Here is a 55837-nt window from a genome sequence, read left to right on the forward strand (position 1 = left end):
TGGACGGCAAGGGCAAGACCGACCTGGCCAAGCCGACCGCCGACGGCGTGCGTGAGCCGCTGAACCGTCGCGCGACGGTCGACATCAACTTCTAAGACTGAGGGGGCCGGGCGACCGGCCTCCAAAGCCTTACGGTTGAAGATATTGAGGGCGGCTGATCCATCCCGGATCGGCCGCCCTTTTTCTTTGGTCTTTTCTGCACTCTGCGGCGGACCGTCGCTGGCGCCGCCTTCCATGCGGGGCTATTGCGGCAGGGACGGTTGTAGAAGGAGCAGTCCATGCGCGTCGCCATGATTGGAACGGGTTATGTCGGCCTGGTGTCAGGCGCCTGTTTCGCCGATTTCGGCCATACGGTGACCTGCGTCGACAAGGACGCCTCCAAGATCGAACGCCTGCACCAGAACATCATGCCCATCTATGAGCCGGGGCTGGATGATCTGGTGGCCAATAATGTCCGCGGCGGCCGTCTGGCCTTCGCCGTCGACAGCGCAGAGGCGATCCGCAGCGCGGACGCCGTCTTCATCGCCGTGGGCACGCCGTCGCGACGCGGCGACGGCCATGCGGACCTGTCCTACGTCTATGCGGCGGCCGAAGAGATCGCGGACCTGATGCAGGGCTTCACCGTCGTGGTGACCAAGTCCACCGTCCCCGTCGGCACGGGCGACGAGATCGAGCGCATCATCCGCGAGCGCCGTCCCGACGCCGAGTTCGCTGTCGTCTCCAACCCCGAATTCCTGCGCGAAGGCGCCGCCATCGGCGACTTCAAACGCCCTGACCGGGTGGTCGTCGGCACGACGGACGAGCGCGCCCGCGCCGTCATGGCCGAGCTCTATCGCCCGCTGAACCTGAACGAGACGCCGATCATGTTCACCGGACGCCGCACGTCCGAGCTGATCAAATATGCGGCCAACGCCTTCCTGGCCATGAAGATCACCTTCATCAACGAGGTCGCCGACCTGTGCGAGGCCGTCGGCGCCGATGTGCAGCAGGTTGCGCGCGGCATCGGTCTGGACAACCGGATCGGCTCCAAATTCCTGCACGCCGGTCCGGGCTATGGCGGATCGTGCTTCCCCAAGGACACTCTGGCGCTGGTGCGCACGGCGACGGATGCGGGCTCGCCCATGCGTCTGATCGAGACGACGGTCGCCATCAACGACGCCCGCAAAAAGGCCATGGCCGACCGCATCATCGAGGCCATGGGCGGCGATGTGAAGGGCAAGACGGTCGCCCTGCTGGGCCTGACCTTCAAGCCGAACACCGACGACATGCGCGACGCGCCTTCGCTGGACGTGGCGCCGGCGCTGATCGCGCGCGGGGCTGTGGTTCAGGTCTTCGACCCCGAGGGCATGGAGGAGGCGGCCAAGCTTCTGGACGGCGTGGTGTTCAAGGACGGGCCCTATGACGCCCTGGCCGGCGCCGACGCGGCGGTCATCATGACCGAGTGGAACCAGTTCCGCGCCCTGGATCTGGACCGGATCAAGCTGCTGCTGAAACAGCCGGTGATGATCGACCTGCGCAACGTCTATCGGCCCGAGGACATGCGGGCGCGCGGCTTCCGCTATTTCTCGATAGGCCGCCCGCAGGACGCCGCCTGACTACAGCAGCAGAAGACGGCCGATGGTGATGACGGCGGCGGCGACCAGGACAGCGGACGCCGCCGCTGTGCCGACCAGTTTCATCGCCTTGCCGGGGCCGTCGCTGTCCATCCGAATCTCCTGCCTGAACAACAGGATGGCAGACTGCGGCGTAAGGCAAGCTCGCGCGCCGCACAGCGTTATAAAAAGGCGCCGGTTCAACAGCCTCCGCAGCGATGGGCCAGCGGAACCCGGCCATAAAAAAGGGGCGGTCCCGAACGGGCCGCCCCTTTTCTGTTTGTTCCAGCCGGATCAGGCCGGACCCGATCAGCCCGTGAACGGACGGATCAGGATTTCGACGCGGCGGTTCTGGGCCTTGCCCTCGACCGTTTCGTTGGAGGCGATCGGATTACGCGCGCTCATGCCGGCGACATAGATGCGTTCGCGCATCACGCCGCGGTTGATCAGGTGCGAGGCGACCGAGGCGGCGCGACGCTCCGACAGGGGCTGGTTGATCGCATCGCCGCCCGAGGAATCAGTGTGGCCGATGACGTCGACCATCGAGCGGTCATACTCGCCGATCACGCGGGCCACATCGTCCAGCACGGGCAGGAAGCGCGAGTCGATCGTCGACTGGTTGGTGGCGAAGGTCACGTCCGACGGCATGCGCAGGACCAGGTTGTCGCCCTGACGCGCCACGCCGACGCCGGTGCCGGACAGTTCGGCCTCAAGGGCGCGCTGCTGGCGGTCCATGTACTGGCCGACGCCGCCGCCGGCCAGGGCGCCGATGCCCGCGCCGATCAGGGCGTTCTTGCGGCCCTGTTCGCCGCTGGAGGTGTTGGTCAGATAGCCCAGCAGGGCGCCGACGCCCGCGCCGGTCAGGACGCCGGTGCCGGTGTTGTTGCGGCGCGGCGCAGAGCTGTAGGGGTCCGTGGTGGTGCAGGCGGCGGCGCCCAGAAGGGCGGCGATGCTCAAGCTGGTGATGGCGAGCTTGGCGCGCATGGGAAGGTCCTTTCGATAGCGATCTGGTCGCATAAACGCAGACCTTACAGTTAAGGTTTCAATGTGTATGGACCATGAACGGCGCGTCTTCTTTGCAAACGTTGACCTGTCGCTCCCGCGCCCCCATCTGTAACCGTGACCGGGCGCTTTGCCGATCAAGGGGGGCGCCGGACGGTCAAGGTCGCTTGGTTGCGAGGGCCCCTTATGACTGCACGTTCCTTGTTGTTCGACAGCCCGTTTCTGTTGGGGTTCGACCACACGCGCGCCCTGATCGACCGGGCGGCCAAGGCGGCGGGCGAATCCTATCCGCCCTATAATGTCGAACAGGTCGGCGATGCGGCCGTGCGCATCACCCTGGCGGTGGCCGGGTTCACGCCCGACGACCTGTCCGTCACCGTCGAAGGGCGGCAGCTGACCATCACCGGCAAGCGCGACGATGCGGGTCGCGACGGTCAGGCCTTCCTGCATCGCGGCATCGCGGCGCGCGGCTTCGTCCGCAGCTTCGTTCTGGCCGACGGGCTGGAGATCGCAGGCGCCCGGCTGGAGCACGGCCTGCTGCACGTCGATCTGATCCGCCCGGAACAGGAACGCAGCGTGCGGCGCATTCCCATCACGGCGGGCTGAAGTGAGGCCGCCGTCGAACCGCCCGGCTTTCCGGGCGTTCAGTCAAGCGTAAGGAGGCGGTCTTATGACGCCCAATATGAATAAGAAGGATTTCGCCGAACTCGGCGCCCCGGATCTGGTCTATGTCCGCGCCATCCGCGCGTGCGACATCCTGGCCGACGCCATGATCGAGACGGCGCCGGATATCGAGATCGACCCGGATCAGGTTCTCTATGCCGTCCACGGCGCCGACGGCGAGCGGCTGGCCGTCATGCTGGATCGCGAAACCGCCTTCGCCGCCGCCGTGGCGCACGATCTGGAGCCGATGTCGGTCCATTAAGGCTAAAGCGGGCGCACGCCGCGCCCGCTTTTACTGATGATGGTGAAAAGGCGAGGAAGACCGCTCAGGCGGCGGTCTTCGACACATCCTTGACGAACAGGGCGCGGATGGCGTCCACGGTCCGCGCCTGACGCAGCTGCTCGCGCAGTTCCGGCGAGCGCAGGGCGCGCGAAACCGCCGCCAGCGCGCGCAGATGCTCGGCGCCGGCGTCCAGCGGCGCGAAAAGGGCGAACAGCAGATCCACCGGACGATCGTCCAGCGATTCATAGGCTACCGGCGTGTCCAGCCGCACGAAGACGGCGCAGACCCGGTCCAGCCCCTTGATACGGGCGTGCGGCACGGCGACGCCGGACCCCAGACCCGTCGAGCCCAGAGCCTCACGCTCCTGCAACGCCTCGAACGCCTTGTCGGCGTCCAGTTTGAAAGCGGCGCCGAAGGCCTCGGCGACGGCGTGGAGCGCCTGACGTTTGGATGACGCGCCGCCACGCAGGACGATCCCGTCCGACGACAGCAAATCAGCGATGTCCATCTCTACCCCGAAAATCGAACCCGACATTGGCGGAAGGGCGGGGGCTGTTTAGCGCCTTCGCCCTTCCTGAGGAAGCCTCAGCCGACAGCCTGAGCCGCCGCGCCCTTGAGGGTGCGTTGCGGATCAATCCAGCCGACGTTGCCGTCCGGCCGCCGATAGACCACGGCCAGGCCGCCGTGGGCGGCGTTGCGGAACATCACCAGCGGATAGCCGGTCATGTCCAGTTCGGCCACGGCGCGCCCCACGGTAAGGGTGCGGATTTCGGCCTCCGTCTCGGCGATCACCATGCCAACGGGCGGGGCCTCGTCCTCAAGGCCCGCATCGCCGAACTCCTCGTCCTCGACGGTGTCGGGATCGCGGAAAATGGTCATGGCGGCGACTTCACGCGCGGCGTTCTCGGTCTTCTCGGGCGACAGGCCCTTGGGACCGATGTGGTGGTCCTTCAGGCGGCGCTTGTAGCGACGCACGCGCTTTTCCAGCTTGGCCAGGCTGTCGCTGAAGGCGGCCTGGGCGTCGCCGCCGAAACCGGTCGTCACCAGCGACTGGCCTGACGCCAGACGCACCCAGCAATCGACCCGGAAACCGTGGCGGTCCTTCGACACCACGACCTCGGCGTCCTGGGCGCCGCGGGCGAAATATTTGCCGATGCCCTCTTCGAGTTCCTGGGAGATGCGCGAGCTTAGCGCTTCGCCGACATCCACTTGCTTGCCGCTGACTTGGATCTTCATGTCACTAGAACGCGACTGACCGGCTTTGGTGTCAATGGCGATCACCGATTTGTGGTGACGCTTGGTCGCAGTCAGCCGACCTTCATCAGGCGGCGGCGCTGGATGGACGAGGGAATGCGCAGCGCCTCGCGGTATTTCGCCACAGTGCGCCGGGCGATGTCGATCCCGGCCTCGTTCAGGATTTCGACGATGCGGTCGTCGCTCAGCACGCCGTCCCCGGATTCGCCGTCGATCATCGTCCTGATTCTCTGACGCACGGCCTCGGCCGAGTGGGCGGCGCCGCCGTCGCTGGACTGGATGGCGGCGGTGAAGAAGAACTTCAGCTCGAACACCCCGCGCGGGGTGGCGACGTATTTGTTCGAGGTGACGCGGCTGACCGTCGATTCGTGCATCTCGATGGCCTCGGCCACCGTCTTCAGCGTCAGCGGGCGCAGGAACTCGACGCCGAAGGCCAGGAAGGCGTCCTGCTGGCGCACGATCTCGGCCGCCACCTTCATGATGGTGCGGGCGCGCTGGTCCAGCGACTTGACCAGCCAACTGGCCTGGGCCGCGCATTCGGCGACGAAGGTCTTCTCTGTGTCCGACCGGGCGCCCGCCGCCACCACGGCGTGATAGCGTTTGTCGACCAGCAGCCGGGGCAGGGTGTCGGTGTCCAGCTCCACCCGCCAGCCGCCCGCCGGGTCGGGGCGCACATGGATGTCGGGCACGACCGTCTGGGCCGGTTCGCCGCCGAAGCCGGCGCCGGGGCGCGGCGTCAGGGCCTTCAGCTCGGCGATCATCTCGGCCAGATCCTCGGCGTCGACGCCGCAGACCCGCCGCAGGGCGACCAGATCGCGCCGCGCCAGCAGGTCCAGATGGTCCAGCAGGGCGCCCATGACCGGATCGAAGCGGTTCCGCTCGATCAGCTGCAGCTTCAGGCATTCGGGGATGGAGCGCGCCATGACGCCCGTCGGCTCAAACCCGTGACAGACGGCCAGCACCGCCTCGATGCGCGCCTCGTCGACGCCCAGCCGTTCGGCGATCTCGCCCAGACCGGCGCGCAGATAGCCGCCCTCGTCCGTGGCGTCGATCAGGGTCAGGGCGATGGCGTGGTCGGCGGGGCTGAACCCGGCGGCCGAGGCCTGGGCCTGAAGATGCTCCCACAGGGTCAGGTCGCGATGATCGGGCCGCTCGCGTTCCTCGCCGTCGGCCAGACCGCCGCCTGCGCCGACGCGGGACCAGTCGGACAGGCCGGGCTGATCGCCGGCTCCGGCGTCGGCCTGATCGCTCTGGCGGTCGCTGACCCGCTCGCCCGGCGCCGCGTCGCCATAGAGGTCGTCGGCGGTCGTATCCAGACTGGCGGCGTGGGCGTCTGATCCTTCGGTGAAGCGCAGTTCGCCGTCGTCGCCGCTTTCGGATGCTGAAGCGTCGACGGCGGCTTCAGGCGCGCTGTCGCCGCCCGGTTCGCCCTCGTCGCGCTGCAGCAGGGGATTGCGTTCCAGCTCGCCCTCGATGAAGGCTTCCAGCTCAAGGTTCGACAGTTGCAGCAGCTTGATCGCCTGCTGCAGCTGGGGCGTGATGACCAGCCCCTGCCCCTGTCTGACCTCCAGCCTCTGACCGATCACGCCGTCTCAACCCCGCATACGGGCGCTGTTGGCCCGCTTCTTGCTGGGAAGGTGCCGCACAGACCTTAACGTCTGGCGAAGATCGTCCGGTGAAGCTGGCGGCTCAGAACGCCGTCAGGCGTACATCTCGCCCAGATAGACGCGGCGCACCTCGGCGTCGGCCACGGCTTCGTCGGCCGTGCCCTCGAACAGCAGGGAGCCGGACGAGATGATCGAGACGCGGTCGATGATGTCCAGCGTCTCGCGCACATTGTGGTCGGTGATCAGCACGCCGATGCCCTGACCCGACAGATAGCGGATCACCTGACGGATGTCGGCGATGGCCAGCGGGTCGATGCCCGCGAACGGTTCGTCCAGCAGCATGAAGCTGGGCCGCGCGGCCAGGGCGCGGGCGATCTCGACGCGGCGCCGCTCGCCGCCCGACAGGCCGGTGGCTGGGGCGTTGCGCAGATGGTCGATGCGCAGTTCCTCCAGCAGGCGGGTGGTTTCGTCGCGCACGCCCGCCGCGCTCTTTTCGCGCAGTTCGACCACGGCCTTGACGTTCTGCTCGACCGTCATGCCGCGGAAGATGGAGGCCTCCTGCGCCAGATAGCCCAGACCCATGCGCGCGCGCTGGTACATGGGCTGCTGGGTGATGTCCTGATTGTCCAGCCAGATCGAGCCGCTGTCGGCCGGGATCAGGCCGGTGATCATGTAGAAGCAGGTCGTCTTGCCCGCCCCGTTGGGGCCCAGCAGGCCGCAGACCTCGCCGCGCTGGACGTTCAGGGAGACGTCGCTGACGACCTTGCGCTCGCCGAAGCTGCGGGCGATGTGCTCGACGCGCAGGCCCGTGGGGCGCGTTTCATCGGCGTGCAGGGGCGCGTCCGGGGCGGCGTCCGCCTCCGGCGCGTGCAGGTTCAGGGCCGAGAGTTCCTTGCGCGCCACGCCCGATCAGTTCCCTTGCGGATAGAAGACGCCCTGAACGCGGCCGCCGCCGCCTTCGATGCGGGCCGTCTCGGTGCGGACGTTGTAGACGAGGCGGTTGCCGGTCAGGACGCTCTTGCCCTGGGTCAGGATGACGTCGCCGGTCACCACGACATTGCCGTCGTTCAGCGTATAGACGGCGCGGTCGCCCTTCATGCTCTGGTCGGGGGTGACGAAATAGACGTCGCCGGACGCCTCGATGCGGTTCAGGTCGCCGCCCGAGGTGAAGCCCCGGATGTTGCTGGCGCGCAGGCGGTTGGAGCCTTGCGTCACCTCGGCGCGGCCGCGCAGGGAGAAGCCCTCGGGCGTGTATTCGCCGCTGTCGGCGCCGTACTGGACCGGCTGGCGGCTGGCGTCGGCGCGGCTGGCTGCGGCGTTTTGAGCGCCCGAAACGGCGGGCAGGGCCAGCGCCGTCATCAGGGCGGCGGCCGCGATCGTCAGCTTGGACTTGGACAGTTTCATCGCTCGGCTCCGGCGGGATTGATCGTCCCGGTTACCTTGTTGTCGCCCTGGCCGTCGAAAACGACTCTCTGGCCCTGATCATAAATCGCATAAGACGAAGCATTGATGCTTCCAAGGGGGCCGCGACCCTGCACCCCTTTATCGCCGGTCACCACACCGGTTTCAGTGTCCACCACGGCCTCGGGCGTCACCAGCGTCCAGCCGGTGCCGCCGTCGGATATCTTCACGTTCGGACCGATGACCACCTTGCGCTGCGGCTCCAGATAGGTGCCGCCGTCGGCGGTCAGTTCGCTGGTCTTGCGCGCGCCCAGGTTCAGCCGCAGCAGAGGGGCGATCAGGCGGAAATGGCCCGTCGCCGGATCGCGCACGGCGCCCTCGGCGCCGATGACGAACGAGCGGCCCTGCGCGTCCTGACCGTGGAACATCGGATTGTCGAGGCGGATTTCGCGGCTCTCGCTGGCCTTGCGCTCGACCCCCGACATGACGGTGCGGAACACGGTCCAGGTCAGGGCGCCCCCCGCCAGCGCCAGGATGACGATGGGCAGGATGCGGCGATACAGCTTCACCCGGCGCGAGTGCGCGCGCCAGCGTTCGCCGGCCAGGGCGACGCGGGCCTCATCGGCGCGCTTCTGCTCGTCCCGGGCGTGCTGTTCGCTCATCCGTGTTCCAGATCCATCCGTCAGGCGTGGGCGAAGATGTCGATCTCGTCCCAACCGGCCAGGTCGAGGCGCGAACGCACGGGCAGGAAGTCGAAACAGGCCCGCGCCAGCTCCATGCGGCCCTCACGCTCCAGCATCTCGTTCAGCCGGTTCATGATGGCGTGCAGGTAAAGAACGTCCGAGGCGGCGTAGTCCAGCTGCGCCTGCGTCAGTTCGCGTGCGCCCCAGTCCGAGCTCTGCTGCGCCTTGGACATGTCGACCCCGGCCAGTTCGCGCGCCACATCCTTCAGGCCGTGACGGTCGGTATAGGTGCGGGCCAGCTTGGACGCGATCTTGGTGCAGTAGACCGGGCGCGTCTCGACGCCCAGATGCAGGTCGAACATGCCGATGTCGAACCGGCCGAAGTGGAAGATCTTCAGCACCTTCGGATCGGCCAGCAGCCGCTTCAGATTGGGGCAGTCATAGGCCGGACGGTTCAGGCGCACGACATGGGCGTTCCCGTCGCCCGATGACAGTTGCACCACGCACAGCGGGTCACGGCGGAAGCGCAGGCCCATCGTCTCGGAATCGATCGCCACCTCAGGGCCCAGGTCCAGGCCGTCGGGCAGGTCGCCTTCGTGGAAATAAACCGTCATGCGCAAAAACTCGTTCGTCGTTCAGGCTGTAACATAGACGAACCGTGCGCCACCGCCAGAACACAGGCGCCAGAACATGGGCTCGACCTTTGCTTCAGCGGCCGCAGGGAAGGGGAGATCAGGGCCGAAATGACAAACGGCGCCGCATCCTATCGGATACAGCGCCGCTTGAGAAATGGTGCCCAGGAGAAGACTCGAACTTCCACGACCGTTAAGCCACTGGCACCTGAAGCCAGCGCGTCTACCAATTCCGCCACCTGGGCCCGGTGGGTCGCCCCGCCGAGGGCCGGACTAATAGGGGGGAGCCCCGGGGCGGTCAACAGGCTTTTTTCGCTTTCGTGAAAAAACTGCGCCGTTGACCAAAAGCTCCGGGAAATCCGCGCACTATCAGGCCAGCCAGACCATCATCCGCGTATCGGCGCTCTCGCCCCGCGCGCGGCTGAAGGCCGGACGGGTCTCGCCGGTGTACAGGAAACCCGCCTTCTCCAGCACCCGGCCCGAGGCGGGGTTGTCCGAGAAGTGGCCCGCCATCAGGGCGCGGCGCTTCCACCGCGTCGAGGCCCAGACCAGGGCGCCTTGCAGCGCCTCGGTCGCATAGCCGCGGCCCCAGAACTCGCGCCCGATCCAGTAGCCGGCCTCGGGCACGGCGTCGGCGTCATGGAACATGCCGATGACGCCCACGGGGCCGTGGTCCTCATGCTCGATCAGGAAGGTGTTGGCCTTCTTCGGGTCCTGGGACGCGACCTGCAGCACGAAGTCCTCGGCGTGGTTGACGCCGAAGGGGTGGGGCATCCGCTGGGTCATGCGGGCGATGTCGTGGTCGTTGGCCAGGGCCGCGATCCGCGACACGTCCTGGGCGCCCGGGGCGCGCAGCAGCAGACGCCGCGTCTCGACGACGGGGGAGGTTTCGATCACGCACATGGTTCGGCCTCGATGTCTTCGGCGCCGCCTCCTTGGAGGGCTCGGACGGCTTCGAGGCGGGAAACGCAAACGGGGAGCCTGGTGATCCAGACTTCCCGCGGAATATTTTCCCTTGGTCCGGATCGGCTGCTGACGGGAGCAACGCGATCCGGGGAAATACTGTCCTGGCTTCGCGTTACTCGGCGGCCATCGCCTCAGCGACGTCATTGGCCGGGAGAATCGACACGTAACAACGGCCACCGCGTTTGGTGGTGAACTGCACCGAACCCGTCGCCGTGGCGAACAGGGTATGGTCGCGGCCCAGGCCGACGTTGGCGCCCGGGTGGAACTTGGTGCCGCGCTGACGCACGAGGATGTTGCCGGCCAGAACGCGCTCGCCGCCGTACTTCTTCACGCCAAGGCGCTTCGACTCTGAGTCGCGACCGTTACGCGACGAACCGCCAGATTTCTTGTGAGCCATCTTGCTGCTCCTCTTCTTAGCGCGCTACCGCCCGGTCGGGCTGCTTGAGCGCGCTGATCAATCGTAACTGGCGCTGATCCAGCGCCGGTGAAAACGTCTTAGGCTTCGGCGCCTTCGGCGGCGTCAGCCTTGGCGGCCTTTTTGGCCGGGGCCTTCTTGGCCTTCGGAGCTTCAGCTTCGACGGCTTCGACGCGCGGGGCCAGACCACGGGCGCGGGCGTTGATTTCCGCCTTGGTGATCAGCTCGACCTTGCCGTCCCACTTGGCCTTCTCGCCGGCGCCTTCGATGCCGGTGATGCGCAGGACCGATTCCATCTGGCGATGGCCGTTCGTGCGGCGATAGCCCTGACGACGGATCTTCTTGAAGATCTTGATCTTCTCACCCTTGCGGGTCTCGATCAGCGTGGCTGCGACAGCGGCGCCGTCGATCAGCGGAGCGCCGACCGTAACACCCTTGTCGCCGCCCAGCATGAGGACTTCACCGAAATTGACGGCAGCGCCAGCGTCGCCGTCGATCTTCTCGACAACAATCACATCGCCCGGTTGAACCCGGTACTGCTTTCCGCCGGTCTTGATCACCGCGTACATTTGGAAGCCTCAGCGTGAACGCAAAAATGGATGCGCCCGCCAGGAGACCCTGCGGGCGAAGAGCGGCGACATATACGGACGGCCACGGAAGAGTCAACGTGAAACGGACATTCGCCGGGCCAAAACCCGCATGAAACCGGTTCCGAACGGACTCTGTGGCCTGTTTACAGCGGCCTGACAAGCGACCGGGCGGCGATGGAGGGGATGCGGCGGTGCGCGTCACGGCGCCGCGCTTGAAGATTCTTCACCGATTCTTCTCGACCGTTATAAGGTAACATCCTAAAGACGGCCCATGTCGTCTCCCGATCTTGCCGAGCCGATGCTGCTGTCTCTGCTGGGCGGCGGCTTCGTCGCAGCCTTCCTGCACGCGGCCCTGCCGACGCACTGGCTGCCCTTCGTCCTGGTCGGCCGCGCCCAGCGCTGGAGCACGCCGCGCATCATGACGGCGGTGGTGACGGCCGGTCTGGCGCACATCGTTTCCACAGCCCTGGTCGGCTCGCTGATCGTGGCGGCGGGTCTGGCGCTGAACCGCTGGGTCGACGGCCTGCTGCCGCATATCTCGGCCTTCCTGCTGTTCCTGTTCGGCGCCTTCTATCTGGCGCGGGCGTCGCTGAAGCGGCCGGCGCTGGCGGGCGGCCCCGCCTCTGAACTGGCCGAGCCCGCCGTGTCCGACCGCGCCGCCTTCTGGGGGCTGGTGCTGATGATGGCGGTGACGCCGGGCGAGGTGCTGCTGCCCATCTATCTGTCATCGGCGACTGAGGGCGTCTGGGCGCTGGGTCTGCTGACGCTGGCCTTCACGGCGGGGACGGTGCTGGGCATGACCCTGCTGGCTGCCCTGGCCTCGGCCGGTTACTCCATTCTCAGGCTTGAGCGCTGGGCCCGTTATGAAGGCGCCATTCTGGGCGCGGCCCTGATCCTGATCGGCCTGCTGGTGATGGCGACCCACTAGGCGGCCTGACTTGATAACCGGGCGCCTTCCATTTCCGCCCCCGACGCGCCATCTAGCGAGCCATGACCCAGAAGACACCCGTGACCGTCCTCACCGGCTACCTCGGCGCCGGCAAGACCACCCTTTTGAACCGCATCCTCACCGAGGACCACGGCAAGCGCTACGCCGTCATCGTCAATGAGTTCGGTGAGATCGGCATCGACAACGATCTGGTGGTCGGCGCCGACGAGGACGTGTTCGAGATGAACAACGGCTGCGTCTGCTGCACGGTGCGCGGCGACCTGATCCGCGTGGTCAACGGCCTGATGAAGCGGCAACGCCCCGGCAAGCCCGCCTTCGACGCCATCATCGTCGAGACGACCGGCCTGGCCGATCCCGGCCCCGTGGCCCAGACCTTCTTCGTCGACGACGAGGTCAAGGCCAAGACCCAGCTGGACAGCGTGACGGCTCTGGTCGACGCCAAACACGTCATGGCGCGTCTGGACGACTCCAAAGAGGCGCGCGAGCAGGTCGCCTTCGCCGACCGCATCATCCTGAACAAGATCGATCTGGTGGACGAGGCCGCTTTGTCCGCCGTCGAGACCCGCCTGCGCGCGCTGAACCCCCTGGCCCCCATCGTCCGCGCCGAGCGCTCGAACGTGCCGCTGGATCAGGTGCTGGGCCTGCACGCCTTCGACCTGGACCGCATCCTCGAGGTCAAGCCGGACTTCGTGAACCCGCCCCACGGCGCCGAGGGCCACGTCCACGACGAACACTGCGGCCACGGGCATGACCATCACGACCACGCGCACGATCATGACCATGTTCATGACCACGGCCCGCGCGGCCACGCGCACGAGGACGACATCAAGGGCATCTCCCTGTCGCTGGACCGCCCGCTGGACGGCGCCCGCTTCACGGCGTGGCTGGACAAGCTGCTGGGCGAGCAGGGCCAGAACATCCTGCGCGCCAAGGGCATCATCGACGTGGTCGGCGAGGACCGCCGTCTGGTCTTTCAGGCCGTGCACATGATCCTTGAAGGCGACCTTCAGAAGCCGTGGGGCGACAAGGAGCGGCGCTGGAGCCGCGCCGTCTTCATCGGCCGCGATCTGGACGAAGCCGCCCTGAAGGCCGGGTTCGAGGCCTGCGCGGCATGACGGGACAGGTTGAAGCCAGACTGATCTACGGCACGCCCGATTTCGAGATTCTGCAGCGCGGCGACTTCGTCCGCTGCGCCGTCTCGGGCGCCCCGATCCCGCTGGACGCTCTCAACTACTGGAGCGTCGAGCTTCAGGAGGCTTATGCGTCCGGCGAACTGATGACCAAGCGCTGGCTCGAAACGCATAAGTAAACCCTCTCCCGGCGGGAGAGGGCTTGAGCCTCCAAGAGCGAAGCGATTGGCTTAGGCGAAAGGGTGAGGGGCTTGTCCCGTCCGTCGGCGTCAGCCGTAGCGCCACGGCCTTCGGCCGACTTCACCCGCGAACCCTCACCCTTTGGCTGCTACGCGCCGCCCTTCGGGTCGCGCAAGAACGATCGCTGCGCTCTCGTGCGCTCAATCCCTCTCCCATCAGGAGAGGGTGTTCAGCCACCGGGTCATCACTCGCGCCAGCGCCTTCGGCTGTTCCAGCGGGATCATGTGGCCGGTGTGCGCCACCGTCTCCAGCGTCGCGTCGGCGATCCCCCGCCGCAGTTCCTCCGCCTCCTCAGCGCTTCTCAGCCGATCCGCATCCGCCGCCACGATCAGCGTCGGCTGAACAATCTCCCCCAGCCGCTCCAGATCGCCCGCCCGCGCCATCGCCGACTGGCGATGAAACACCTCGCCGCCCAGCCGCAAGCCCATGTCGCGCACCCGCGCGATCATCGCCTCGTCGTTCGCCAGATCAGGATGCAGGGATGAGACGATGGCCGGACGGCTCAATCCCTTGAAGGCCTTCGGCGGCGCCTTCAGCGACGAACGCCGCTGGCGGATCAGCTCCTCCGTATCCCCGCGCGCCGAGGTGGCGATCAGGATCAGACCCTCCACCCGCTCCGGCGCGATCCGCGCCAGCTCCCGCGCCACATAGCCGCCCATGGAGAAGCCCACGGCGACGAACTGCTCCGGCGCGCCGCTCAGGATGGCGGCCGCCATGCTCTCGATATCCTCGCCCCGGCTGAGGTCGGTCGCGACCAGCGGCCCGAACGGGGCCAGATCGTCCGTCATGTCGTCCCACAGGGTCGTATCGGCCATGAAGCCGGGAATGAGCAGCAGGGTCATGGCCCCCTCATAGACCCGCCACGCGACAGACGCGACGGGGGAGCCATGGCAGGCTTGAGCGAAGATCTGAGCTCACATGCGTTCGCATGAGAGCCGATTTCGCTCTATGAGGCGCATCCGACTTCTCCTTCGCCCTGCGTGAGCCGACATGACGACCTTCTCCTTCGACGCCCAGGTCACCGCCGCCCTGTTCGACAAGACGGGCGCGATCTTCGCCCTCGGCGACGGCTCGGTGCGGTTCGAGAGCGGCGCCCGCAGCGAGGTCCATGACGGCGCGGTCCTGTGCGCCTGCATCCACCCCTCGGGCGAGGGGATCGTCACCGGCGGCGACGACGGCAAGCTGGTCTGGAGCCGCGAGGGCGAGGCCGTCCTGCTGGCCCAGACCAAGGGCCAATGGATCGACGCCGTCGCCGCTTCGGCCGAGTCCGGCCTGATCGCCTTCTCCTCGGGCCGGACGCTGAGCGTTCTGGACAGCAAGGACCCGCACTTCCGCCGCGACTTCCAGCACGAGCGCACCGTCTCGGGCGTGGCCTTCGATCCCAAGGGGCGCCGCATCGCCGCCTCGACCTATGGCGGCGCCTGGCTGTGGTACGCCCGCATCGAGCAGCAGCAGCCGACCAAACTAGCCTGGGCCGGGTCGCACCTGGCGGTCGGCTTCTCGACCGACGGCGCCTATGTCGTCACCTCCATGCAGGACAACCAGTTGCACGGCTGGCGTCTGAAGGATCAGAAGAACATGCGGATGGGCGGCTATCCGTCCAAGATCAAGAGCTTCGCCTTCATGGCCAAGGGGCAGCTTCTGGCCACCTCGGGCGCGCAGGGCGTGGTGCTGTGGCCCTTCGTCGGCTCCAACGGGCCGATGGGCCGCGAGGCGACCGAGATCGGCTATGACGAGACGACCCTGATCGCCCAGGTCGCCGCCGCCCCCGCCCATGGCCGTCTGGCGGCGGGGCTGGAGGACGGGCGCGTCTGGTGGGCCGACCCGGCCGGGCGCGGCCTTCAGTTCGTCAAACAGGACAAGGGCGCCCCCATCACCGCCCTGGCCATGAGTTCCGGCGCCGCCCGCATCGCCTGGGCCGACGAGGACGGGCAGGCGGGGGTGGTTTCGCTCTGACCCCTATCCCCCACGCCGTCATCCTCGGGCTTGACCCGAGGATCCAGCCCCTCGACGGTTCTGTGATATTCGTTCAGGCGCCAGCGCTGCTGGTTTCTCGGGTCAAGCCCGAGAATGACGGCGGCTCGGCAAGCGTCGCCGTGATTTCTCAACCTTCCTGAGCCATCCTTCACCCCATGACCCGCGCAAAGGGCCGCAGGCGGCGGCCGATCCTGACCCTGCTGGTGATCCTGGCCCTGTTCCTGCTGGCCGGGGTGGCGGTGCATCGTTTCCTGCCGCCTCTCGCCACGATCCTGATGGTCAAGCAGGCGGCGGCCGGGCATGGCATGGACTACCGCTGGCGCTCCTTGGACCGCATCTCGCCGCGTCTGGTCGAGGCGGTGATCGCCGCCGAGGACGCCCGCTTCTGCCAACACCACGGCTTCGACGTCGAGGCCATCCAGAAGGCGCTTGAGGCTAATGAGCGCGCCGAACAGCGCGGCTCGGGCAAGGTCCGCGGCGGCTCGACCATCAGCCAGCAGACCGCCAAGAACGTCTTCCTGTGGCCCGGCCGCGACTGGGTCCGCAAGGGTCTGGAGGCGGGCTACACCGGCCTGATCGAGATCGGCTGGGGCAAGCGGCGGATCATGGAGATGTATCTGAACGTCGCCGAATGGGCGCCGGGCGTTTACGGCGCCCAGGCCGCCTCGCGCCACTGGTTCAACAAGAGCGCGGACAAGCTGACGGCCAATGAGGCCGCCCGTCTGGCCGCCATCCTGCCCAGCCCGCGCCGCTACAACGCCGCCGCGCCCGGCCCCTATGTCCGTCGTCGGGCGGCGCGCATTCAGGCCGCCATGGGCACGGTGCGCCAACAGGGTCTGGACGCCTGCGTCGACCGCCGTTGAAGCGGGCCGTTTCGCAAGACGGCGTTAACCGTGAATTTGAGGCCAAGCCTTAACCCGCGCCTGTCATGCTGCGTCTGACTGCGGCTCCTTGAGGTCGCGATGCGGAGCGCCGGGGCTTGGCCAGGACGATGGATCGACTGAAACACGCGGCTGCGCGGCTGATGACACGGTTCGCGCGTCAGACCGGGGGCAATGTGGCGATGATGTTCGCCATGGCCCTGCCTGTCCTGCTGATGATCACCTTCGGCGCCATCGACATCCATCAGGCGTCGAAGGTGAAGGCCCAGCTTCAGGACGCGCTGGACGCCGCCGCCTTGGCCGCCGCCCGCTCCAAATACAGCGATACCGACAAGATCAATGAAATCGGCATGGCGGCGCTCAAGGCCAATATGCCGGGCTATTTCACCAAGCCGGGCGACACGGCCTCCTTCGTTCTGGTCGACAACCGCCGGGTGGACGCCACGGCCAAGGTCGATGTGAAGGTCATCATCGCCAATCTGTTCCTGCCGCCCTACGGCAAGCTGCTGGACGACTATCTGCCGGTCAGCACCACTTCGGAAGTCCTGCGCGCCTCGCGCAACGTCGAGGTGGCGATGGTGCTGGACATCACCGGCTCGATGAAGGGCTCGCCGCTGGCCGCGCTTAAGGATGCGGCCAAGGAACTGGTCGGCATCGTGGTGCAGAAGGAGCAGACGCCCTTCACCTCGCGCGTGGCGCTGGTGCCCTATTCGATGGGCGTCAACCTGGGCGAATACGCCGACAAGGCGCGCGGCCCGCTTCAGGGGCCGACGGAGATTCAGAGCGCCGGCTGGGCCGATCCGGCCAAGTCGATCTCACAGGTTCAATCCGGCGTCCTGACGGTGAACAATCACGGCCTGAAAAAGGACGACTATGTCTGGATCAGCGGGGTCGGCAACGCCTCGAACGGGCTGAACGACCGCATTCATCGCGTGGAGTCAGTCAGCGGCTCCACATTCCGGCTGACGGGCTTCTCAGGCAGCGGCAGGTCGAACACTGGCGCGATCCGGCGTTGTTGGGAGGCGACCTGTGAGGTTGTCGTCAACTCTCCGAAGCACACGCTGTCGGCGGGCGATTACGTGAAAATTTCAGGTGTTCAGGGGATGCCCGCGCTCAATACGCTCTTACGGGTCACGGCGCTGGGCGACGACGCCTTCAGAGTCAATCTCGTGGCGCCTGCACAGTCTTCCGTCGGTCGCGGCGGCGCGGTTCAGTGCGGCTATGACGGCTGCGAGCAACGCTATTTCATCGGCCGCAACAGCCGCACGAGGGTCATGGAGCTGCCGTCCAGCACCTGCGTCAGCGAGCGCCAGTGGACGGTAAGGGATGCTCGCGGCAACCTGATTCCGACGGATCACGCCCCGCGCGAAGGCTGGTGGGTCGGGCGTAACTATCCGCATTCCAACAACCGCTGTCTGAGTGACGCGATCACGCCGCTGACGCATCAGGTCGATAGCGCTAGAGGCGTGAAGGGCCTGAACGACCTGATCGACGCCTATCAGCCCGTCGGTTCGACGGCGGGGCAGATCGGGGTGGAGTGGGGCTGGTATGCGGTGTCGCCCAACTTCAACTCCCTCTGGCCTTCCACCAGCCGGGCCGATCCCTATGACTCGTCCAAGACGCTGAAGGCTGTCGTGCTGATGACGGACGGCGAGTTCAACAACCCCTATTGCGAAGGGGTCATATCCTATGACGCGCCTTCCAACGGAAGCGGGGACTTGGCGCATCAGATCGCGTGCAGCGCCCCGAACGGCAACCCGTTCGAGCAGGCTGTGTCTTTGTGCAAGAGCATGAAGGAGCAGAACATCGTCATCTACACCGTCGGCTTCAACCTGAGCCCAAGCCGCGGCAGCCCCGGCGTCGTCGATACGGCGATCGAGGTCATGGAGCAGTGCGCCACGACCAAGGATCACTTCTTCACCCCGAACAGGACCACGGACCTGAAGGAAGCCTTCGCCGCCATCGGCCGCGACATCACCCGACTGCGCATCTCGGGCTGACGCCCTCCGCCTGCGGGCATGACAAAAAGGGCCGGCGGAGCGATCCGCCGGCCCTTCATGTTTTCAGCCCGTCCGCCCGGTCAGATCAGGCGGATCTCCTTCAGCCGCTCGGTCAGGAAGTCCTCGGCCAGGATGGTCTTGCCCGCATAGCGGTCCGGGTTCTCCGCCGTGATCGTCGACGGCAGGGTCTCGATCGGGAAGTCCGGGTTGAAGTGCAGGAAGAAGGGCGTCGAATAGCGGGCGAAGCCGCGACGCTCGGGCGCCGGATTGACCACGCGGTGCGTCGTCGACGGCAGGACGTGGTTGACCAGCCGCTGCAGCATGTCGCCGATGTTGACCACCAGCGCGCCCGGCGGCGGGGCGATGTCCAGCCATTCGCCGTCTGAATCCTTCAACTGCAGCCCGGCCTCTTCGGCGCCCAGCAGCAGGGTGATGACGTTGATGTCCTCATGGGCGCCCGCGCGCACGCCCTCGGCGTCAGCCGGGATCGGCGGGTAGTGAAGCAGGCGCAGCACGCTGTTGCCCAGCTGGACCTTGTCCTCGAAATAGGCGTCGTCCAGCTTCAGATAGCGGGCGATGGCCTTCAGGATGCGGCGGCCCAGTTCGTCCAGGCCTTCGTACAGGCCGTAGACGTGCTCGCGGAAGCCCGCGACCTCGGTCGGCCAGACGTTGTTGCGCATGTATTTCCGATAGGGGTGGCCGTCCGGCAGTTCGCGGCCGGTGTGCCAGAACTCCTTCAGGTCGACGGCCTTGGCGCCCTTGGCCGCCTCGACGCCGAAGGGGGTCAGGCCGCGCGCCCCGCCCGTGCCGGGCTGGTGATACTGGCGCTTCACGTCCTCTGGCAGGGCGAAGAAGGCCTTGGCGTCTGTGACGGCGGCGTCGATCAGACCCTGATCCAGACCGTGGTCGGCGATGACGGCGAAGCCGTAGCGGGAAAACGAGGCGCCCAGGGCGTCGGCGAAGCCCTGGAAGTCGGCGTCATAGCCCTTCATCGACACGGGGACGATGGCGCGGGTCCTGGCCGTGTCTTCAGCAGAGACGGCGGTAAGGGGGGAGGAGGTCACTGTGCGATCAGCCTCTGATGGATGAGCATGATCGCCTTCATACGCCCAATAACGGCGAAAAGGCAGACGGCGGCCGAAACGGCCGTCTTCAGTCCTGCGGAATGACGGCCCGGATGACCCGCGCCGACGACGGGCGCCCGGCGATGCCGCGCCGCGGATCGACCACCACCCGCAGTTCGCCGCTGGCGTAGGTCACTGAGGCGCGCTGGCCCTCGACCACGGTGATGACGCGCAACCGCTCAAGGAAGGGGCGCGCGCTGGGCGAACGGGCGATGCGCACCACCGCGTCGGTGGTGACGATCAGGGCCTCGATGCACAGGGCCTCGGATTCCTCGCCGAAGACGTTGATGCGGACCAGACGGCCCATCGCCTCGGACACCAGACTGCTGCGCCGGGTCATCAGGTTGAACATCTGCACCGGCCCCAGCGAGGGCGGCTCCAGACTGACCGGCGGCCCGGCCAGCGAGACGGGCGATCCGCCCGGCGTGCGCGTCGTATAGACGGTGATGCCGCCGCTGGTGGTGACGCGCAGCACCTGATCGCCCGCGTCGTTGCGATAGATGGTGTCCCCGCGCGGCGCCGACGACGGGCGCAGCGCCCATGTCTCGGTCGAGCGCTCGAACCGCAGCAGGGTCAGCGACCCGGCCTGATCCAGCACAAAGCCCTGACCGGCCTCGGACACATAGCGGCCCGGCGGCGGGGTGGTGCGGATCACCGACTGGTCGCGGATCGCCCGGCTCTGTTCAGCCTGGACGTTGGAGTTGGTTTGCGCCCCGGCCTGGGCCGCCCCCGCCACACAGGCGAGGGCCAGCATCAGGCGGGCGACGCCGTGCAGGCGTGCGACCGTCGCGGCGCCAGGCGTCGCGACGGCAAGGGGGGGCGGCTTCTCCGCCACAACCTCGACCTTTGCTGTCATGACAACTGTCGTGAAACGCCCGAACGGCGGATTTTGGGCGAACGAAGCTTAACCAACCAGGTACTGTCCGCCATTGAGAGACAGGGTGCAGCCTGTGACATATCCGGCACGCTCGCCTGACAGCCACGACACCATGTCGGCGATCTCCTCGCCCTTGCCCAGACGGCCGACGGGAATCTGGGCCACGATGGCGTCCAGCACCTTCTGATCCATGGCGCCGACCATTTCAGTGTCGATATAGCCCGGCGCGATGCAATTGACGGTCACGCCCTTGCGCGCGTTCTCCAGCGCCAGCGCCTTGGTGAAGCCGATCATCCCGGCCTTGGCGGCGGAATAGTTGGTCTGGCCGATCTGGCCCTTCTGGCCGTTGATCGAGGAGATGTTGACGATGCGGCCGAAGCCCCGGTCGCGCATGCCGTTGATGACCTGGCGCGTCATGTTGAACACGCTGTCCATGTTGACGCGGATCACGTCGGACCACTGATCGGCGCTCATCTTGTGGAAGAAGCCGTCGCGGGTGATGCCCGCATTGTTCACCAGCACGTCGATCGGGCCCAGCTGCGCCTCGACCTCCTGCACCGCCCGGGTGCAGTCGTCGAACGAGCCGACGTTGCCCTTGACCACCATGACGCCCAGTTCGCGGGCGGTGGCCTCTGCGGCTTCGGTGTTGCCGGAATAGCCGGCGGCGACCTGAAACCCGTCTTCCTTCAGCCGTTGAACGATCGCCTTGCCGATGCCCCGGGTGCCCCCGGTGACGAATGCGGTACGCGTCATGACCTCTCCCTGTGCTGTGCGGCGGCCGTCGTGTCGTCGCGATGCGGTCCACCCATCTTGGTTACCAGCCTTAGCGCGACCGGCGTCCGACGAGAAGGCGGGGTTATGTCATGGCGACGTTGCGGCCTTGTCAAAGACGGCGCGGCGACGCACATTCGCCGTTCCATCAGCCTCCAGATTGGGCGGCGGATGTGGCGCGATCATCTCACCATCGGACACGATCCCGTGTCCGGCGTCGGTTCAGCCCTTCAGCCGCGCGATCAGCGCCTGCGCCGCCGCCGGATTACGCACCTTGGCCCCCGAAATGAAATAGGCGAACACATCCCCGCGCCCGGCCCAGCCGCGCGCCTGTTTGGCCACGGCGTCCAGCTCGTCGGCCGTCATGCCCGTCGGCTCGTCCTCGCGGCTGGACATCAGCCGGGCATAGGTAAAATCAGACGTTTCTTCGTCGATCTGAGGCCAGGTCGGCTCCTCGTCGTCGACCGCATAGACGATGGCCGCCCCATACTTCCGCGCCAGATCATGGAATTGTTCGGTGGCGAAGGTCGGGTTGCGTACCTCCAGCGCGTGCCGCAGCCGCACCCCGTCCTTCTCCTTGGGCAGCAGTTTCAGAAAGCCCTCGAAGTCCTCGGGATCGAACTTTTTCGTCCCCATGAACTGCCAGTTGATCGGCCCCAGCTTGTCGCCCAGCACCGTCAGCCCCTGCGACAGGAACCGCTCAAAACTCTCGGCGCCGTCGGCTAGAACCTTGCGATTGGTGCAATAGCGGCTGGCCTTGACCGAAAAGACGAAACCGTCCGGCGTCTCATCGCGCCATTTCGCCCAGCTGTCGGGCTTGAAGGTCGAATAATAGGTGCCGTTGATCTCGATCGAGGTCAGCGCCCGGCTGGCGAACTCCAGCTCCCGCTTCTGCACCAGCCCCTGCGGATAGAAGACCCCCCGCCACGGCTCAAAGGTCCAGCCGCCGACGCCGATATGGATGGACCCTGTCATGGCTGCGCCTCCTGATGCAGGCCGCTTTGATCGCAGAAATCACCGGGGGCGGCTACGGGATCCGTGTGTATGAAGGCTGACAGAAGTAATGTCAGATGAGAAGGTCGGCCCTCGTCACTGATAGGGACTAGATTGGCGCTTAATCTTACTTGCTTTTCATACCCGCAGAAATCTCCGAAAACCCCCAGATGGCGGTTGGCAGCCCCAGAAATGCTGCTGCGCAAATATAAAGAACAACAAAGCCGTTGTTTGTGAGATCAATATAATTCTCACCTACATAGGCCATGAGGAAAATTGGCCCAAAAAATACAATCAGCCAGAGTCCATTCTTATTTCTTTTTTAAGAATGAAATCAATTTTGTAATATAAGTACAAAGCAAAAGCTAATAGCGCGAAAAGTATTACAAAATTTATGAGGGAATTGTTCACTAGTAATCGCGATATGAAAATGTTTTAGTGCTTGTTCTGATGTAATTGTTGTGGTTTTCGCAAGCCTGCGAGCCTAGTATCTTCAAAAAATGCCGTGCGTCAGTCAACCCTTTACGTCTGTCTTCAGGCGCAGGGACGGTAGCGATCCGTCTCGCGCGGGTCTATAGCGCCCGCCTGACCGGAGTGCTGCGCGCGTGTTTGAACTGACGCCTGAGATCATCGCCCTGTTGGGCGTCGCGTCGGTGATCGCCGGCTTCATCGACGCCATCGCCGGGGGCGGGGGGCTGATCTCGCTGCCGGCCCTGCTGTCGGTGGGGCTGAACCCGGTCGCCGCCATCGCCACCAATAAGGTTCAGGGCAGCGTCGGTACGGCCAGCGCCCTGTGGAATTTCTGGCGCAAGGGGCGCGTCGATTTCCGCCTGATCCGCTGGCCTCTGGCGCTGGTCGCGGTTGGAGCGGGGCTGGGCGCCTTCGCCGTGACCCTGGTGGATACGCGCTGGCTGATGGTGCTGCTGCCGGTGCTGCTGGTCGGCATCGCCCTTTATTTCCTGCTCGGCCCCAAGGCGGCGGACGAGGACGCCCACGCCCGGCTGACGCCGCTGGCTTATGCCTTCGTGGCGGGGGGGATCGGCTTTTACGACGGCTTCTTCGGGCCGGGAACGGGGTCGTTCTTCGCGCTCAGCCTCGTCATGTTGCTGGGCATGGGGCTGACGCGGGCGACGGCGCACACCAAGGCGCTGAACCTGATGAGCAATGTCGTCGGCATCGTCGTTCTGGCCGTCGGCGGCCACATTGTCTGGGCGCTGGCCGGGATCATGGCGGTGGGTCAGTTCATCGGCGGGCGGCTGGGCTCGCACGCGGCCATGCGCTTCGGCCCGCGCCTGATCCGGCCGCTGCTGGTGGTGATCTCTCTGGCGATGACGGCGCGGCTGCTGTCCGACCCCGCCAATCCGCTCAGGACCATGATCGCGGGCTGGCTGGGCCTTTAATAGGCGCAGTCGCGATAGACGCGGCTGATGTCGCCGCCCCATTCGCCGTTGTACAGTTCCAGCAACCGGTCGGCCGAGGTCACGCCGCTGTCGGCGATGTCTTCCAGTTCGGTGATGTAGCCGCGCTCGTCCACCATGCCGCCCGAGAACCGAGCCCGGTTCTTCAGGCCCTGCTTGGCGATGTTGACCATGTCGACGGCGATGTCGCGCACGCTGCGGCCGTTGACCTCGGCTTTCAGGCCCAGTCGCGTCACGTCGCGGCGCAGGCGCTCGTGGTCGGCGATGTCCCAGTCCTTGCACAGGTCCCATGCCGCCGCCAGCGACGGCGCATCATAGAAGATCCCGGCCCACAGGGCGGGCAGGGCGCAGATGCGGCTCCACGGCCCGCCGTCGGCGCCGCGCATCTCCAGATACTGTTTCAGACGCACTTCAGGGAACAGGGTGGTCAGGTGGTCGGCCCAGTCCTGAACTGTGGCCCGATCGCCGGGCAGGGCGTCCAGTTTTCCGTCCATGAAGGCGCGGAAGGACTGGCCCGACAGGTCGACATAGGTCTCGCCGCGCTTGGCGAAATACATCGGCGCATCCAGCGCATAGTCGGCATAGCGCTCATACCCGAAGCCGTCCTCGAACACGAAGTCCAGCATCCCGGTGCGGTCCGGGTCGGTGTCGGTCCAGACATTGGCGCGCGCCGACAGGAAGCCGTTCGGCTTGCCTTCGGTGAAGGGGCTGTTGGCGAACAGGGCCGTGGCGATGGGTTGCAGCGCCAGCGACGTGCGGAACTTCAGCACCATGTCGGCCTCGCTGTCGAAGTCGAGGTTGGCCTGAATGGTGCAGGTCCGCAGCATCATATCCAGACCCAGCTTGCCCTTCTTGGGCATGTAGGCGCGCATGACGTCATAGCGGCCCTTGGGCATGACGGGGATGTCCTCACGCCGCCACATCGGGTCGAAGCCCAGGCCCAGGAAGCCCAGATTCAGCTGGTCCGCGACCTGTTTGACCTCCATCAGATGCTGGCCGGTCTCGTTGCAGATGTCGTGGATGTCTTTCAGCGGGGCGCCCGACAGTTCGAACTGTCCGCCCGGCTCCAGGCTGATCGAGGCGCTGAAGCCCTCGGCGTTCTTTCTTTCCAGAGCGATGACGTGACCGGCTTCCTCGACCGGCGTCCAGCCGAAGCGCGTCAGCCCGTCCAGCATGGCCTTGATGCCGCCGGGGCCTTCATAGGCCGGGCGCCGCAGGGTCGATTTGTCGAAGCCGAACTTCTCGTGCTCCGCGCCGATGCGCCATTGATCGCGGGGCTTCTCGCCCTTCGACATGGCGTGGATCAGCTGGTCTCTGGAAAGGGGCGCCGTGTCGGACATCTGTAACCTCTGCTGTCGCGGCTAGATGGGCCAGCCGTCGGCCATGCTCAAGGGGGGCGGCGGAAACTTCTAACGATCCCAGTCGCCGACCGCCGCCTGCCACAGCGTCATGGCGGCGATGGCGGCGGTGTCGGCCCGCAGGATGCGCGGCCCCAGCGAGACGGCGGTGGTGAAGGGCAGGGCCCGCAGCCGTTCGCCTTCCTCCGGCGAAAACCCGCCCTCCGGACCGATCAGAATAGCCCACCGACCTTCTCCCTCCCCGGGACGGGGAGGGTGGTCGAGCCCTTCAGGGCGAGACCGGGTGGGGAGGGCCTGGTGATCCGGCACGCCCCCCGTCGCCCCCACCCCGTCGTCGCTGCGCGCCGACGACCCTCCCCACAAGGGGGAGGGAGAAAACGGCGTCAACGCGGTGATGGCGGGCGCGCCGCCCGTCTCATCACAGAACATCAGCCGCCGCCCGTCCTCCCAGCCGTCCAGCAGGGCGTCCAGCTTCACCGGATCGTCCACCACCGGCACGTCCAGACGGCCGGTCTGCTCGGCGGCCTCCTCGGCGATGGCGTCCAGCCGGTCCAGCCGCAGCCGGTCGGCGTTGGTGCGCTGGGTCAGCACCAGCCGCACCCGCTTGGCGCCCAGTTCGGCGGCCTTCTCGACGATGGTCTCGACGCGGGCCTTCTTCACCACGGCGACGATCAGCTCCAGATCGGGGCCATAAGTCTGCGGCCGGGTCTGTTCCTCGGCGCGCAGGATGACGCCCTTCTTCAGCACCTCGGCGACGCTGACGCGCCACTCGCCGTTGCGGCCGTTGAAGACCAGCAGTTCGTCGCCCGCCTTCAAGCGCATCACCTGCGTCAGATAGCGCGACTGGTCGAGCGTGGGCGCCACGGCGGCGCCGGGGGCGAGGTCGCCCTGAACATGAAGACGGATCATGGCGTCTGCATATCGCGCTTTCATGACGACGACCAAGCGCGGCGATCGACTGAAGTCGGCGGGAACGCGGCGGTTCGGCCTGCGTTCGTCTGTGATGTTCACAACCTTGGCCGTAGCGGCGCGCGATCGAAAACGTCTGGCCGAGATTTCCGGCGTCGCCGCCCGCTTCGGGCTGGAGGCCGTGCTGCTGCGCCTCGGCCTCGGCGGCGGGAGCGAGGATGAGGCCGAGGGGCCAGAGCCCCTGTCCCGCCGCACCCGTCAGGCGCTGGAGGCGCTGGGCCCCACCTTCGTCAAGCTGGGCCAGATCCTGTCCACCCGCTCGGACCTGCTGCCCGCCGACTGGATCATCGAGTTCGAACAGCTTCAGAGCGCCGGCCCCACCCTCGACTTCGAGACGCTGCGGCCCGAGGTCGAGGCTGCGCTGGGCGGGCCGCCGGAACAGGTCTTCGCCCGGTTCGACACGGCGCCGCTGGCCGCCGCCTCCATCGCCCAGGTGCACCGCGCCGCCCTGCACGACGGAACCGAGGTGGTGGTCAAGATCCGCCGCCCCGGCGTGCGTCCGCGCGTCGAGGCCGACCTGCGCCTGATCGCCGAACTGGCCCGCCGCGCCGAACAGTCCAGCGCCGGCATCGCCCGCTATCGCCCGCGCGCCCTGATCGCCCAGCTGACCGAGGCCATGCTGGACGAACTGGACTTCACGACCGAGGGCCGCAACGTCGACCGCTTCGCCGCCGACTTCGCCAAGAACCGCGATGTCGTCATTCCCGCTGTCTATTGGGAACACACGACCGACAGCGTGCTGGTGCAGGACTATATCGACGGGGTGGCGCCGATCGACGCGGCGCGGCTGAGGGCGGCGGGCATCGACCCGCACCGACTGGCCCGCGTCGGCGCCGAGGCGGTGCTGGACATGGTGCTGGTCAACGGCCGCTTCCACGCCGATCCGCACCCCGGCAATCTGCGCGGCCTGCCCGGCGACCGGGTGGGGCTGCTGGACTTCGGCATGGTCGGGACCGTCACCCCGCGCCGCCGGGCCGAGCTGATCAGTTTCGTCCAGTCGCTGGCCTCCGGCGACGGCGCCCGCATGGCCGAGGTGCTGGCTGACTGGACCGAGGGAACTGATGTCTCGCGCACCAGCCTGACCGCCGGGGCCGAACGGCTGATCGCCCGCCACGGTCAGGGCGCGGTCGACCTGCCCGCCATCGTCGCCGATCTGATGGGCCTGATGCGGCAGGAACGGGTGGCCGCCCCGCCCGATCTGGTGCTGATCCTCAAGGCGCTGGTGACGATCGAGGGGGTGCTGTCGCGCGTCGATCCCGAATTCGATCTGGTCCGGACGATGAAGGGCGCCTGGAGCCGCGCCCTGTTTTCCAGCCGCAGCCCTGAGGCTCTGCGCAACCGCCTGATCGGCGCCCTGCTGGACCTGTCGGCCGCCAGTGACGACCTGCCCCGCCTGCTGCGCGCCGCCTCGCGCCGCCTGACGGCCGACCCTGTCGTCCACACGACGTCAGACAGGCAAACCGCCCGGTCGATCCTCTCGGCCGGGCGGTGGATCGCCGCTTCGATTGTGTTCGCCGGCGCGCTGATCGCGGGCGCCCTGCTGTTAGGCTGAGGCCGGCTGCTTCAATATGGTGAAGCGGTGCGACAGGCCGATAGCGCCGATGGAGGCGTCTTCAGCCACTTCGATAGGGCGGCAATTTTCACGCTCGATAATCTCGAAGATGGCGTCCTGCGGCAGGGCGTGCATTTCCATGTCGCCTGTCTTGTGAGCCAGATAGTCTTTCACGGAAAAACGCTCACGCATGAGGGTGGGCATCTGGACGATGGCGACACCGCCCGGACGGAGCGCCCGCAGAAGACGCGTAAAAGCATAGGCCATGATCGGCGGCGGATTATGCTGGAGCACGATCAGGGAAATGATGAAGTCATAGCCGTTCGCCTTGTCCAGGTCGCGAAGGTCGCGCAAGTGGACGAAGTCGATGTTCTTCAGGCCTTCAGCGACGGCGCGCTCCTGCGCCAGTTTGAGATGACCCGGCGAGATGTCCATGGAGGTGACACGTTTGGCCATCCGCGCCAGCGGCATGGACAGCCGACCGACGCCGCACCCGAAATCCAGAGCCTGTTCAAAGCCTGTTGATTTCATCCCCGCGCGCTTGAGCGTGTTGAGTACGCGATCAAGGTTGTGAACGCCGCTGGCATAGAAGCTGTCTATGTTGGCGTTGATGTTTTCCGGGGTGTATTTTTCATGGGTCAGAACAGACCAGTGCGGGGCTTCCTCGCCGAACTTGCTCCAGGTCCGCGCGGTTTCTGCAAGCATGGCTTCCAGCTCCTGCGGTGAACAATCGATTTCGATGTCGAGAACGGTCTGGTCGGTGAACCGGCCGATGGCCAGCGCCATGCCCGCTTTCTGTCTGAACTCGTCTGAGGACAGAAAGGCTCTGCGGAGGTCCTGAAGGGATTTGTGCTTGAGGTGGGGTTCCAGGGCGAGGTCGTTTTCGACCTCACGACCCAGAATGTAGCGATACGCGTTACGGATATCGTCTTTGCTTATCACGCAAACCTCCACGGCTACGGTTTCAGCCGTATCACAGTGGAAGGATGCGTGAATAGTGCGTGAATTGTTACAGTTATATTGCTCGCTACAGCGTCCGGGCGATCAGCAGCTTCATGATCTCGTTCGTGCCGCCGTAGATGCGCTGGACGCGGGCGTCCTTGTACAGCTGGGCGATCGGATATTCGATCATATAGCCGTAGCCGCCAAAGAGCTGCAGCATCTCGTCGATGGTCTCGCCCTGGATGTCCGTGACCCAGTATTTGGCCATGGAGGCCGTGGCGGCGTCCAGCTGACCCTTCAGGTGCAGGCCGATGCAGTGGTCGACGAAGACCTTGGCGACCGTCAGCTTGGTCTTGATCTCGGCCAGTTTGAACTGGGTGTTCTGGAAGTCGATGACCCGCTTGCCGAAGGCCTTGCGTTCCTTGACGTAGGCCAGCGTCGCCTCCAGCCCGCGCTCGGCGGCGGCCACGCCCTGAACGGCGATGTTCAGCCGCTCCTGCGGCAACTGCTGCATCAGCTGGACGAAGCCCTGTCCCTCAGTGTCGCCGATGACGTTCTCCAGCGGAACCTTCACATCGTTGAAGAACAGCTCGGAGGTGTCGTTCGCCTCCATGCCGATCTTGTGCAGGTTGCGCCCGCGCTCAAAGCCCTCGGCGCCGTCGGTTTCGAGGCAGATCAGGCTGGTGCCCTTGGCGCCCTCGGCCGGGTCGGTCTTGGCGACGACGATGATGAAGTTGGCCAGCTGGCCGTTGGTGATGAAGGTCTTGGAGCCGTTGAGGACATAGTGGTCGCCCTGTTTGACGGCGGTGGTCTTGACCCCCTGCAGGTCCGAGCCCGCGCCCGGCTCGGTCATGGCGATGGCGCCGACCAGTTCGCCCGACTGCAGGCGCGGCAGCCAGCGCGCCTTCTGCTCGGCCGTGCCGTAGTGCCAGATGTAGGGCATGACGATGGCGTTGTGCAGCGAGACGCCGAAGTGGTCCGCGCCCTTCCAGCCCAGCTGGCGCATCAGCACCACCTCGTGCCGGTAGTCGCCGCCGAAGCCGCCGTCCTCTTCCGGCAGCGACAGGCCCAGCAGGCCCGCTTCACCCGCCGCCGTCCACAGACTGCGCGGCACCGAGGACTCGGCGATCCACTGCTGGAACTTTTCCTGCGGGGCGTGCTCGTCGACCCATTTGGCGACGGAGTCGGAGAAGAGGACGATCTCCTCTTCCTTCATGAAATCGGGTTCGGGGCTGTTAAGCACGTTCATGGATTTTCCTCTCCTCCCCATCCCTGATGGGGAGGGGGACCGCCCCCGGGCCTCGCCTGCGGCGAGCCCGAGGACAGGCTACGCGGTGGAGGGGGCGACTCCGCCGCAAAAAATGTCAGGGCGCGCCGATCTTGCGCGTCGGCGTCGCCCCCTCCGTCACGGCGCTGCGCGCCGCGCCACCTCCCCATCAGGGATGGGGAGGAGACTGGACGTCGTGCCTCAGAACGCCTCGGCGGGCATCTGCATCAGCACTTCGGCGCCGGATTTCAGCTTCTTCAGGTGCGCCCCGGCGTCGGGCAGGATGCGCTCGACGAAGTAGCGGCCGGTCATCAGCTTGTTGGCGTAGTAGGGATCGGCGTCCCCGGCGGCGATCTTGGCCTGCGCGGCCTTCGCCATCTGCGCCCACAGGAAGGCGTAGGCGGTCAGGCCGAAGATGTGCAGATAGTCGGTCGATGCCGCCGCCGCGTTGTCCGGGTTCGCCATGCCGTTCTGCATCAGCCACATGGTGGCCTCCTGCAGCTTCTTCTTGGCGTCGGCCAGGCCGTCGACGAAGGGCTTGATCGCCTCGTCGTCGCCGTTCTCGCTGACGAAGGCGTCGATGTCGGCGAACCAGCTCATGATGGCGCGGCCGCCGTTGGCGGGCAGCTTGCGGCCGACCAGATCCAGCGCCTGAATGCCGTTGGTGCCTTCATAGATCATGGTGATCCGCGCATCGCGCAGATACTGCGAGGCGGGGAAGTGTTCGGTGTAGCCCGAACCGCCGTGGACCTGCATCGCCAGCGAGGCGACGTGGAAGCCCTTGTCGGTCAGATAGGCCTTCAGCACGGGCGTGATCAGGCCCATGTAGTCCTTGGCCTTGGTGGCGACGGCTTCATCGGCGGCCTTCTGCAGGTCGGCCTGAAGCGCGGTCCACAGGATGAAGGCGCGGCCCCCTTCGACGAAGGCCTTGGCTTCCAGCAGCATCCGGCGAACGTCCGGGTGGACCATGATCGGGTCGGCCGGGCCGTCCGGGTTCTTCGATCCGGTCAGGGCGCGGCCCTGCAGGCGGTCGTTGGCGAACTCGACGGCGGCCTGATAGGCGGCGTCGCCGATGGCCAGGCCTTGCAGGCCGGTGCCCAGACGGGCCTCGTTCATGACCACGAACATGTTGTTCATGCCGCGGCCTTCTTCGCCGATCAGCCAGCCCTTGGCGTTCTCATAGGCCATGACGCAGGTGGCGTTGCCGTGGATGCCCATCTTGTGCTCGAGGCCGGCGCAGGACACGCCGTTGCGCTCGCCCAGAGAACCGTCCTCGTTCACCAGGAACTTGGGCACGACGAACAGGGACAGGCCCTTGATGCCCGGAACCGCGCCTTCGACGCGGGCCAGCACCGTGTGGATGATGTTGTCGGCGAAGTCGTGCTCGCCCGCCGAGATCCAGATCTTCTGGCCGGTGATCGAATAAGAGCCGTCGCCGTTCGGAACCGCCTTGGTGCGGACCATGCCCAGATCGGTGCCGCACTGCGGCTCGGTCAGGTTCATGGTGCCGGTCCATTCGCCCGACGCCATCTTCGGCAGATACTTCTGCTTGATCTCGTCCGAGGCGCTGGCCTCGATGCCGTGGAAGGCGCCGCTGGTCAGGCCCGGATACATGGAGAAGGCGGCGCTGGCGGCGGCGGTGAACTGGCCCACCGCGCTCGACACGACCGAGGGCATCCCCTGACCGCCGAACTCGGTGCTGAAGCCCAGCGAGGGCCAGCCGGCCTCGACCATCTGGTGATAGGCTTCCTTCCAGCCCTTGGGCGTCGTCACCACGTCGCCGTCGATGTGACAGCCTTCCAGATCGCCTGGGCGGTTGATCGGGGCGATGACCTCTTCGGCGAACTTGCCGCCTTCCTCGACGATCTGGTCGATCAGGTCGCGCGACAGGTCGGCGTCGGGCAGCTGGTTGCCGTAGTTCTCGACCTGCAGCACGTCATGCAGGACGAAGGACAGGTCGCGGACGGGCGCCTTATAGGTCATGGGATCACGCTCTCGCTTTGAAGGTCTGATAGTGGTCTTCGGGGTCGTTGAGGCGTTCGCTCAGCAGGCTGGCGTAGGCCTCTGCGCCCGGCAGAAGGTCGGGGCGGTGTTCGCTCAGGGTCTTTTCCATCCAGGCGCAGGCGGCTTCGGCCGTTTCGATTGCGCCTTCGATGTCTTCCAGTTGCTGCCGCAGCGCCTGAATGCGGGCGCGATGACGGGGCAGGGCGATGGCCATCTGATGGACGTTGTGGTCCTTCTGGTCATACAGATCCAGCATCTCCTGGATCTCGACCAGGGTGAAGCCGATGCGCCGCCCGCGCATGATCAGCTTCAGCCGGGCGCGGTCGCGCGGGCCATAGACACGGGTCTGCCCCTTGCGCGAAGGTGTCAGCAGGCCCTTGTCCTCATAGAAGCGCAGGGCGCGCGCGGTCGCGCCGAACTCGCGGCACAGCTGCCGTATGGAGTAGGTGCGATGATCGTCTGCCATGGACATGACGACTCCATAACTTGACGCGGACGTAAAGGGAAGCTTTCCGCCCGGCCTCCTACGAAGTTGTGAACGGCGCCCGCCTTGCCCGTGTGACGCGAGGTCGGCCGCGCGGCGGTCCTGCAGACACGAAAAAGGCCGCAACCGGGGGCGGTCGCGGCCTTCGTCATTCGCAGGCCCTCAGGGGGAGGGGGAGAAGCGGACCTGCAAATCTTTTCGGCGTCTGCGGCTCAGAGCTGGCGGTTTCGCCGCAGCCACAGCACCGGCGCCGTGATGGCGATCAGAAAGACATTGGTCAGGCTCAGGCCCAGGTTCAGGCTGACGGCGTGAAAGCCCAGGGCGGCGATTTCCAGCACCAGCAGGCCCGCCGCCGCGATCAGCACCGGCAGGCGCCCGATCTTCCACGAAATCACCGGCGCCAGGATCAGCACCGCCAGGGCGATTTCGACCACGCCCACACCGCGCACCACGGCTTCGCCGGTCAGGGCGGGCCACTGCATCAGGACGATCAGATTCTCCATCGATTCCGTCAGCTTGGCGTAGCCGGCGGCGATGAAGAACATGGAGATCCAGCCCTGGAAGGTCCAAAGCGTGATGTTCAGATAGTCAGCGCGGGCGCGCGCGTGATGCTGGGGCAAGGTGGTCGTCGTCATGGCCGTAACCGTTAATTCGCAACAGTCACAAGATCAGTTTCTTTAAGCTGTTTTGCAACCGCCTGAAACAATCTGTGATCCGACGGTTCGAGGAGGCCGTCACAAGGGCGCCGATCGCATGGAAAGCGAGACGCAAACCCCCTTCAGCCCGCCGGATCGCAGGGATTTAGGCGTGGATCGGATTCGAGTCAACGGTCGATGACATCAATTGATGACATGGGCGACGCAACCCAATATCTGCTCATCCCCGCGGAGGCGGGGACCCAGTTTTTTGGCTAACAGGCGCGCGTTCTAGATGTGGCCGCCCGATGCGTGCGGCGCTCTAACTGGGTCCCCGCCTCCGCGGGGATGAGCGGGATAATCAAAAGGCCCACGCCTCCCGCGCCGCCTCCAGCCGCGCCAGCTTGGCCTTCAGCGGCGCCCAGTCGTCGGCCGTGTCGATGGCGCTCCACAGGGCCTCGACTTCATCGATCAGCATCTCTTCGGGTTCGGGCGCGGCGAACATCGGATGCTCCAGCCGCTCGGGCCGATCCGGCTCATGCTCCATCAGGGCGAAGCGGAAGGCGTCGAAGGCCTCGCCCTGATAGGTCTTGCCGCGCACTCCGCCCAGCGCCCGCGCCGCCGAGCTGAAGCCGCCGAACCAGTCGAAGAAGATCGGCTCCCAGCGCAGGGCCTCCTTCTTCTCGCGCGCGAGGGCCAGGGTGGCGTCCAGCAGCCGCTGATCCGCCGCCTCGCCCAGACTCTGCACGCCCAGCCGGTTCAGGAAGGCCGCCCGCAGATGGCGGATATAGGCCGGGCCGAAGGCGTTCAGCGCCGCCGCCAGCGGTTCCGGCTCGGCGATCAGCTTCAGACAGCCCGCCAGCTGCGTCAGGTTCCAGAACACCGCCTCGGGCTGGCGCGCGAAGGCGTAGAGGCCGTTCTGGTCGAAATATGCGGCGGTGAAGCCCGGCTCATAGTGCGGCAGGAAGCGCCACGGGCCGTAGTCGAAGCTCTCGCCCGTCACGTTCAGATTGTCGGTGTTCAGCACCCCGTGGACGAAGCCCGCCGCGATCCATTTCGCGGTCAGCGCCGCCGAGGCCTCCACCACCGCGCCCAGAAAACCCGCCGCGTCGCCCGGCGCGACCGCCGGATGATACAGGCTGCGCGCGTGCTCCATCAGCGCTTCGATCTGGTCCTTTCGGCCATAGTATGCAGCGCGCTGGAACGTCCCGAACCGGATATGGCTGTGCGACAGCCGCACCATGACGGCGGAGCGCGTCGGCGACGGCTCGTCGTGCCGCTCCAGATCCTCGCCCGTCTCGATCAGCGACAGGATGCGGCATGTCGGAACGCCGAGGCTTTCAAGCATGGCCGCCGCCAGCGCCTCGCGCACGCCGCCCTTCAGCGTCAGCCGCCCGTCCGCATGACGCGACCAAGGCGTTATGCCCGAACCTTTGGTGCCCAGATCGAGAAGGCGGGGGTTTTGAGTGTCCCTATCGCCTTGCTCGCGGAGCAAGGCTGCTTCAGGGACTTCCCGCATCTGCGCCGCCAGAAAGCCGCGCCCGTCGCCGATGTCGGGGTTGTAAACGCGGAACTGGTGACCGTGGTAGCGCATGGCCACGGGGCCGGGCTGGCCGGGCAGGGGCTCGAACCGGCCGAAGTGGGCGACCCACTCCGCGTCGCTCAATGTCTCCAGCCCGACGCTCGCCGCCGCACGGTCGTTACGCAGGCGCAGCGTCGTCTGGGGAAAGGCGGCGGCATCAACGGGATCGCCATAGTCGGCGCCCAGTTCAGAAAAGCGGGGTTCGGGGCGATAGGCGGGGGAGACGGGCATGGGCGGCAGATGCCCCTTCGCCGCGCATTTCGCAACCGCGCGGCCGATCGGGCGCGCCGGGGTTGAACCTTCGGCCCCGATCCGTATTTTCACCGGCAGACATCAGGCCTCGCGCGATCCCACCGCGAGGTCAGGCTGGCGCCGTTTCATGCGTGCGAATCCGGTCCGGCGTCCGTCGATAACCTGACGCCACGACAGACCCTCTCATCGTTTCGGAGACCTTCGTGGCCAGAAAACTCACGCTCGATTTCCTCAAGACCGAGGCCGGCTCCGGCGCCGTCCTTGGCTTCGCCGCCATCGCGGCGCTGATCGTCGCCAACTCGCCGTGGTCGGCCGACTATTTCGGCTGGCTGAAAAGCGTCCATGCTGTCCAGATCGGCCCGCTGCGGCTGGAAGAGACCGTGTCCGACTGGATCAAGGAAGGCCTGATGGCCGTCTTCTTCCTCGTCGTCGGGCTGGAGATCAAATACGAGATCCTCAAGGGCGAACTGAGCAATCCGAAGAAGCTGGCCCTGCCCATTCTGGCGGCGCTGGGCGGCATGGCGGTTCCGGGGCTGGTCTATCTGGCGGTCGCCGGAGCGCTGGGCGGGCCGCATCAGGGCTGGCCCATTCCGCTGGCCACCGACATCGCCTTCGCCCTGGCGGTCTTCGCCATGGTGGGGCGCAATCTGCCGTCGTCCCTGCGCGTCTTCCTGCTGACGCTGGCCATCGTCGACGACCTGGGCGCCATCGCCCTGATCGCCATCCTGTTCAGTCAGGGGGTGCAGTGGGGGCCGTTGCTGGCGGCGCTGGGGCTTATCGCCGTCTTCGCCATTCTGGGGCGTCGCCGCATGGCCGCCGCCTTCTGGGTGCTGGGCTTTGCGGCCGTCTGGTATCTGACGGTGCTGTCGGGCCTGTCGACCTCTCTGACCGCCGTGGCCTTCGCCCTGATCGTGCCGGTCAATCCGCGCCGCGAGACGTCCCAGAGCCCGCTCAAGGACGCCATGCACGACCTGCACCCCTATGTGGCCTATCTGGTCCTGCCGCTGTTCGCCTTCGCCAAGGCGGGCGTGTCCTTCGCCGGCCTGTCGCTGGAACAGGCCTTCGCCCCGCTGGTCATCGCCATCGCGCTCGGCCTGTTCGTGGGCAAGCAGGTCGGCGTCTTCGGCGTGGCCTGGCTGGCGGTGAAGCTGCGTCTGGGCGACAAGCCGTCGGGCGCAGGCTGGATGCAGCTTTATGGCGTCAGCCTGCTGTGCGGCATCGGCTTCACCATGAGCCTGTTCATCGGCGTGCTGGCCTTCCCCGGCGCCGTGGACTCGCCCGAACAGATCGAGGTCAAGCTGGGCGTGATAGGCGGCTCGCTGCTGTCGGTCGTGGCGGCGACCGTGATTCTGGCCCTTGCCGAGGCCGGGCGGAAGAAAAGACGCGAAGAAAAATCAGTCGCTTCGGCTGACTGATCGGCGATAACATTGACCTAACGTCAGTATATTTGTCTCTTTCTCGCCACAGGTGGGGCGGGCTTGGGTGAAATTATCGTTCCCCAAGTGGCGTATCCTTGTCGGTGACTCGACCATGGATTACCCCTTTTGATTGAGAACCCGTGGCGTTCAAGGACTGCGGGTCATCAGGGACAGGAATCGCGCACGGCCGCGAATGCGGTCGGGCCCATAGAGTCGGGGAGCCGCCTAATGCGTTTGAACCACATCCTCCGCTGCACCGCATCGGTCGCCGTTGTCGGCGTCGCAGCCTTTGGTTTCGCCGGGGCGGCCGCCGCCCAGGACGGCCCCACCACGGTCGACGACATCATCGTCACGGCCCAGAAACGTGAACAGAGCCTGCAGGACGTGCCGATCGTGGTCACGACCCTGTCGTCCGAGGCGCTGGACGGCGCCGGGGTGCGCGACATCAAGGATCTGCAGATCCTGACGCCGGGCATGACCGTCACCTCGACCCAGTCTGAAACCGCCACCACCGCCCGTATCCGCGGCGTCGGCACCGTGGGCGACAACCCCGGTCTGGAAAGCTCGGTCGGCGTGGTCATCGACGGCGTCTATCGCTCGCGCAACGGCGTCGGCTTCGGCGATCTGGGCGAACTCAGCCGTATCGAGGTGCTTAAGGGGCCGCAGGGCACCCTGTTCGGCAAGAACACCTCGGCAGGTGTCATCAACATCATCACCGAGGCGCCGTCCTTCACCCCCGGCTTCAGCGCCGAGGCCACCTACGGCAACTTCGGCGCCTGGGGTCTGGCGGGCGCCGTCACCGGCCCCATCACCGACAAGATCGCCGGCCGCCTCTATATGGCCAAGCGCGAGCGTGACGGCTTCTATGACGTCATCACCGGCCCCGGCCCGCGTCAGGAAACCGACGATCAGAACCAGGACTTCTGGACCGCCCGCGGCCAGCTGCTGATCCTGCCGTCGGACGACGTCTCGATCCGTGTCATCGCCGACTATTCCAAGCGCGACGAATACTGCTGCGTCTCGACCCAGATCCGCACCGGCCCGACCTATCCGATCATCGCGGCGGTCGGCGGCCAGCAGACGCCGCCCGCGCCGGGCTACGGCAAACTGCCCTTCTCGCGCACGGCCTACGCCAACCGCGGCACCGGCCAGACCATGGAAGACATGGGCCTGTCGGTTGAGGCCAACATCGACATCCCGTCGTGGAACGCCACCTTCACCTCGCTCAGCTCCTGGCGGAACTGGTCGGGCGACAACGGCATGGACCTCGACTATTCGACGGCCGACCTGCTGTATCGCCAGAACGACGGCGGCTACGGCTTCGAGCTTGAAAACCTGACCCAGGAGTTCCGCCTGGCGGGCGCCACCGACCGCCTCGACTGGCTGGTCGGCGCCTTCCTGACGCGTGAGAATATCGCGCGCGCCGACAGCTATTGGTACGGCGCCGGCTATACGCCCTATCTCTCGCTGCTGCTGGGTTCGCGTCTGAACCTGACCAATCCGGCGGCGGTGAACTGCGTGACCGGCGCGGGTGCGACGCCGATGGGCATCGTCGGCTGTCTGACTGGCGCTACGGCGCCGACAGGCCCAGGCTTTGGTGTCGGTCAAGGCGTGAAGGATCACTATAGCCAGACGACTGAATCCATCGCCTTCTTCACCAACAACACGGTGAAGCTGACGGACAAATTCGATGTCACTCTGGGCCTGCGTTATTCAAACGATAACAAGCGGCTGTTGGCTCTCCAGGACAATGTGGGCGTCAATGGAGCGGCCTGCGGCGGCGCGCTGGGCAATGCTGCGGCCATCGGCGGCGCCATCGGTATAGCGAATCCTTCGCTGACGCCTGCGCAGATCCAGGGTCTTGCCTCGACCCTGGTCGGGACCATCTGCCTGCCCTGGGCCAATCCCCAGTTCGACAATCGCGGCATTTCAGAGTCGAACAACGGCGGCGAGTTCTCGGGCACGATCAAGGCCAGCTATCGCTTCAATGACAGCGTCATGGCCTACGGGTCCTTCGCGCACGGCTATAAGTCTTTCGGCTACAACATGGACCGCGTGCAGACGGGCGTGACGCCGACGTCGTCGCTCTACTTCCCGTCCGAGACGGTCGACAGCTATGAGGTCGGGCTGAAGAACACCCTGTTCAACCGCTCGGTCCTGCTGAACCTCACCTACTTCCATCAGACGTTCGAAGACTTCCAGCTTAACACCTTCCTGGGCACCGCCTTCGTGGTGGAGTCGATCCCCGAGGTCACGACCAAGGGCGTGGACGCCGACTTCGTCTGGTTCACCCCGGTCGAGGGCCTGTCCTTCTCGGGCGGCGTGACCTACGCCGACACCAAATACGGCCACTTCACAGCGGCGGACCTGACCAACCCCGGCAACTTCCCGCAGCTGTCGCTGCTGCCGGGCGCCCGCGCTTCGTTTGCGCCGGAATGGTCTGCCACGGCCTCCATGGCCTTCAACCGTTCGATCGGTTCGGGGCTGCAGATCGGCATGAACCTGTCGGCCAAATACTCGACCGAGTTCAACACCGGCTCGGACCTGCTGCCCTACAAGATGCAGGGCGCCATGACCCTGCTGAACGGCCGCATCACCCTGGGTTCGGAAGACGAGCGCTGGGCGGTGGACGTGTGGGGCCAGAACCTGACGGACGAGGAATATATGCAGGTGGCCATCAACGCCCCGCTGCAGGGCTCGGCCTTCCAGACCACGGTTCAGCCGAACGGCACCTATTACAACCCGGCCGGCGACACCCAGACCTACAACGCCTTCATGGGCCAGCCGCGCACCTATGGCGTGACCCTGCGCGTCCGCTATTGATCCAGCGGAACGTCTGAAACCAGGGGGCGGGTCGGAGCAATCCGGCCCGCCTTTCTTCATTCCGCACAACCTTCTCCCTCCCCGTTCCGGGGAGGGTGGTCGCGTAGCGACCGGGTGGGGAGGGCCGGGCGATGCTAGCCTCGACATTATCGTGGACCCGCCGCCACCCCGGTCTCTGCCCCCGAATAGCCTTGCCGCCCCCACCCGGTTTCGGCTTCGCCTCAACCTCCCTCCCCGGCCCGGGGAGGGAGAAAGCCGCCTACGAAAAAGCCCCCGGCCTTGCGACTGGGGGCTTTCCTGTTTTCAGCGCCTGGGCTCTCGCCTCACTCGGCCGGGGTGTGGCTTTCCCCCGCCATCCGCCGCTGTCCAGCGAACATCCGGTGCAGCAGCCGCCGTCCGAAGCCTGCGATGTCGTCGACGATGGTGAACACCGCCGGGATGTAGAGCAGCGACAGGAAGGTCGAAGAGATCAGCCCCCCCAGCACGGCCACGGCCATCGGCGAGCGGAACTCGACGTCGGCGCCCCAGCCGATGGCGATGGGCACCATGCCCGCCCCCATGGCGAAGGTGGTCATCAGGATCGGCCGGGCCCGCTTGTGGGCGGCGTCCATGATGGCGGCGAACCGGCTCAGGCCGCTCTTCTCGGCCATGATGATGTAGTCGACCAGCAGGATGGAGTTCTTGGCTGCGATCCCCATCAGCATCAGCACCCCGATCAGGGCCGACATGGAGAAGCTCTTGCCCGCGATCACCAGGGCGATGAAGGCGCCGCCGATGGCCAGGGGCAGGGCCGCCATGATGGTGACCGGATAGGCGAAGCTTTTGAACAGTAGCGTCAGCACCGCATACATCAGCAGAATGCCTGAGATGAAGGCGATGCCGAAGCCGACCAGCATCTCCTGAATGAACTCGGCGTCCCCGGCGGGCACCTGACGCACGCCCTCGGGCAGGTCCTTCACAGAGGCCAGCTTGTTGACCGCCTGACCCGCCGCGCCGGTAGTCGTGCCGTCCAGTTCCGCGGTGATCGAGGCGATGCGCGAGCGATCCTGACGGCTGACGGTGGCGGGGCCTGCGCCGAAGTCGATATCGGCCACGGCGCTCAGCGGCACCGAGGCGCCCGAGGCCGTCGGCACGCGCAGCGTCTCCAGCACGTTCAGGTCTTCACGCGCTTCCTCGGTCAGTTGCAGGCGGATCGGGATCTGCCGGTCGCCCAGATTGTATTTGGGCAGGTTCTGGTCGACGTCGCCGATGGTGGCCACGCGCACGGCCTGGGATATGGCCCCGGCCGAGACGCCCAGCAGCGCCGCTTCGTCCGGTCGCGGCGTGACCAGGATTTCCGGGCGGGCGATGGCGGCGGTGTTGACCACATTGGCCAGCCCCGGCACCCCGCGCATATCGGCCTCCACCTTGCGGGCGGCGGCCTCCAGCGTGGTCGGATCGTCGCCCAGGATGGAGAAGGTGTAGCTGGTGCCGTCGCCGGGGCCGCCGCCCTGTTGGGCGATGCCGGCGCGGATGCGGGCGCCGGGGATCTGCTTCAGCTCATCGACCATGACGCGGGCGAAGGCCTGCTGGCTCAGGTCGCGCTTACCCTTGGGCGTCAGGTCGGCATAGACATTGGCCTGATTGACCGTCTGGCCGCCGACGGCGGCGTAGACCGAGACGACTTCGGGCCGGTCGTTCAGCGCCCGCGTCACGTGCTGCACCACGGCGTCGGTCTGGCGCAGGGTGGCGCCCGGCGGCAGTTCGATCTGGAAGGCCGCGCGGCCTTCGTCGGCGGGCGACATGAACTCGAACGACATCTTGGTCGCGATCGACAGCCCGATGGAGCCGAACAGGAAGGCGCCGCCCATGATGAAGACAATCCAGCGGTAGCGCAGGCACCACTTCAGCGAGCGCAGATAGCCCCCCATCCAGAAGGGGTCCTTGTCCTCATGATGGCTGTGTTTCAGCATATAGGCCGCCATCAGCGGCGTCAGCAGACGCGCCACCACCAGCGAGAAGAAGACGCTGATGCAGGCGGCCAGCGCAAAGGCCTTGAAGAACTGGCCGATGATGCCGGGCATGAAGCCCACGGGCGCGAACACGGCGATGATGGTGCCGGTCGTCGCCACGACCGCCAGACCGATCTCGTCGGCGGCCTCGAAGGCGGCGTCATAGGGCGGCTTGCCGTCGCGCATGTGGCGGACGATGTTTTCGATCTCGACGATGGCGTCGTCGACCAGAATGCCGATCGTCAGCGACAGGGCCAGCAGCGTCACCACGTTCAGCGACTGATCCATCGGCCCCAGTATGGCGAAGGTCGGGATCAGCGACATCGGCATGGCCGTCGCCGCGATCAGGGTCGCCCGCCAGTCGCGCAGGAAAATCCACACCACGATCACCGCCAGCACGGCGCCGAGGATCAGCGCCTCCAGCGAGGCCATGTAGGATTCCTCGATGTATTTCACGCTGGAGGTGACCTGTTCGATGGTCAGGTCGGGGTGGGCCTTTTCGATCTTGGCGACCTCGGCGCGCACCTTTTCGGAAATCTTGACCTCGCTGGCCTCGCGTGAGCGCAGGAAGTTGAAGGTCACGGCCTCCTGACCGTTATAGCGGGCCAGACGGCGCGGCTCGCCCCATTTGTCGACGACCGTGCCCAGATCGCCCAGACGCACGCTCTTGCCGTCGCCGACAGGCACCAGCGTCTCGCGCAGCTGCTCGACCGAACCGGCGGCGCCCAGCGTCCGCACGGCGCGCTCGGAACCGGCGATGGTGACGCGCCCGCCCGGCAGGTTGTTGTTGACGTTGGTCAGGGCCTGACTGACCTGGGCCGCCGTCACGCCATAGGCGCCGAGGCGCTGCGGATCCAGTTCGACGCGGATCTCGCGGTCCACCCCGCCGGAGCGGTTGACCTCGCCGACGCCGCCCAGCGCCAGCAGGGCGCGGCTGACCTCATTGTCGATGAACCAGCTGATCTGTTCCGGCGTCATCGTGGGCGAGCGGACCACATAGGTGATCAGGGCGTCGCCGGTGATGTCGATGCGCTGGACCGTCGGCTCCTGCATGTCCTGCGGCAGGCTGGCGCGCACGCCGCTCATGGCGTTGCGCACGTCGTTGGTGGCGCGTTCGGTGTCCGTGCCCAGTTCGAACTCGATGGTGGTCGTCGAGACCCCGTCCGAGACGTTGGAATAGATGTGGCGCACGCCCGACAGGCCGGCGATCGAATCCTCGATCACCCGCGTGACCTGCACCTCCATCTCGGTCGGGGCGGCGCCGGGGCGCGCGGCCGTGACCGCGACCAGCGGGAAGTCGATGTCGGGGTTGTTGTTGATCCGCATCCCGGCGAAGCCGGTCACCCCGCCCAGCGTCAGCAGCAGGAACAGCAGGATGATGGGGATGGGGTTCTTGATCGCCCAGGCGGAAATCTGGTGCATGGCCGGGCCTTACTTCTTGGCGGGCGCTTGGGGCGCCGGGGCCGGAGCGGGCGCCGTGGCCGGTTTCGGCGCGGCCACCGTCACCTTGTCCCCGTCGTTCAGGAAGCCTGCGCCGGCCACCACGACCCGCACCCCGGCTTCCAGCCCCTCGACCGAGGTCTGGTCGTCGCGCCGCGACAGCACCGTCACCGGAACGAAGCGCACCGAGGAGCCGGCGTTCAGCACGAACACCCCCGACTTGTTGCTGCGGTAAAGGACCGAGTCGGTCGGCACCACGGTCGCCGGGCGGGCGCCCGCCTCGATGGCGGCGCGGGCGAACATGCCGGGTTTCAGCGCGCTGCCGGGGGCCAGGCTGATGCGGGCCAGACCCAGCCGGCTCTGGGCGTCGACCTCGGGCGTGACGATGCGGACCGTGCCGGTGGTTGAACCGGCCTGGCTGGAGGTGACGGCCGCGCTCTGACCGGCCTGGATCAGCGACAGTTCCGTCTCGGGCACCTGGGCGTCCAGCTCCAGACGGCCGTCGCGCACCATGCGGAACAGTTCGGTTCCGGCGGTGATGATCTGGCCCTTGGTGACGCTGCGGCTGATGATCAGGCCGCTGACCGGCGCGCGGATGGTGGCCTGCGACAGGCGGGTCTGCGTCTCCGACAGCGACGCCCGCGCCGAGGCCAGATTGGCCGCCGAGGCGCGCTGATTGGCCAGAGCCGTGTCCAGCGACGCCTGACTGAGGAAGCCGCGCGCCTTCAGTTCCTGCGCGCGAGACAGGGCGGCGTCGTCGCGGGCGACATTGGCCTCGGCCGTCTGCACGGCCGCCTGCTGCTGCTGCAACTGGGCCTTCAGCAGCACGTCGTTCATCTGCACCAGCGGCTGACCCTGCCGGACATAGGAGCCTTCGTCGACATAGAGCACAGTCGCCGTCAGCCCGCCGGTCTCGGCGCCGACCGGCACCTCTTCCCATGCCGAAACCGTGCCCGAGGCGACCACGGTGCGGGGCAGGGCGACCGAGGTCGCCGTCGCCGTGCTGACGCTCTGGCGCGACGCGCCGTCGGGCTTTTCCTTTTGCTCGCCGTGCCCGCCGCAGGCGGACAGGGTCAGGCTGACGGCGATCGCCAGCGCAGCTGTCAGGGGCGCAGAGGGGCTCAGGCGGGCCGGAACGCGTCGAAAGATCGGCACGGGCAGATATCCTGGAAAGGTTGAGCGTACAGTCTGGGCGCGCGCCAACCTTCTGTCCGGCGTCGCGGGCATAGCAAGCCTACTTAGCCGTTCGTCGATCCGTGCTCAAACGACTCGTTTGTAATTACGCAGAAGTAATCTGACCTGCGACCGCGCGCCACGCATCGGCGACGGTTTCCGCTGTCAGGACCGCCGTATTAGGGCCGATCACGTTCCGGCAGAGCGGCGACCTCGGCCTCGGTCAGGGCGCCGGTCAGGCGCACATTGCATGGCATCCCTGTCGGCGCGCCTCCGGCCACCAGCCTCGTATAGTCGCCGGTGCACAGGCTGTTCATCCCGCCCATCGGCGCGAAGCCGATCGCCATGGCGGTGTCCAGCTCGGGGCACGACCCCATGACCGACAGGCGATAGACGGTCTTGTCCAGCCCGCGCACATAGACGTTGCGCGCATCCTGCGAGACGCGGAAGCTGCGGACATCGTTCTGATACAGGCATTTGCGCGGGGCGGCCTGCGCCGTCGCGCCGGTCCCGTCCGCGCCCTGAACCGGCGCGCAGGCCGTCACGGCCAGGGCGCCCAGAACAGCGGCCCCGGCAACGAAAGAAATAGGACGAGCGCGCATGGCGGTTCTCCATGAAGGCGGAAGGTCGATCCGGGCAGTCTAGCGCCGCGCGATGAACCTTACCCGTCAGTCGCTTTCAGAACGTGCGGCGGGTCTTGCGGTTGCCGATCATGGCGGCGCGGATCCAGCCGTCGCCCCATGTCGCGGGGCAGGGGCGAAGGCCGCTCCAGGATCATCGCCGCCAGATGCTCGCCCAGCAGGGGCGCGACGCAGAACCCTCGCGACCCCAGCCCCGTCAGCGCATAAAGCCCGGCCGCCCATGCGCCGCACAGCGGCAGGCGATCCGGCGTGGTGGCGCGCACCGCCACGCGGCGGCCGTGCGCCGCGCTCGGCGCCTGTTCAACCGCGGCCGCGCGCCGGGGCAGGGCGGCGGTCAGGGCGGCGCGGTTGCGGGCGCTGGCCTCTTCAGAGACTTCAGGCGCCGTCACGCCCCGATCATGGGTGGCGCCATACAGCATTCCGCGCCCCGTCGGCGCCGCATAGCCGCCCCAGGCCGCCGGGACCGGCCCGTCATCGTCGCCGTCTGTCTCGATCCAGTCCGCCTGACCTGCCACCGGCGACAGCGGCAGACCCGCCTCCAGCGCCGCCGAGCCCCAGCCCGCCGCCAGAACCACGGCGTCCGCCTCGACCACGACCGCGCCGTCCTGATCCAGCACGCGCCAGCCGTCCGCTGTCGGCTCCAGCTTCTCGACGCGCGCCTTGATCCGCGCGGCGCCCGTCAGCCACGGCTCCAGTATGGCGTCGGATCGCACGGCCAGCGCCTGCGCCATCATCAGCCCGCCGCGCGTCGTCGGCTCGCCCAGCCGCGCGGAACAGGCGGCGGCGTCCAGCCTCTGCATCGCGCCTTCGGGCCACAGCGTCTGGGCGGCGATCTTGTCAAAGCGCGCGGCGTCGCGCGGCGCCTGCTCCAGTTGCAGCACCCCCTCGGCCACGACGGCGCCGGGCAGGGCGCGATACAGGTCGCCGGCGCGGCTCAAGGCCTGCGCGTGCAGCCCCGCGATCAGGGCGTCGCCCGCGTCCAGCCGGGGCGTGACCAGCGATGCCGGAAAGCCCGAGGCCCCTGCGCCCGCTTGCCCGGCCTCGACGACGGTGACGCGCGCGCCCTCGGCGATCAGGGCGCGTGCGGTCGCGGCTCCGGCGATCCCCGCGCCGATAACGGCGACGTGCGGGAGCCGTTCGCCCGGCGTCTCGCCCGCCATCCGCGCTTCCAGCCGTTCACGCTTGCGCCCGTGGCCGGGCTTCTTCTCGACGGTGAAGCCATGCTCGGCCAGTCCGCGCCGCACGGCCCCGGCGACGGTGAAGGTGGCCAGCCGCGCCCCCGGCCGCGACCGCGCCGCGACCTGCGCCATGATCTGCGGCGACCACATGCCGGGGTTCAGCGCCGGCGAAAATCCGTCCAGGAACCAGGCGTCGGCCGCGCCGGACCACTGTTCCAGCGCCCACGCGACATCGCCGACAGCCAGATCGATGCTCGCGCCCCACTGGGGCAGGTCCAGTCGGTGAAAGCCGGGCGTCCCGGCGGGCCAGACCGCCAGCACGCCCGCCGCCGTCTCGGCCAGTTCGGGCCATGCGGCCAGCGCCCGCGCCGCCTCTTCGCGCGTCAGGGGAAAGCCCTCGATGGAGAAGATCTTCAGCCGACCGCCTTCGGGCCGCGCGCGCCGCCACAGGTCCAGCAGGGCCACGATGTTCAGCCCGGTGCCGAAGCCCAGTTCGCCCACGGTGAAGACGGATCGCCCGGCCCATGCGTCCGGCAGGCCGCAGCCTTCCAGGAAGACGGCGCGCGTCTCGGCCAGACCGTCGTCCTTCGAGAAATAGACATCGCCGAATCGGCCCGAACGCGGCGAGCCGTCCTCGGCCCACAGCAACTGCGGCGAGGCGCCGTCCTCGGGCGTTTCGGATGCGGCGTCAGGGGGCGTGTCGGGCGCGGCGTTCATGACGGCCGGTCTATCGGCCTCTGCCGCAGGACGGAAGCGCGCCGGAAAACGGGAGGAAGAAAAACGGGCAAGAAAAAAGGGACCGCCCGAAGACGATCCCTTTCTCCATCACGACCGTGAGGCCGTGATTTAAGACTGTGAAGTCTTAGGCAGCCGGGGCGGCCGGAGCAGCAGCCGGAGCGGCGGCGTCGGCAGCCGGAGCAGCGGCGTCAGCCTTGGCGGCTTCGCCAGCGGCTTCGCCAGCAGCGGCGGCAGCGTCGGTGGCGGCGGCGTCGGCCGTAGCAGCGGCGTCGGCAGCGGTGTCGGCAGCGGCGGTCGCGTCGGCAGCGGCGTCTTCAGCCTTGTCGGTGGCGGCGGGTTGGCAAGCAGCCAGGGCCAGAGCGGCGGCCGAAGCGGCGATCAGAGCGGTGATGCGCATAGGTTTCTTCCTTCAGAAGGTAAAGCGAGACCATGAACCTCGCTGGAGGGGAGATAACGGGTTCGTGAGCGGAAGTGCAAGCGATTTCTCACGGGTTCGTGAAGAACCCCGGGACAGCAGGCTTTGCGCCCGTTCCGACCGCTTCCAGCCTGGCCGTTTGGCGCCGGAATCAGGCGTCCGACGGGGCGCCGGCCAGGGCTTCTTCCATTTCGAGGAAGGACGGCTGGGCCGCCGAGGGGATGTCGCCGCGGCCGATCTCGACCGAAATCTGCGCCGCATTGCCGTGCAGATGGGCCACCAGCACCGACTGGATGATGCGGTAATAGGCGGCTTCCTCGTCGATGATGGCCTTCAGGCGCGAGGCGAACGGCCCGACCAGACCATAGGCCAGGAAGACGCCCAGGAATGTGCCGACCAGGGCGCCGCCGATCATGCCGCCCAGAATCTCCGGCGGCTCGGTGATCGATCCCATGGTCTTGATGATGCCCAGCACGGCCGCGACGATGCCCAGCGCAGGCAGGCCGTCGGCCAGGGTCTGCAGGGCGTGCGCGGGACCCAGCGCCTCGTGGTGGTGCTTTTCCAGCTGCTTTTCCATGGCGTCCTCGATCTGGTGCGGATCCTCGAGGTTCATGGTCATCATCCGCAGGGTGTCGCAGATGAAGTCGGTGGCGAAGTGGTCCTTCAGCACCTTGGGGTATTTCTGGAAGATGGCGCTTTCGGCGGGCTTTTCGATGTGGCTTTCCAGAGCGATCACGCCCTTGGACTTCATCGTCCGCGTCAGCTGGAACAGCAGGCCCAGCAGGTCCTTGTAGTCCTGCTTCTTCCACTTCGGCCCGGCGAAGCATTTGCCCAGACCGGCCAGCGAGCCCTTGATGACGCCCATGCTGTTGGCGATCAGGAAGGCGGCGATCCCGGCCCCGAAGATGGCCATCAGCTCATAGGGCAGCGAATAGAGGATGGTCGCCATCTTGCCGCCGTGCAGCAGGAAGCTGCCGAACACCATGACGAACAGCAGGACGATGCCGATGATCTGGAACATGACGGGCGCGGGTGTCCTGCACGTGAAAAAGGCTCAGGACGCCGGTTATCGTCGTTAATGCTTAAGGGCGCGTTTCAGGAATCCCGGTTCGGCACAAAAACAACAGAGACCCTCTCCCGGCGGGAGAGGGTCTTGTCTTACAGCCGCGTCGCGCCGCTCAGGATCGCTTCGCGCGCCTTGGCGGTCAGCTTCTGGTATCCGGCCTTGCCGCCGCGCACCCAGATGGGGCCGTCGACCTTTTCCGGGTCGAAGCCGTCGGCGACCAGATCGACCTTGCGGTATTTGAACGTCCCGGTGGTGTCGGCCGACTTCAGCATCCGCACGAACACCGGCCGCGCATAGGTCGGCAGCTGCGCGTCGGTCCATTCGGCGAAGGCGGCGGCGTCGAACTTCTCGTCCAGCACCAGGCCGACCATGCCCGCCTTGCCTTCCTGACCCGGAACCTCGACGCCATAGGCGATGACTTCCTGCACGCCGGGCGCTTCGGACAGGCGCTGTTCGACCTCGGCGGTCGAGACGTTCTCGCCCTTCCAGCGGAAGGTGTCGCCCAGCCGGTCCATGAAGTAGATATAGCCCTCGCGATCCTGACGCATCAGGTCGCCCGTGCGGAACCAGCGGTCGCCCTTCTTGAAGACGTCGCTCAGGATCTTCTTCTCCGACGCCTTCTTGTCGGCATAGCCCGAGAAGTCGTGGCGGATGTCGGTGCCGATCTGGCCGATGGCCTCGCCTGTCTCGCCGGCGGCGACCGGCACGCACAGGCCCGCCGGACCGCGCAGCGGTTCGCCCGTTTCCGGGTCCAGCGCGATGATGCGGATGTTGATCTGCGACTTCAGATAGCTGGGCACCCGGCCGATGGCGCCCGCCTTGCCGTCGAAGTTGAACAGGGAGACATTGCCCTCGGTCGAGCCGTAGAACTCAAGGATGTCCTTGATGCGGAACCGGCTCTGGAACTCGGGCCAGACGTCGGGGCGCAGGCCGTTGCCGAACGCCAGGCGCAGCTTGTGGCCCTTTTCGTCCGGGTGTTCGGGGCTGTTGATCAGATAGCGGCACAGCTCGCCGATATAGACGAACATGGTCGCGCCCGTGGCCTTCACATCGGGCCAGAAATGGGTGGCCGAGAAGCGTCGCCGCGTCACCATCCGCCCGCCGTTCAGCAGCACCGATCCGACGCCGACCAACCCCCCGGTCGAGTGATACAGCGGCAGGACGTTGAACAGGGCGTCCTTCGGCGTCGAGGCCGTGGCCCCGGCGAAGGCGCGCATATAGGTCCGCACCCGCGAATGCGGCATCCGCGCCGCCTTGGGCAGGCCGGTCGTCCCCGAGGTATAGATATAAAGCGCCGTGTCCCTGTTGGTCATGCCCTGACGCAGCGAGCGGTCGGGCCGCACGGACGAGGCGCTGCGCACGGCGTTGTCCAGATCGCGGCGCTCGTTCGTCTCGTTTTCCTTGCCCAGACCGTGGACCCAGATCATCAGATTACGGTCGATCAGGCCGCGCGCATCCTCGACCGCCTGCCAGCAGTCCTCGTCCGTCACCACATTGAAGGCGGTCGAAATGGTCAGGCAGTGGGCCAGGGCCGCGCCGGTCAGATTGTTGTTGATCAGGGCGGTGGCCACCCCGACCTTGGAAAAGCCGAACCAGGCCGCGACGTATTCCACGCGGTTGTGCATCACCAGGGCGATGACGTCGCTGCGCTTCAGATTACGGCTCTTGGCCCAGTTGGCGTAGCGGTTCGCCAGGGCCTCGAACTCGCGATAGGTCAGTTTGCGGGTCTCGTCCTCGACCGCGATATTGGGGCCGAACTTGTCGACGGCCTCTTCGATGTCGTCACAGGCCAGCACGTCGCTGTCGAGGGTGATCGGCTTGATGCGCTTCAGAAGCCTGAACAGCCCCCCAGCGAACTTGATGTCACGCCGGATATTCGCCGCCAGTCCCATGGATACGCCGCCTCTTCCAGATCATTCCGCTGGTTAAGGTTGATGGACGGCGCACCGCGTCGGGTCAACCGGTCGACCGGCGCGCAGACCGTGTAGAGCGAAAGAAAAGCGGCCTTAAAGTGTTCGGCGCTGACCTTGCGGCAAGATAGAAGCCTCCCCAGGGTCAAGCTGCATCGGGGCGATTTTGACGCAGGGGCGCCCTTGAGCCGGGCCCGGCGCCTGCCTATCTGCGATCGCCGAAGCCGGGAGGGCTCCATGACAGCCGTCATTTCCATTCAGGGTCTGACCAAGACCTACAAGTCCGGCCATCAGGCCCTGAAGCGCGTCGATCTCGAGATTGAAAAGGGCGAGATTTTCGCCCTCTTGGGGCCGAACGGGGCGGGCAAGACGACGATGATCTCCATCGTCTGTGGCATCGTCACCCCCTCGACGGGAACCATCATCGCCGACGGTCACGACATCCAGAGCGACTATCGCGCCGCCCGCACCAAGATCGGCCTTGTGCCGCAGGAGCTGACGACTGACGCCTGGGAGACGGTCTGGGCCACCGTCACCTTCAGCCGGGGCCTGTTCGGCAAGGCGCCGAACCCGGCCCACATCGAACAGATCCTTCGCGACCTTTCCCTGTGGGACAAGAAGGACGCCAAGATCATGACCCTGTCCGGCGGGATGAAGCGCCGCGTCATGATCGCCAAGGCCCTCAGCCATGAACCCGACATCCTGTTCCTCGACGAGCCTACGGCGGGCGTCGACGTCGAGCTGCGCCGGGACATGTGGGCGCTGGTGCGCAAGCTTCGGGACCGGGGCGTGACCATCATCCTGACCACCCACTACATCGAGGAAGCCGAAGAGATGGCCGACCGCGTCGGCGTCATCCTCAAGGGCGAGGTCATCCTGGTCGAAAAGACCGCCGACCTGATGCAGAAGCTGGGCCGCAAGACCCTGACCCTCAACCTGCAGGAGCCGCTGGCCGCCCTGCCGCCCGAACTGGTCGACTGGCCGCTGGAGCTCAGGAACGACGGCGGAGAGATCGAATACGTCTTCGATTCCAACGCCGAGCGCACCGGCGTCCCGTCCCTGATGCGCCGCCTGTCGGACCTCGGCATCGGCTTCAAGGATCTCAGCACCCGCCAGAGCTCGCTCGAAGACATCTTCGTCGGCCTGGTCCATCAGGATCGGGAGGCCGCGTGATGGCGTTCAACGGTTACGGAGTCTGGGCCATCTACCGCTTCGAGATGGCGCGCGCCCTTCGCACCCTGTGGCAGTCGCTGGTGACGCCGGTCATCACGACCTCGCTCTATTTCGTCGTCTTCGGCGGCGCCATCGGCAGCCGCATGACCGAGGTGGACGGCGTCCCCTACGGCGCCTTCATCGTGCCGGGGCTGATCATGCTCAGCCTGTTCACCCAGTCGATCTTCAACGCCAGCTTCGGCATCTACTTCCCCAAATTCACGGGCACGATCTACGAGATCCTGTCCGCGCCTGTCTCGCCGCTGGAGATCGTCCTGGCCTATGTCGGGGCGGCGGCGACCAAGTCGGCGATCCTGGGCCTCATCATTCTGGCGACGGCGGCCTTCTTCGTGCCGCTGGAGATATTGCACCCCTTCTGGATGCTGGCCTTTCTGATCCTGATCTCGACCACCTTCGCCCTGTTCGGCTTCATCATCGGGGTCTGGGCGCAGAATTTCGAGCAGCTCCAGTTCGTGCCCATGCTGATCGTCACGCCCCTGACCTTCCTGGGCGGCGCCTTCTATTCGATCGACATGCTGCCCGAGGGCTGGCGCACGGTCGCCCTGTTCAACCCGGTGGTCTATCTGATCTCGGGCTTCCGCTGGGCCTTCTACGGCGTAGGCGACGTCAGCGTTCAGATCAGTCTTCTGGCGACGCTGGGCTTCTTCTTCGGCTGTCTGGCGGTGGTGGGCTGGATCTTCAAGACCGGCTATCGTCTGAAGAACTGAGGGCCACGAAAGCGCCGAACTCGACGCTCACCGTTTCGTCCTCTATCGCCTTTTCGACCTGATGCGCGCCCGGCCCGGGCGCCGGAGACCGAATGTCCGACGCCGACGACAAGCCCCAGCCGACCGACGCCCCGACGCCGGAACAGCCGCCCGAGCCCTTCCGCCGGGGCCAGATCACCTGGGGCCGCCCGCCCCAGTCCGCCTTCCACGTCGGCCCTCTGCCGCGCTCCGAGGCGATGGCGCGCCTGAACGCCATGCCGCCCTTCCCAAAGGCCGGTCAGCCGCAGAAGGGCCAGCCGCAACAGGGCCAGCCTCAACAAGGACGCCCCCAGCCGTCCGGCCAGCCCCTGAGCGCGCCGCGCCCGGCGCCGGCGTCGAACGTGCTGGCCGGCTCCATGATCCCGCGTCGCCGTCCCGAGGCCGTGACGCCCCCGGCGCCGCCAGCCGCGCCGCAAGTCGCGCCTCAGCCTGAACCGCAGATTACGGCTGAAGCTGTGGCGGCGACCGCGCCTGCCGTGGCTCCTGCGCTGACGCCCGCGGTCACGCCTGCGCCCGCATCGTCTGAGGTCGTGCCTGAAGTCGCCGCACCCGCCATCGCTTCTTCGGCCGCCGCGCCCGTGCCCGAGGCGTCTGCTGTCCACGCGGCCCCGGTCGTCACATCGAAACGCCCGGCGCGCTCGCGTCTGCCGCTCTATATCGGCGTCGCTGCTGTCGCCCTGCTGGCGGCTGCAGCGTGGATGTTGACCCGCGCCGACCGTGACAGCACTGAGCCGGAAGCGCCGCCCCCTGCCGCGCCGGTCGAGGCCGCGCCCGCCGCTGCTCCGGTCGAGCCTGCTGAGGCTGCGACTGCGACCCCGCCGCCCGCCGCGGCTGCGCCCGCGCGTGAAACCCCGGCGCCGTCTGCTGAACCCGGTTCTGCGTCGCCGCGTCCTCAACCGGCGCCGCAAGCCGCGCGTCAGACCCGGCCGTCAACGCCGCCGCCCGCCGCCCGGCCCCAGACACCGACACAGACCCAGCCCACGCCCGCGCCTCAGGCGCCTTCGGTGCAGCCTTCCGTTCAGACGCCTGCGCCCGCTCCGGTCGTGGTGACGCCGCCCGCCGTCTCGTCGGCCACGCCTCCGGCGCCGGTTCAGGTCGAAGGCCCGCCGCCGACCGAGGCCCGTCCGGTTCCGAACGACCCGAACGCCCCCATCGTCACGCGTCCGCGCAAGCTGGACTGACGCAGGCCGGGGGCTATTTCAGCGGCAGATAGCCCCGTTCGACCATGCGGCGCAGGCCGTCATAGGCGGTGGTCAGCTCTTCATAGGCGGTGCGCGCCGCGGTCAGGCGGGCCACCTGATCGGGCGTCGCCGGAGCGCCGGAGTCGGCCAGCCGCACGGCCTCGGCGGCCCAGCGCGCCCGCGCCTGCGCCGTCAGTACGGCCAGCTTCTGAAAGGCGCCCACGTCGACATGGCTCAGGGCGTGGCCGATCAGTTCGCGGTTGGCCACATAGGCGGCGTAGTCGATCTGATCCAGCAGGCCGCGCAGGCGGCGCTGCTCCTGCGGCTCCATGTCCTCGGGCATGAAGTGATCGCTGGAACGGCGGCGGGACTGGGTCAGCATGGTCGACATGACGGCCTCGGACGGAACAGCGGCGGATCGCAGCGGAACAGCCTTGTCCCGCTTTGGTTAACCGCCCGTTTGCGCCGCGCCCGTTGCGCCTCTGGGCGCCAGCTTCAGCCGTGTCCGGTCCGGCGCGCCCAGACCGCGCGGACAGCGCATCGGCCGATAGTCCTTTGAGTAGCAGAGCCGCGCCTCGCGGAACCATCCGTCGGTGCTGGCGATGAAGATCCCTTCGCGCGGGAAGCCCGGATTGGCCGCCGCGAACGCATCGCGGATCGCCCCCGCCGTCAGGCGCTGGCCCGGAATGGCCTCAAGGTCCGGCTTGTTCAGCCCGTTCCACATCCTGGCGGCCTGGGCGAAATAGGCCTCGGGACTGTCCCAGCCGCAGGTGCCGTGCGCCGCCCACTCATGCTGTTGCAGGCTGGGCGAGGGGGTCATGCAGAAATGCCGCCGCACCGTCTCGACCGGAATGGCCGGGCCGGGCGCGGCGCAGTAACGCGGGTGCCTGTTGTCGGCGCCGTTGGGCCACAGCCCATGCAGCGTCAGGCCGAACTGGTTGTCGGCGCACTGATAGCGGCTGTCGGGATAGTCCTTGCCGGTGCGGCACGCCTGCGGCGACCAGCTGACCGCCAGCATGTTGAAGGCGACCGGCACGTCCGGCGCCGCCTCGTCCTGCGGGATGCGATAGGGGCGGGCGGGGCGCAGATCGCGCGGCACGTCGCAGACGGCGCCCGCGACCTCGGCTTCATCCGGCGCCGCTTGCGGCGAGGCGGTGCAGGCGGCCGTCAGGACCATCAGGGCGGAGGCGGCGATCAGGGAGCGCATCGCTCATCCGTAAACCCTGCGTGATCGGCGGCCAAGGCGGAACCGCCTCCGCGCCCCGCCCATTGATAAGCGTAAGCATAAGAGGAATGAGGCCCCATGCCTGATCAAGACGCTTTTGAAACCGCCCTGGAGGAAGCCATCGCCCTGTTCGAGCAGGGAGAGAACATGAACCAGGCCCGTTTCGACGAGCTGCTGGCTGAACTTGAGGCGCGCCGCCCGGCCCTGACGGCGGTCGAGGCCGACGACCCCCGCGCCGAACGCGCCCGCGACCTGGAACGCCGCGCGGCCGAGCTTGAACACCGCGCCGCCGAGGGGCACGGCCAGATGGACGAGGTCAACAGCCTGCTGTCGCCCCTGATGGGCAAGAAGCCGGAATAGACGCCCTCAATAGGCTCCGTCGAAGCCGAAGGTCGGCCTGCGCTCGCGCCACGCCCCGCGCGTGAAGTCGGGGAAGTCCACCGTGCGGTTGCCCTGCGCGATCGACTGTTCCGACAGGGGGGTGATCGCGCTCCAGCTCACGGCGTCATGGATGTCCAAAGGCATCGCCGCCTTGGCCTTCAGCGCCTCGACGAAGGCGTGGATGACGAAGAAGTCCATGCCGCCGTGCCCGGATCCGGACGCGGTCTCGGCGTGGGCCTTCCACAGCGGGTGGTCGTATTGCTCGAACCAGGCCGCCTGCGCCTCCCACTGGTGCTCGGGGCTGCGGCCCTCGATGTGGACCGACTGGTTCAGGTCCATCCACAGCCCCTTCACCCCCTGCACCCGGAAGCCCAGCGAATAGGGACGCGGCAGATTGGTGTCGTGCTGCAGCAGGATCGTCTCGCCGTTGGCGCAGCCGATCGAGGTCGTCACCACATCGCCCAGCTTGAACTGGACCTGGGCGTTCGGATGGTCCGCCCCGCCGTTGTCGACCACATAGGCGTGCAGCCCCCGCGCCTTGGAGGCATAGGCCGTCAGCGTCGTCATCCGGTTGCCCCGGTTCAGGTCGATCCAGTTGGCGATCGGCCCGATGCCGTGTGAGGGGTAAAGCTCTCCATTCCGGTTGACCGAATGCCAGGTGCGCCAGCGCGCCTCGGACCAGCCCTTCGGCCCGAACTCGACCCCGCCGCCATAGGGCTTGCGCGGATCGCCGCTGTTGAACTTCACCGCGCGCAGATCGTGCTGATAGCCGCCCTGCAGGTGGACCAGTTCGCCGAACAGCCCGGCGCGCACCATGTTCAGCACCGCCAGAACGTCGCGGCGATAACAGACGTTCTCCAGCACCATATAGGGCGTGCCGGTCCGCTCATGCGCCTCCAGCACGTCCCAGTGATCCTGGAGGCTGACGCCCGCCACCACCTCGCAGCCGACCGGGATCTTCGCCTCCATCGCCGCGATGGCCATGGGGGCGTGCCATTCCCACGGGGTGGCGATGATGACGGCGTCCAGCCCCGGATGGGCCAGCAGGTCGCGATAGGCCTGATCGGGCGCCCCCTGATAGGCGCGCGGCGCAGGCTTCCCGGCGGCGGCGATCATCCCCTTGGCCCGCGCGATCATCAGCGGTTCGATGTCGCACAGGGCGACGATGTCCACATCGGCGCGCTTCAGCAGGATGGACATCAGGCTCTGCGCCCTCAGCCCCGTGCCGATGATCCCGATCTGCAGACGGTCGTTCCGCGCCAGCGCAGGCCCGGCCAGGGTCGAGGCGGCGACAGCGGCGGACGAGGCGGCGATGAAGGCCCGGCGATCCATGACGAAGGCTCCTGCTGAAACGGCGTCGCCGTCTGGCTTAGGCCAAGCCGGGCGCCGCGCCTAGCGCCTCAACGGCACGCCGCCACGCAGGCCCGCGCCAGCACCTCGGCCGAGTCGATCAGCGGCGCGCTGACATCATCCTGATCCAGCAACAGCGGAACCTCGGTGCAGCCGCCGATCACCGCCCCGGCGCCCGCTGCGATCAGGGCCTGCGCCAGATCGCGCATGGCCGCGCGTTGTTCCGCGCCGACATCGCCCGCCTTGACCCCGAACACCACCTGCATGAACTGCTCGCGCCCGGCGGGGGAGGGGGGGACCATTTCAAGCCCCTCGGCGGTCAGGGCCTCTTCATAGAGCAGGGCCGCGCCCGGCGTGGCCAGCACTCCAACCCGCCGTGCGCCCGTCTCGCGTGCGGCTTTCGCTGTCTCGGCGATCATGTCGATGAAGGGCAGA

Annotated in this window: 52 protein-coding genes and 1 tRNA gene (1 of these 53 cut by a window edge); 17 read left to right on the forward strand and 36 right to left on the reverse strand. The window is 66.9% G+C overall.

Going from position 1 to position 55837, the window contains the following annotated elements; genetic code table 11:
• The first annotated feature begins 278 nt into the window (after positions 1 to 278).
• Entirely contained in the window at positions 279 to 1595 is a 1317-nt protein-coding gene (locus ABE454_RS14970; RefSeq protein WP_346532905.1) for a UDP-glucose dehydrogenase family protein, read from the forward strand.
• A gap of 306 nt (positions 1596 to 1901) precedes the next feature.
• On the opposite strand, the gene ABE454_RS14975 is transcribed toward ABE454_RS14970, so the two are convergent.
• The gene (locus ABE454_RS14975; RefSeq protein WP_346532906.1) at positions 1902 to 2576 is read right to left on the reverse strand and encodes an OmpA family protein; all 675 of its coding nucleotides are present in this window, start codon (positions 2574 to 2576) and stop codon (positions 1902 to 1904) included.
• A 204-nt stretch (positions 2577 to 2780) separates the two neighbouring features.
• Here ABE454_RS14975 and ABE454_RS14980 point away from each other — a divergent pair, with 204 nt between their 5' ends.
• Together ABE454_RS14980 and ABE454_RS14985 are read left to right on the forward strand one after the other, a co-directional pair.
• The gene (locus ABE454_RS14980; protein WP_346532907.1) at positions 2781 to 3200 is read left to right on the forward strand and encodes an Hsp20 family protein; all 420 of its coding nucleotides are present in this window, start codon (positions 2781 to 2783) and stop codon (positions 3198 to 3200) included.
• Between the two features lie 64 nt (positions 3201 to 3264).
• Positions 3265 to 3519: a DUF1150 family protein gene (locus ABE454_RS14985; protein WP_346532908.1), complete on the forward strand. Its 255-nt coding sequence runs from the start codon at positions 3265 to 3267 to the stop codon at positions 3517 to 3519.
• 64 nt (positions 3520 to 3583) lie between these two features.
• Here the strand turns inward: ABE454_RS14985 and ABE454_RS14990 are convergent, their stop codons facing one another.
• The 11 genes from ABE454_RS14990 to rplU all read right to left on the reverse strand — a co-directional run bounded on the left by ABE454_RS14990 (position 3584) and on the right by rplU (position 11067).
• The gene (locus ABE454_RS14990) at positions 3584 to 4048 is read right to left on the reverse strand and encodes a PTS sugar transporter subunit IIA (RefSeq protein WP_346532909.1); all 465 of its coding nucleotides are present in this window, start codon (positions 4046 to 4048) and stop codon (positions 3584 to 3586) included.
• A gap of 77 nt (positions 4049 to 4125) precedes the next feature.
• Entirely contained in the window at positions 4126 to 4776 is a 651-nt protein-coding gene (gene hpf, locus ABE454_RS14995; RefSeq protein WP_346532910.1) for a ribosome hibernation-promoting factor, HPF/YfiA family, read from the reverse strand.
• A 71-nt stretch (positions 4777 to 4847) separates the two neighbouring features.
• Positions 4848 to 6380: an RNA polymerase factor sigma-54 gene (gene rpoN / locus ABE454_RS15000; RefSeq protein WP_346532911.1), complete on the reverse strand. Its 1533-nt coding sequence runs from the start codon at positions 6378 to 6380 to the stop codon at positions 4848 to 4850.
• A gap of 114 nt (positions 6381 to 6494) precedes the next feature.
• On the reverse strand, positions 6495 to 7304 hold the full coding sequence (lptB, locus tag ABE454_RS15005; protein WP_346532912.1) for an LPS export ABC transporter ATP-binding protein: 810 nt from the start codon (positions 7302 to 7304) through the stop codon (positions 6495 to 6497).
• A 6-nt stretch (positions 7305 to 7310) separates the two neighbouring features.
• The gene (locus ABE454_RS15010) at positions 7311 to 7805 is read right to left on the reverse strand and encodes an LptA/OstA family protein (RefSeq protein WP_346532913.1); all 495 of its coding nucleotides are present in this window, start codon (positions 7803 to 7805) and stop codon (positions 7311 to 7313) included.
• Positions 7802 to 8464 (reverse strand): LPS export ABC transporter periplasmic protein LptC, encoded by a 663-nt coding sequence (gene lptC, locus ABE454_RS15015; protein WP_346532914.1) that lies wholly within the window; start codon positions 8462 to 8464, stop codon positions 7802 to 7804. Before lptC ends, ABE454_RS15010 begins: the two co-directional genes overlap by 4 nt.
• A gap of 20 nt (positions 8465 to 8484) precedes the next feature.
• Positions 8485 to 9099, reverse strand: coding sequence for a ribonuclease D (locus ABE454_RS15020; RefSeq protein WP_346532915.1), 615 nt, complete (start codon positions 9097 to 9099; stop codon positions 8485 to 8487).
• 176 nt (positions 9100 to 9275) lie between these two features.
• A tRNA-Leu gene (locus ABE454_RS15025) sits at positions 9276 to 9362 on the reverse strand.
• A 124-nt stretch (positions 9363 to 9486) separates the two neighbouring features.
• Positions 9487 to 10020, reverse strand: a complete 534-nt coding sequence (locus tag ABE454_RS15030; protein WP_346532916.1) for a GNAT family N-acetyltransferase — start codon at positions 10018 to 10020, stop codon at positions 9487 to 9489.
• Between the two features lie 175 nt (positions 10021 to 10195).
• Entirely contained in the window at positions 10196 to 10480 is a 285-nt protein-coding gene (gene rpmA / locus ABE454_RS15035) for a 50S ribosomal protein L27 (RefSeq protein WP_346532917.1), read from the reverse strand.
• A 98-nt stretch (positions 10481 to 10578) separates the two neighbouring features.
• Positions 10579 to 11067, reverse strand: coding sequence for a 50S ribosomal protein L21 (rplU, locus tag ABE454_RS15040; protein ID WP_003169630.1), 489 nt, complete (start codon positions 11065 to 11067; stop codon positions 10579 to 10581).
• 292 nt (positions 11068 to 11359) lie between these two features.
• Between rplU and ABE454_RS15045 the strand changes: the two genes are divergently transcribed.
• The 3 genes from ABE454_RS15045 (at position 11360) to ABE454_RS15055 (ending at position 13346) form a co-directional block, all read left to right on the forward strand.
• Complete coding sequence (locus tag ABE454_RS15045; protein ID WP_346532918.1) at positions 11360 to 12016, forward strand: hypothetical protein; 657 nt, start codon at positions 11360 to 11362, stop codon at positions 12014 to 12016.
• Positions 12017 to 12078: 62 nt separating this feature from the next.
• Entirely contained in the window at positions 12079 to 13152 is a 1074-nt protein-coding gene (locus ABE454_RS15050; RefSeq protein ID WP_346532919.1) for a CobW family GTP-binding protein, read from the forward strand.
• A complete protein-coding gene (locus ABE454_RS15055; protein ID WP_346532920.1) occupies positions 13149 to 13346 on the forward strand; it encodes a DUF2093 domain-containing protein in 198 nt (65 codons plus the stop codon). The genes ABE454_RS15050 and ABE454_RS15055 overlap by 4 nt, the downstream gene beginning before the upstream one ends.
• A 216-nt stretch (positions 13347 to 13562) precedes the next feature.
• Here ABE454_RS15055 and ABE454_RS15060 read toward each other — a convergent pair whose 3' ends face one another.
• The gene (locus ABE454_RS15060) at positions 13563 to 14249 is read right to left on the reverse strand and encodes an alpha/beta fold hydrolase (RefSeq protein WP_346532921.1); all 687 of its coding nucleotides are present in this window, start codon (positions 14247 to 14249) and stop codon (positions 13563 to 13565) included.
• 148 nt (positions 14250 to 14397) lie between these two features.
• Here ABE454_RS15060 and ABE454_RS15065 point away from each other — a divergent pair, with 148 nt between their 5' ends.
• The 3 genes from ABE454_RS15065 to ABE454_RS15075 all read left to right on the forward strand — a co-directional run bounded on the left by ABE454_RS15065 (position 14398) and on the right by ABE454_RS15075 (position 18265).
• Positions 14398 to 15363 carry a WD40 repeat domain-containing protein gene (locus tag ABE454_RS15065; RefSeq protein WP_346532922.1) on the forward strand — a complete coding sequence of 322 codons (966 nt, stop codon included), beginning with the start codon at positions 14398 to 14400 and terminating at the stop codon, positions 15361 to 15363.
• A gap of 176 nt (positions 15364 to 15539) precedes the next feature.
• Entirely contained in the window at positions 15540 to 16247 is a 708-nt protein-coding gene (gene mtgA / locus ABE454_RS15070; protein WP_346532923.1) for a monofunctional biosynthetic peptidoglycan transglycosylase, read from the forward strand.
• A gap of 128 nt (positions 16248 to 16375) precedes the next feature.
• On the forward strand, positions 16376 to 18265 hold the full coding sequence (locus ABE454_RS15075; RefSeq protein ID WP_346532924.1) for a pilus assembly protein TadG-related protein: 1890 nt from the start codon (positions 16376 to 16378) through the stop codon (positions 18263 to 18265).
• 80 nt (positions 18266 to 18345) lie between these two features.
• Here the strand turns inward: ABE454_RS15075 and ABE454_RS15080 are convergent, their stop codons facing one another.
• From ABE454_RS15080 to ABE454_RS15095, 4 genes are all read right to left on the reverse strand, one after another.
• Positions 18346 to 19257 (reverse strand): isopenicillin N synthase family dioxygenase, encoded by a 912-nt coding sequence (locus ABE454_RS15080; protein ID WP_346532978.1) that lies wholly within the window; start codon positions 19255 to 19257, stop codon positions 18346 to 18348.
• A gap of 160 nt (positions 19258 to 19417) precedes the next feature.
• Positions 19418 to 20245: a DUF4908 domain-containing protein gene (locus ABE454_RS15085; protein ID WP_346532925.1), complete on the reverse strand. Its 828-nt coding sequence runs from the start codon at positions 20243 to 20245 to the stop codon at positions 19418 to 19420.
• 48 nt (positions 20246 to 20293) lie between these two features.
• Positions 20294 to 21019, reverse strand: a complete 726-nt coding sequence (gene phbB, locus ABE454_RS15090) for an acetoacetyl-CoA reductase (protein ID WP_346532926.1) — start codon at positions 21017 to 21019, stop codon at positions 20294 to 20296.
• Between the two features lie 240 nt (positions 21020 to 21259).
• The gene (locus ABE454_RS15095; RefSeq protein ID WP_346532927.1) at positions 21260 to 22012 is read right to left on the reverse strand and encodes a DUF72 domain-containing protein; all 753 of its coding nucleotides are present in this window, start codon (positions 22010 to 22012) and stop codon (positions 21260 to 21262) included.
• Between the two features lie 623 nt (positions 22013 to 22635).
• Here ABE454_RS15095 and ABE454_RS15100 point away from each other — a divergent pair.
• Complete coding sequence (locus ABE454_RS15100) at positions 22636 to 23430, forward strand: TSUP family transporter (protein ID WP_346532928.1); 795 nt, start codon at positions 22636 to 22638, stop codon at positions 23428 to 23430.
• On the opposite strand, the gene ABE454_RS15105 is transcribed toward ABE454_RS15100, so the two are convergent.
• Together ABE454_RS15105 and ABE454_RS15110 are read right to left on the reverse strand one after the other, a co-directional pair.
• The gene (locus ABE454_RS15105; protein WP_346532929.1) at positions 23427 to 24788 is read right to left on the reverse strand and encodes a glutamate--cysteine ligase; all 1362 of its coding nucleotides are present in this window, start codon (positions 24786 to 24788) and stop codon (positions 23427 to 23429) included. The genes ABE454_RS15100 and ABE454_RS15105 overlap by 4 nt on opposite strands.
• 69 nt (positions 24789 to 24857) lie before the next feature.
• Positions 24858 to 25715 (reverse strand): 16S rRNA (uracil(1498)-N(3))-methyltransferase, encoded by an 858-nt coding sequence (locus ABE454_RS15110; RefSeq protein WP_346532930.1) that lies wholly within the window; start codon positions 25713 to 25715, stop codon positions 24858 to 24860.
• Here ABE454_RS15110 and ABE454_RS15115 point away from each other — a divergent pair.
• Entirely contained in the window at positions 25714 to 27327 is a 1614-nt protein-coding gene (locus ABE454_RS15115) for an ABC1 kinase family protein (protein ID WP_346532931.1), read from the forward strand. The two genes, ABE454_RS15110 and ABE454_RS15115, sit on opposite strands and share 2 nt — an antisense overlap.
• Here ABE454_RS15115 and ABE454_RS15120 read toward each other — a convergent pair.
• The 6 genes from ABE454_RS15120 to ABE454_RS15145 form a co-directional block, all read right to left on the reverse strand.
• Positions 27319 to 28269, reverse strand: coding sequence for a class I SAM-dependent methyltransferase (locus ABE454_RS15120; protein WP_346532932.1), 951 nt, complete (start codon positions 28267 to 28269; stop codon positions 27319 to 27321). The genes ABE454_RS15115 and ABE454_RS15120 overlap by 9 nt on opposite strands.
• 85 nt (positions 28270 to 28354) lie before the next feature.
• Positions 28355 to 29518, reverse strand: a complete 1164-nt coding sequence (locus ABE454_RS15125) for an acyl-CoA dehydrogenase family protein (protein ID WP_346532933.1) — start codon at positions 29516 to 29518, stop codon at positions 28355 to 28357.
• A 219-nt stretch (positions 29519 to 29737) separates the two neighbouring features.
• The gene (locus tag ABE454_RS15130) at positions 29738 to 31519 is read right to left on the reverse strand and encodes an acyl-CoA dehydrogenase C-terminal domain-containing protein (RefSeq protein WP_346532934.1); all 1782 of its coding nucleotides are present in this window, start codon (positions 31517 to 31519) and stop codon (positions 29738 to 29740) included.
• Positions 31520 to 31523: 4 nt separating this feature from the next.
• A complete protein-coding gene (locus ABE454_RS15135; RefSeq protein ID WP_346532935.1) occupies positions 31524 to 32012 on the reverse strand; it encodes a MerR family transcriptional regulator in 489 nt (162 codons plus the stop codon).
• 224 nt (positions 32013 to 32236) lie between these two features.
• Positions 32237 to 32659, reverse strand: a complete 423-nt coding sequence (locus tag ABE454_RS15140) for a DoxX family protein (RefSeq protein WP_346532936.1) — start codon at positions 32657 to 32659, stop codon at positions 32237 to 32239.
• 361 nt (positions 32660 to 33020) lie between these two features.
• Entirely contained in the window at positions 33021 to 34472 is a 1452-nt protein-coding gene (locus tag ABE454_RS15145) for a protein adenylyltransferase SelO family protein (RefSeq protein WP_346532937.1), read from the reverse strand.
• Positions 34473 to 34696: 224 nt separating this feature from the next.
• Here ABE454_RS15145 and nhaA point away from each other — a divergent pair, with 224 nt between their 5' ends.
• Both nhaA and ABE454_RS15155 read left to right on the forward strand, forming a co-directional pair.
• Positions 34697 to 35908 (forward strand): Na+/H+ antiporter NhaA, encoded by a 1212-nt coding sequence (nhaA, locus tag ABE454_RS15150; protein ID WP_346532938.1) that lies wholly within the window; start codon positions 34697 to 34699, stop codon positions 35906 to 35908.
• Positions 35909 to 36139: 231 nt separating this feature from the next.
• Positions 36140 to 38734 carry a TonB-dependent receptor gene (locus ABE454_RS15155; RefSeq protein ID WP_346532939.1) on the forward strand — a complete coding sequence of 865 codons (2595 nt, stop codon included), beginning with the start codon at positions 36140 to 36142 and terminating at the stop codon, positions 38732 to 38734.
• 323 nt (positions 38735 to 39057) lie between these two features.
• On the opposite strand, the gene ABE454_RS15160 is transcribed toward ABE454_RS15155, so the two are convergent.
• The 7 genes from ABE454_RS15160 to ABE454_RS15190 form a co-directional block, all read right to left on the reverse strand.
• Positions 39058 to 42147 (reverse strand): efflux RND transporter permease subunit, encoded by a 3090-nt coding sequence (locus ABE454_RS15160; protein WP_346532940.1) that lies wholly within the window; start codon positions 42145 to 42147, stop codon positions 39058 to 39060.
• A 9-nt stretch (positions 42148 to 42156) separates the two neighbouring features.
• Positions 42157 to 43320: an efflux RND transporter periplasmic adaptor subunit gene (locus ABE454_RS15165; protein ID WP_346532941.1), complete on the reverse strand. Its 1164-nt coding sequence runs from the start codon at positions 43318 to 43320 to the stop codon at positions 42157 to 42159.
• A gap of 197 nt (positions 43321 to 43517) precedes the next feature.
• Complete coding sequence (locus ABE454_RS15170) at positions 43518 to 43940, reverse strand: DUF6491 family protein (protein WP_346532942.1); 423 nt, start codon at positions 43938 to 43940, stop codon at positions 43518 to 43520.
• A 59-nt stretch (positions 43941 to 43999) separates the two neighbouring features.
• The gene (mnmC, locus tag ABE454_RS15175) at positions 44000 to 45874 is read right to left on the reverse strand and encodes an FAD-dependent 5-carboxymethylaminomethyl-2-thiouridine(34) oxidoreductase MnmC (RefSeq protein ID WP_346532943.1); all 1875 of its coding nucleotides are present in this window, start codon (positions 45872 to 45874) and stop codon (positions 44000 to 44002) included.
• Positions 45875 to 46019: 145 nt separating this feature from the next.
• A complete protein-coding gene (locus ABE454_RS15180) occupies positions 46020 to 46292 on the reverse strand; it encodes a hypothetical protein (protein ID WP_346532944.1) in 273 nt (90 codons plus the stop codon).
• Between the two features lie 169 nt (positions 46293 to 46461).
• Entirely contained in the window at positions 46462 to 47331 is an 870-nt protein-coding gene (gene motA / locus ABE454_RS15185; RefSeq protein WP_346532945.1) for a flagellar motor stator protein MotA, read from the reverse strand.
• 137 nt (positions 47332 to 47468) lie between these two features.
• Positions 47469 to 49268 carry a long-chain-acyl-CoA synthetase gene (locus ABE454_RS15190; protein ID WP_346532946.1) on the reverse strand — a complete coding sequence of 600 codons (1800 nt, stop codon included), beginning with the start codon at positions 49266 to 49268 and terminating at the stop codon, positions 47469 to 47471.
• A 255-nt stretch (positions 49269 to 49523) separates the two neighbouring features.
• Here ABE454_RS15190 and ABE454_RS15195 point away from each other — a divergent pair, with 255 nt between their 5' ends.
• From ABE454_RS15195 to ABE454_RS15205, 3 genes are all read left to right on the forward strand, one after another.
• Complete coding sequence (locus ABE454_RS15195; RefSeq protein ID WP_346532947.1) at positions 49524 to 50459, forward strand: ABC transporter ATP-binding protein; 936 nt, start codon at positions 49524 to 49526, stop codon at positions 50457 to 50459.
• Positions 50459 to 51226 (forward strand): ABC transporter permease, encoded by a 768-nt coding sequence (locus ABE454_RS15200; RefSeq protein ID WP_346532979.1) that lies wholly within the window; start codon positions 50459 to 50461, stop codon positions 51224 to 51226. The genes ABE454_RS15195 and ABE454_RS15200 overlap by 1 nt, the downstream gene beginning before the upstream one ends.
• Before the next feature lie 92 nt (positions 51227 to 51318).
• Positions 51319 to 52446, forward strand: a complete 1128-nt coding sequence (locus ABE454_RS15205) for a hypothetical protein (RefSeq protein ID WP_346532948.1) — start codon at positions 51319 to 51321, stop codon at positions 52444 to 52446.
• 13 nt (positions 52447 to 52459) lie between these two features.
• Here the strand turns inward: ABE454_RS15205 and ABE454_RS15210 are convergent, their stop codons facing one another.
• Both ABE454_RS15210 and ABE454_RS15215 read right to left on the reverse strand, forming a co-directional pair.
• Complete coding sequence (locus ABE454_RS15210; RefSeq protein WP_346532949.1) at positions 52460 to 52837, reverse strand: hypothetical protein; 378 nt, start codon at positions 52835 to 52837, stop codon at positions 52460 to 52462.
• A 57-nt stretch (positions 52838 to 52894) separates the two neighbouring features.
• Positions 52895 to 53653, reverse strand: coding sequence for a ribonuclease T2 family protein (locus ABE454_RS15215; RefSeq protein ID WP_346532950.1), 759 nt, complete (start codon positions 53651 to 53653; stop codon positions 52895 to 52897).
• A 96-nt stretch (positions 53654 to 53749) separates the two neighbouring features.
• On the opposite strand from ABE454_RS15215, the gene ABE454_RS15220 reads away from it, so the two are divergent.
• Entirely contained in the window at positions 53750 to 54031 is a 282-nt protein-coding gene (locus ABE454_RS15220) for a hypothetical protein (RefSeq protein ID WP_346532951.1), read from the forward strand.
• A gap of 6 nt (positions 54032 to 54037) precedes the next feature.
• On the opposite strand, the gene ABE454_RS15225 is transcribed toward ABE454_RS15220, so the two are convergent.
• Together ABE454_RS15225 and ABE454_RS15230 are read right to left on the reverse strand one after the other, a co-directional pair.
• Positions 54038 to 55384 (reverse strand): Gfo/Idh/MocA family protein, encoded by a 1347-nt coding sequence (locus tag ABE454_RS15225; protein WP_346532952.1) that lies wholly within the window; start codon positions 55382 to 55384, stop codon positions 54038 to 54040.
• A 68-nt stretch (positions 55385 to 55452) separates the two neighbouring features.
• Positions 55453 to 55837: the 3' portion of an aspartate/glutamate racemase family protein gene (locus tag ABE454_RS15230; RefSeq protein ID WP_346532953.1), read on the reverse strand. Its footprint extends 278 nt past the window's final position; the window shows 385 of its 663 coding nt (coding positions 279-663); its start codon lies beyond the right edge, outside the window; its stop codon occupies positions 55453 to 55455.

Source organism: Brevundimonas diminuta (genome assembly GCF_039673845.1).
GTDB lineage: Bacteria > Pseudomonadota > Alphaproteobacteria > Caulobacterales > Caulobacteraceae > Brevundimonas > Brevundimonas diminuta_E.

Excerpts from the sequence above, each read along its gene's own strand:
- motA (WP_346532945.1), bottom strand. The coding sequence starts at position 47,331 with ATGTTCCAGATCATCGGCATCGTCCTGCTGTTCGTCATGGTGTTCGGC.
- ABE454_RS15170 (WP_346532942.1), bottom strand. The coding sequence starts at position 43,940 with ATGCGCGCTCGTCCTATTTCTTTCGTTGCCGGGGCCGCTGTTCTGGGC.
- ABE454_RS15010 (WP_346532913.1), bottom strand. The coding sequence starts at position 7,805 with ATGAAACTGTCCAAGTCCAAGCTGACGATCGCGGCCGCCGCCCTGATG.
- ABE454_RS15220 (WP_346532951.1), top strand. The coding sequence starts at position 53,750 with ATGCCTGATCAAGACGCTTTTGAAACCGCCCTGGAGGAAGCCATCGCC.
- ABE454_RS15115 (WP_346532931.1), top strand. The coding sequence starts at position 25,714 with ATGGCGTCTGCATATCGCGCTTTCATGACGACGACCAAGCGCGGCGAT.
- ABE454_RS15055 (WP_346532920.1), top strand. The coding sequence starts at position 13,149 with ATGACGGGACAGGTTGAAGCCAGACTGATCTACGGCACGCCCGATTTC.
- ABE454_RS15205 (WP_346532948.1), top strand. The coding sequence starts at position 51,319 with ATGTCCGACGCCGACGACAAGCCCCAGCCGACCGACGCCCCGACGCCG.
- ABE454_RS15105 (WP_346532929.1), bottom strand. The coding sequence starts at position 24,788 with ATGTCCGACACGGCGCCCCTTTCCAGAGACCAGCTGATCCACGCCATG.
- ABE454_RS15200 (WP_346532979.1), top strand. The coding sequence starts at position 50,459 with ATGGCGTTCAACGGTTACGGAGTCTGGGCCATCTACCGCTTCGAGATG.
- ABE454_RS15190 (WP_346532946.1), bottom strand. The coding sequence starts at position 49,268 with ATGGGACTGGCGGCGAATATCCGGCGTGACATCAAGTTCGCTGGGGGG.
- ABE454_RS15155 (WP_346532939.1), top strand. The coding sequence starts at position 36,140 with ATGCGTTTGAACCACATCCTCCGCTGCACCGCATCGGTCGCCGTTGTC.
- lptC (WP_346532914.1), bottom strand. The coding sequence starts at position 8,464 with ATGAGCGAACAGCACGCCCGGGACGAGCAGAAGCGCGCCGATGAGGCC.
- ABE454_RS15215 (WP_346532950.1), bottom strand. The coding sequence starts at position 53,653 with ATGCGCTCCCTGATCGCCGCCTCCGCCCTGATGGTCCTGACGGCCGCC.
- ABE454_RS14975 (WP_346532906.1), bottom strand. The coding sequence starts at position 2,576 with ATGCGCGCCAAGCTCGCCATCACCAGCTTGAGCATCGCCGCCCTTCTG.
- ABE454_RS15050 (WP_346532919.1), top strand. The coding sequence starts at position 12,079 with ATGACCCAGAAGACACCCGTGACCGTCCTCACCGGCTACCTCGGCGCC.
- ABE454_RS15160 (WP_346532940.1), bottom strand. The coding sequence starts at position 42,147 with ATGCACCAGATTTCCGCCTGGGCGATCAAGAACCCCATCCCCATCATC.
- ABE454_RS15075 (WP_346532924.1), top strand. The coding sequence starts at position 16,376 with ATGGATCGACTGAAACACGCGGCTGCGCGGCTGATGACACGGTTCGCG.
- phbB (WP_346532926.1), bottom strand. The coding sequence starts at position 21,019 with ATGACGCGTACCGCATTCGTCACCGGGGGCACCCGGGGCATCGGCAAG.
- rplU (WP_003169630.1), bottom strand. The coding sequence starts at position 11,067 with ATGTACGCGGTGATCAAGACCGGCGGAAAGCAGTACCGGGTTCAACCG.
- ABE454_RS15135 (WP_346532935.1), bottom strand. The coding sequence starts at position 32,012 with ATGTCCATGGCAGACGATCATCGCACCTACTCCATACGGCAGCTGTGC.
- ABE454_RS15065 (WP_346532922.1), top strand. The coding sequence starts at position 14,398 with ATGACGACCTTCTCCTTCGACGCCCAGGTCACCGCCGCCCTGTTCGAC.
- ABE454_RS15060 (WP_346532921.1), bottom strand. The coding sequence starts at position 14,249 with ATGACCCTGCTGCTCATTCCCGGCTTCATGGCCGATACGACCCTGTGG.
- ABE454_RS15210 (WP_346532949.1), bottom strand. The coding sequence starts at position 52,837 with ATGTCGACCATGCTGACCCAGTCCCGCCGCCGTTCCAGCGATCACTTC.
- ABE454_RS15140 (WP_346532936.1), bottom strand. The coding sequence starts at position 32,659 with ATGACGACGACCACCTTGCCCCAGCATCACGCGCGCGCCCGCGCTGAC.
- mnmC (WP_346532943.1), bottom strand. The coding sequence starts at position 45,874 with ATGAACGCCGCGCCCGACACGCCCCCTGACGCCGCATCCGAAACGCCC.
- ABE454_RS15095 (WP_346532927.1), bottom strand. The coding sequence starts at position 22,012 with ATGACAGGGTCCATCCATATCGGCGTCGGCGGCTGGACCTTTGAGCCG.
- ABE454_RS15130 (WP_346532934.1), bottom strand. The coding sequence starts at position 31,519 with ATGACCTATAAGGCGCCCGTCCGCGACCTGTCCTTCGTCCTGCATGAC.
- ABE454_RS15110 (WP_346532930.1), bottom strand. The coding sequence starts at position 25,715 with ATGATCCGTCTTCATGTTCAGGGCGACCTCGCCCCCGGCGCCGCCGTG.
- ABE454_RS14990 (WP_346532909.1), bottom strand. The coding sequence starts at position 4,048 with ATGGACATCGCTGATTTGCTGTCGTCGGACGGGATCGTCCTGCGTGGC.
- ABE454_RS15180 (WP_346532944.1), bottom strand. The coding sequence starts at position 46,292 with ATGCGCATCACCGCTCTGATCGCCGCTTCGGCCGCCGCTCTGGCCCTG.
- ABE454_RS15045 (WP_346532918.1), top strand. The coding sequence starts at position 11,360 with ATGTCGTCTCCCGATCTTGCCGAGCCGATGCTGCTGTCTCTGCTGGGC.
- ABE454_RS15145 (WP_346532937.1), bottom strand. The coding sequence starts at position 34,472 with ATGCCCGTCTCCCCCGCCTATCGCCCCGAACCCCGCTTTTCTGAACTG.
- ABE454_RS15020 (WP_346532915.1), bottom strand. The coding sequence starts at position 9,099 with ATGACGGTTTATTTCCACGAAGGCGACCTGCCCGACGGCCTGGACCTG.
- ABE454_RS14985 (WP_346532908.1), top strand. The coding sequence starts at position 3,265 with ATGACGCCCAATATGAATAAGAAGGATTTCGCCGAACTCGGCGCCCCG.
- ABE454_RS15030 (WP_346532916.1), bottom strand. The coding sequence starts at position 10,020 with ATGTGCGTGATCGAAACCTCCCCCGTCGTCGAGACGCGGCGTCTGCTG.
- ABE454_RS15195 (WP_346532947.1), top strand. The coding sequence starts at position 49,524 with ATGACAGCCGTCATTTCCATTCAGGGTCTGACCAAGACCTACAAGTCC.
- ABE454_RS15225 (WP_346532952.1), bottom strand. The coding sequence starts at position 55,384 with ATGGATCGCCGGGCCTTCATCGCCGCCTCGTCCGCCGCTGTCGCCGCC.
- ABE454_RS14980 (WP_346532907.1), top strand. The coding sequence starts at position 2,781 with ATGACTGCACGTTCCTTGTTGTTCGACAGCCCGTTTCTGTTGGGGTTC.
- mtgA (WP_346532923.1), top strand. The coding sequence starts at position 15,540 with ATGACCCGCGCAAAGGGCCGCAGGCGGCGGCCGATCCTGACCCTGCTG.
- ABE454_RS14970 (WP_346532905.1), top strand. The coding sequence starts at position 279 with ATGCGCGTCGCCATGATTGGAACGGGTTATGTCGGCCTGGTGTCAGGC.
- hpf (WP_346532910.1), bottom strand. The coding sequence starts at position 4,776 with ATGAAGATCCAAGTCAGCGGCAAGCAAGTGGATGTCGGCGAAGCGCTA.
- ABE454_RS15125 (WP_346532933.1), bottom strand. The coding sequence starts at position 29,518 with ATGAACGTGCTTAACAGCCCCGAACCCGATTTCATGAAGGAAGAGGAG.
- ABE454_RS15080 (WP_346532978.1), bottom strand. The coding sequence starts at position 19,257 with ATGAAGGGCTATGACGCCGACTTCCAGGGCTTCGCCGACGCCCTGGGC.
- ABE454_RS15085 (WP_346532925.1), bottom strand. The coding sequence starts at position 20,245 with ATGACAGCAAAGGTCGAGGTTGTGGCGGAGAAGCCGCCCCCCCTTGCC.
- rpmA (WP_346532917.1), bottom strand. The coding sequence starts at position 10,480 with ATGGCTCACAAGAAATCTGGCGGTTCGTCGCGTAACGGTCGCGACTCA.